General features: G+C 72.7%; 54 protein-coding genes and 1 pseudogene (1 of these 55 running past the window's edge). 30 read left to right on the top strand and 25 right to left on the bottom strand.

Going from position 1 to position 53,846, the window contains the following annotated elements:
• The 5 genes and pseudogenes from ML340_RS05085 to ML340_RS05065 form a co-directional block, all read left to right on the top strand.
• Nucleotides 1-427 carry the 3' portion of an amidohydrolase family protein gene (locus ML340_RS05085; RefSeq protein WP_240097361.1) on the top strand. The gene continues 872 nt to the left of window position 1, outside the view, so only the last 427 of its 1,299 coding nucleotides appear in the window; its start codon lies off the left edge, out of view; it ends in the stop codon at nt 425-427.
• A gap of 23 nt (nt 428-450) precedes the next feature.
• Nucleotides 451-804 (top strand): DUF1761 domain-containing protein, encoded by a 354-nt coding sequence (locus ML340_RS05080; RefSeq protein ID WP_240097359.1) that lies wholly within the window; start codon nt 451-453, stop codon nt 802-804.
• A gap of 83 nt (nt 805-887) precedes the next feature.
• A complete protein-coding gene (locus ML340_RS05075) occupies nt 888-1,829 on the top strand; it encodes a DegV family protein (RefSeq protein ID WP_240097357.1) in 942 nt (313 codons plus the stop codon).
• Between the two features lie 62 nt (nt 1,830-1,891).
• Nucleotides 1,892-2,236 (top strand): hypothetical protein, encoded by a 345-nt coding sequence (locus ML340_RS05070; protein WP_240097355.1) that lies wholly within the window; start codon nt 1,892-1,894, stop codon nt 2,234-2,236.
• A gap of 6 nt (nt 2,237-2,242) precedes the next feature.
• A pseudogene (locus tag ML340_RS05065) lies at nt 2,243-2,836 on the top strand (Dph6-related ATP pyrophosphatase); the annotation flags it as partial.
• Between the two features lie 173 nt (nt 2,837-3,009).
• On the opposite strand, the gene ppc reads toward ML340_RS05065, so the two are convergent.
• Complete coding sequence (gene ppc / locus ML340_RS05060) at nt 3,010-5,727, bottom strand: phosphoenolpyruvate carboxylase (protein ID WP_240097353.1); 2,718 nt, start codon at nt 5,725-5,727, stop codon at nt 3,010-3,012.
• A 63-nt stretch (nt 5,728-5,790) separates the two neighbouring features.
• Nucleotides 5,791-7,155, bottom strand: coding sequence for a glutamate--cysteine ligase (locus ML340_RS05055; RefSeq protein WP_240097351.1), 1,365 nt, complete (start codon nt 7,153-7,155; stop codon nt 5,791-5,793).
• A gap of 147 nt (nt 7,156-7,302) precedes the next feature.
• On the opposite strand from ML340_RS05055, the gene ML340_RS05050 reads away from it, so the two are divergent.
• From ML340_RS05050 to ML340_RS05020, 7 genes are all read left to right on the top strand, one after another.
• Nucleotides 7,303-9,183, top strand: coding sequence for an alpha-amylase family glycosyl hydrolase (locus tag ML340_RS05050; protein WP_240097349.1), 1,881 nt, complete (start codon nt 7,303-7,305; stop codon nt 9,181-9,183).
• Nucleotides 9,184-9,406: 223 nt separating this feature from the next.
• Entirely contained in the window at nt 9,407-9,997 is a 591-nt protein-coding gene (locus tag ML340_RS05045; RefSeq protein WP_240097347.1) for a hypothetical protein, read from the top strand.
• 449 nt (nt 9,998-10,446) lie between these two features.
• Nucleotides 10,447-10,980 (top strand): zinc ribbon domain-containing protein, encoded by a 534-nt coding sequence (locus ML340_RS05040; RefSeq protein ID WP_240097345.1) that lies wholly within the window; start codon nt 10,447-10,449, stop codon nt 10,978-10,980.
• Between the two features lie 83 nt (nt 10,981-11,063).
• Nucleotides 11,064-11,348, top strand: a complete 285-nt coding sequence (locus ML340_RS05035; RefSeq protein WP_240097342.1) for a hypothetical protein — start codon at nt 11,064-11,066, stop codon at nt 11,346-11,348.
• 73 nt (nt 11,349-11,421) lie between these two features.
• Nucleotides 11,422-11,832 carry a hypothetical protein gene (locus ML340_RS05030; RefSeq protein WP_240097340.1) on the top strand — a complete coding sequence of 137 codons (411 nt, stop codon included), beginning with the start codon at nt 11,422-11,424 and terminating at the stop codon, nt 11,830-11,832.
• Nucleotides 11,833-11,925: 93 nt separating this feature from the next.
• Complete coding sequence (locus tag ML340_RS05025; RefSeq protein WP_338064411.1) at nt 11,926-12,216, top strand: BrnT family toxin; 291 nt, start codon at nt 11,926-11,928, stop codon at nt 12,214-12,216.
• 9 nt (nt 12,217-12,225) lie between these two features.
• Entirely contained in the window at nt 12,226-12,501 is a 276-nt protein-coding gene (locus ML340_RS05020; RefSeq protein ID WP_240097335.1) for a BrnA antitoxin family protein, read from the top strand.
• A 132-nt stretch (nt 12,502-12,633) separates the two neighbouring features.
• Here the strand turns inward: ML340_RS05020 and yihA are convergent, their stop codons facing one another.
• On the bottom strand, nt 12,634-13,254 hold the full coding sequence (yihA, locus tag ML340_RS05015; RefSeq protein WP_240097333.1) for a ribosome biogenesis GTP-binding protein YihA/YsxC: 621 nt from the start codon (nt 13,252-13,254) through the stop codon (nt 12,634-12,636).
• Nucleotides 13,255-13,386: 132 nt separating this feature from the next.
• Between yihA and ML340_RS05010 the strand changes: the two genes are divergently transcribed.
• The 4 genes from ML340_RS05010 to ML340_RS04995 are packed head-to-tail and all read left to right on the top strand — an operon-like array spanning nt 13,387 to nt 16,604.
• A complete protein-coding gene (locus ML340_RS05010; protein ID WP_240097331.1) occupies nt 13,387-14,160 on the top strand; it encodes a c-type cytochrome in 774 nt (257 codons plus the stop codon).
• Between the two features lie 55 nt (nt 14,161-14,215).
• Entirely contained in the window at nt 14,216-14,908 is a 693-nt protein-coding gene (locus ML340_RS05005; RefSeq protein WP_240097329.1) for a DsbA family protein, read from the top strand.
• 42 nt (nt 14,909-14,950) lie between these two features.
• Nucleotides 14,951-15,820 (top strand): thiol:disulfide interchange protein DsbA/DsbL, encoded by an 870-nt coding sequence (locus ML340_RS05000; protein ID WP_240097327.1) that lies wholly within the window; start codon nt 14,951-14,953, stop codon nt 15,818-15,820.
• A gap of 43 nt (nt 15,821-15,863) precedes the next feature.
• The gene (locus ML340_RS04995) at nt 15,864-16,604 is read left to right on the top strand and encodes an endonuclease/exonuclease/phosphatase family protein (RefSeq protein WP_240097704.1); all 741 of its coding nucleotides are present in this window, start codon (nt 15,864-15,866) and stop codon (nt 16,602-16,604) included.
• A gap of 12 nt (nt 16,605-16,616) precedes the next feature.
• On the opposite strand, the gene ML340_RS04990 is transcribed toward ML340_RS04995, so the two are convergent.
• Nucleotides 16,617-17,420 (bottom strand): sulfite exporter TauE/SafE family protein, encoded by an 804-nt coding sequence (locus ML340_RS04990; protein ID WP_240097325.1) that lies wholly within the window; start codon nt 17,418-17,420, stop codon nt 16,617-16,619.
• 50 nt (nt 17,421-17,470) lie between these two features.
• Here ML340_RS04990 and ML340_RS04985 point away from each other — a divergent pair, with 50 nt between their 5' ends.
• Nucleotides 17,471-19,492 carry a lytic transglycosylase domain-containing protein gene (locus ML340_RS04985; RefSeq protein WP_240097323.1) on the top strand — a complete coding sequence of 674 codons (2,022 nt, stop codon included), beginning with the start codon at nt 17,471-17,473 and terminating at the stop codon, nt 19,490-19,492.
• 384 nt (nt 19,493-19,876) lie between these two features.
• Nucleotides 19,877-21,163: a multifunctional CCA addition/repair protein gene (locus tag ML340_RS04980; protein WP_240097321.1), complete on the top strand. Its 1,287-nt coding sequence runs from the start codon at nt 19,877-19,879 to the stop codon at nt 21,161-21,163.
• Here the strand turns inward: ML340_RS04980 and ML340_RS04975 are convergent.
• Both ML340_RS04975 and ML340_RS04970 read right to left on the bottom strand, forming a co-directional pair.
• The gene (locus tag ML340_RS04975; RefSeq protein ID WP_240097319.1) at nt 21,143-21,550 is read right to left on the bottom strand and encodes a VanZ family protein; all 408 of its coding nucleotides are present in this window, start codon (nt 21,548-21,550) and stop codon (nt 21,143-21,145) included. The two genes, ML340_RS04980 and ML340_RS04975, sit on opposite strands and share 21 nt — an antisense overlap.
• A gap of 5 nt (nt 21,551-21,555) precedes the next feature.
• Entirely contained in the window at nt 21,556-22,740 is a 1,185-nt protein-coding gene (locus ML340_RS04970) for a class I SAM-dependent methyltransferase (RefSeq protein ID WP_240097318.1), read from the bottom strand.
• Nucleotides 22,741-22,778: 38 nt separating this feature from the next.
• Here ML340_RS04970 and ML340_RS04965 point away from each other — a divergent pair, with 38 nt between their 5' ends.
• Nucleotides 22,779-23,525 carry a pteridine reductase gene (locus tag ML340_RS04965; RefSeq protein ID WP_240097316.1) on the top strand — a complete coding sequence of 249 codons (747 nt, stop codon included), beginning with the start codon at nt 22,779-22,781 and terminating at the stop codon, nt 23,523-23,525.
• Between the two features lie 12 nt (nt 23,526-23,537).
• Here ML340_RS04965 and ML340_RS04960 read toward each other — a convergent pair whose 3' ends face one another.
• The 4 genes from ML340_RS04960 to tsaD form a co-directional block, all read right to left on the bottom strand.
• Nucleotides 23,538-23,681: a hypothetical protein gene (locus ML340_RS04960; RefSeq protein WP_240097314.1), complete on the bottom strand. Its 144-nt coding sequence runs from the start codon at nt 23,679-23,681 to the stop codon at nt 23,538-23,540.
• Nucleotides 23,682-23,773: 92 nt separating this feature from the next.
• A complete protein-coding gene (gene folK / locus ML340_RS04955) occupies nt 23,774-24,256 on the bottom strand; it encodes a 2-amino-4-hydroxy-6-hydroxymethyldihydropteridine diphosphokinase (protein WP_240097311.1) in 483 nt (160 codons plus the stop codon).
• A gap of 13 nt (nt 24,257-24,269) precedes the next feature.
• Nucleotides 24,270-24,626 carry a dihydroneopterin aldolase gene (gene folB / locus ML340_RS04950; protein WP_240097310.1) on the bottom strand — a complete coding sequence of 119 codons (357 nt, stop codon included), beginning with the start codon at nt 24,624-24,626 and terminating at the stop codon, nt 24,270-24,272.
• Nucleotides 24,627-24,678: 52 nt separating this feature from the next.
• Nucleotides 24,679-25,704, bottom strand: a complete 1,026-nt coding sequence (gene tsaD, locus ML340_RS04945) for a tRNA (adenosine(37)-N6)-threonylcarbamoyltransferase complex transferase subunit TsaD (protein ID WP_240097308.1) — start codon at nt 25,702-25,704, stop codon at nt 24,679-24,681.
• Nucleotides 25,705-25,794: 90 nt separating this feature from the next.
• Between tsaD and rpsU the strand changes: the two genes are divergently transcribed.
• The 5 genes from rpsU to ML340_RS04920 all read left to right on the top strand — a co-directional run bounded on the left by rpsU (nt 25,795) and on the right by ML340_RS04920 (nt 29,874).
• Nucleotides 25,795-26,010, top strand: a complete 216-nt coding sequence (gene rpsU, locus ML340_RS04940; RefSeq protein ID WP_240097306.1) for a 30S ribosomal protein S21 — start codon at nt 25,795-25,797, stop codon at nt 26,008-26,010.
• A 145-nt stretch (nt 26,011-26,155) separates the two neighbouring features.
• Entirely contained in the window at nt 26,156-26,599 is a 444-nt protein-coding gene (locus ML340_RS04935; protein ID WP_240097304.1) for a GatB/YqeY domain-containing protein, read from the top strand.
• A gap of 3 nt (nt 26,600-26,602) precedes the next feature.
• On the top strand, nt 26,603-27,103 hold the full coding sequence (locus tag ML340_RS04930; protein WP_240097302.1) for a GNAT family N-acetyltransferase: 501 nt from the start codon (nt 26,603-26,605) through the stop codon (nt 27,101-27,103).
• A 36-nt stretch (nt 27,104-27,139) separates the two neighbouring features.
• Nucleotides 27,140-28,870, top strand: coding sequence for a DNA primase (gene dnaG, locus ML340_RS04925; protein ID WP_240097300.1), 1,731 nt, complete (start codon nt 27,140-27,142; stop codon nt 28,868-28,870).
• A complete protein-coding gene (locus ML340_RS04920; protein ID WP_240097298.1) occupies nt 28,867-29,874 on the top strand; it encodes an L-threonylcarbamoyladenylate synthase in 1,008 nt (335 codons plus the stop codon). The genes dnaG and ML340_RS04920 overlap by 4 nt, the downstream gene beginning before the upstream one ends.
• Before the next feature lie 10 nt (nt 29,875-29,884).
• Here the strand turns inward: ML340_RS04920 and ML340_RS04915 are convergent, their stop codons facing one another.
• The 6 genes from ML340_RS04915 to ML340_RS04890 all read right to left on the bottom strand — a co-directional run bounded on the left by ML340_RS04915 (nt 29,885) and on the right by ML340_RS04890 (nt 34,945).
• Complete coding sequence (locus tag ML340_RS04915) at nt 29,885-30,748, bottom strand: methylated-DNA--[protein]-cysteine S-methyltransferase (protein WP_425608288.1); 864 nt, start codon at nt 30,746-30,748, stop codon at nt 29,885-29,887.
• Nucleotides 30,749-30,834: 86 nt separating this feature from the next.
• Complete coding sequence (alkB, locus tag ML340_RS04910) at nt 30,835-31,464, bottom strand: DNA oxidative demethylase AlkB (protein ID WP_240097295.1); 630 nt, start codon at nt 31,462-31,464, stop codon at nt 30,835-30,837.
• An 8-nt stretch (nt 31,465-31,472) separates the two neighbouring features.
• Nucleotides 31,473-32,408: a heme o synthase gene (gene cyoE, locus ML340_RS04905; protein WP_240097293.1), complete on the bottom strand. Its 936-nt coding sequence runs from the start codon at nt 32,406-32,408 to the stop codon at nt 31,473-31,475.
• Nucleotides 32,405-33,583, bottom strand: coding sequence for a COX15/CtaA family protein (locus tag ML340_RS04900; RefSeq protein WP_240097291.1), 1,179 nt, complete (start codon nt 33,581-33,583; stop codon nt 32,405-32,407). The genes cyoE and ML340_RS04900 overlap by 4 nt, the downstream gene beginning before the upstream one ends.
• Before the next feature lie 7 nt (nt 33,584-33,590).
• Complete coding sequence (locus tag ML340_RS04895) at nt 33,591-34,193, bottom strand: hypothetical protein (protein WP_240097289.1); 603 nt, start codon at nt 34,191-34,193, stop codon at nt 33,591-33,593.
• Nucleotides 34,190-34,945, bottom strand: a complete 756-nt coding sequence (locus ML340_RS04890; RefSeq protein ID WP_338064410.1) for an SURF1 family protein — start codon at nt 34,943-34,945, stop codon at nt 34,190-34,192. The genes ML340_RS04895 and ML340_RS04890 overlap by 4 nt, the downstream gene beginning before the upstream one ends.
• 57 nt (nt 34,946-35,002) lie before the next feature.
• Here ML340_RS04890 and ML340_RS04885 point away from each other — a divergent pair, with 57 nt between their 5' ends.
• Nucleotides 35,003-35,221: a twin transmembrane helix small protein gene (locus tag ML340_RS04885; protein WP_240097285.1), complete on the top strand. Its 219-nt coding sequence runs from the start codon at nt 35,003-35,005 to the stop codon at nt 35,219-35,221.
• Nucleotides 35,222-35,285: 64 nt separating this feature from the next.
• Here the strand turns inward: ML340_RS04885 and ML340_RS04880 are convergent, their stop codons facing one another.
• From ML340_RS04880 to coxB, 5 genes are read right to left on the bottom strand one after another with little or no spacing between them, the layout of a single operon-like run.
• Nucleotides 35,286-36,164 (bottom strand): cytochrome c oxidase subunit 3, encoded by an 879-nt coding sequence (locus ML340_RS04880; RefSeq protein WP_240097283.1) that lies wholly within the window; start codon nt 36,162-36,164, stop codon nt 35,286-35,288.
• A gap of 49 nt (nt 36,165-36,213) precedes the next feature.
• Nucleotides 36,214-36,804, bottom strand: a complete 591-nt coding sequence (locus ML340_RS04875; RefSeq protein WP_240097281.1) for a cytochrome c oxidase assembly protein — start codon at nt 36,802-36,804, stop codon at nt 36,214-36,216.
• Nucleotides 36,801-36,941, bottom strand: a complete 141-nt coding sequence (locus tag ML340_RS04870) for a hypothetical protein (RefSeq protein ID WP_240097279.1) — start codon at nt 36,939-36,941, stop codon at nt 36,801-36,803. The genes ML340_RS04875 and ML340_RS04870 overlap by 4 nt, the downstream gene beginning before the upstream one ends.
• A gap of 13 nt (nt 36,942-36,954) precedes the next feature.
• A complete protein-coding gene (gene ctaD / locus ML340_RS04865; protein ID WP_240097277.1) occupies nt 36,955-38,577 on the bottom strand; it encodes a cytochrome c oxidase subunit I in 1,623 nt (540 codons plus the stop codon).
• A gap of 27 nt (nt 38,578-38,604) precedes the next feature.
• Entirely contained in the window at nt 38,605-39,531 is a 927-nt protein-coding gene (gene coxB, locus ML340_RS04860) for a cytochrome c oxidase subunit II (RefSeq protein ID WP_240097275.1), read from the bottom strand.
• Nucleotides 39,532-39,710: 179 nt separating this feature from the next.
• Between coxB and putA the strand changes: the two genes are divergently transcribed.
• Nucleotides 39,711-42,941 (top strand): bifunctional proline dehydrogenase/L-glutamate gamma-semialdehyde dehydrogenase PutA, encoded by a 3,231-nt coding sequence (gene putA, locus ML340_RS04855; protein ID WP_240097273.1) that lies wholly within the window; start codon nt 39,711-39,713, stop codon nt 42,939-42,941.
• 105 nt (nt 42,942-43,046) lie between these two features.
• Here putA and ML340_RS04850 read toward each other — a convergent pair whose 3' ends face one another.
• On the bottom strand, nt 43,047-44,402 hold the full coding sequence (locus ML340_RS04850) for an OmpP1/FadL family transporter (protein WP_240097271.1): 1,356 nt from the start codon (nt 44,400-44,402) through the stop codon (nt 43,047-43,049).
• A 204-nt stretch (nt 44,403-44,606) separates the two neighbouring features.
• Here ML340_RS04850 and ML340_RS04845 point away from each other — a divergent pair, with 204 nt between their 5' ends.
• Nucleotides 44,607-45,299 carry a rhomboid family intramembrane serine protease gene (locus ML340_RS04845; RefSeq protein ID WP_240097269.1) on the top strand — a complete coding sequence of 231 codons (693 nt, stop codon included), beginning with the start codon at nt 44,607-44,609 and terminating at the stop codon, nt 45,297-45,299.
• Here ML340_RS04845 and ML340_RS04840 read toward each other — a convergent pair.
• The 3 genes from ML340_RS04840 to gpmI all read right to left on the bottom strand — a co-directional run bounded on the left by ML340_RS04840 (nt 45,296) and on the right by gpmI (nt 49,516).
• Entirely contained in the window at nt 45,296-46,690 is a 1,395-nt protein-coding gene (locus ML340_RS04840) for a S41 family peptidase (RefSeq protein WP_425608287.1), read from the bottom strand. The two genes, ML340_RS04845 and ML340_RS04840, sit on opposite strands and share 4 nt — an antisense overlap.
• Nucleotides 46,691-46,787: 97 nt before the next feature.
• On the bottom strand, nt 46,788-47,987 hold the full coding sequence (locus ML340_RS04835; protein WP_240097264.1) for a murein hydrolase activator EnvC family protein: 1,200 nt from the start codon (nt 47,985-47,987) through the stop codon (nt 46,788-46,790).
• Nucleotides 47,987-49,516 carry a 2,3-bisphosphoglycerate-independent phosphoglycerate mutase gene (gene gpmI, locus ML340_RS04830; protein ID WP_240097261.1) on the bottom strand — a complete coding sequence of 510 codons (1,530 nt, stop codon included), beginning with the start codon at nt 49,514-49,516 and terminating at the stop codon, nt 47,987-47,989. The genes ML340_RS04835 and gpmI overlap by 1 nt, the downstream gene beginning before the upstream one ends.
• A 123-nt stretch (nt 49,517-49,639) precedes the next feature.
• Between gpmI and ML340_RS04825 the strand changes: the two genes are divergently transcribed.
• From ML340_RS04825 to ML340_RS04815, 3 genes are all read left to right on the top strand, one after another.
• Nucleotides 49,640-51,397, top strand: a complete 1,758-nt coding sequence (locus ML340_RS04825; RefSeq protein WP_240097259.1) for a M28 family metallopeptidase — start codon at nt 49,640-49,642, stop codon at nt 51,395-51,397.
• Nucleotides 51,398-51,504: 107 nt separating this feature from the next.
• Nucleotides 51,505-51,897 carry an MAPEG family protein gene (locus ML340_RS04820; RefSeq protein ID WP_240097257.1) on the top strand — a complete coding sequence of 131 codons (393 nt, stop codon included), beginning with the start codon at nt 51,505-51,507 and terminating at the stop codon, nt 51,895-51,897.
• 190 nt (nt 51,898-52,087) lie between these two features.
• On the top strand, nt 52,088-53,626 hold the full coding sequence (locus tag ML340_RS04815) for a DNA polymerase Y family protein (RefSeq protein WP_240097255.1): 1,539 nt from the start codon (nt 52,088-52,090) through the stop codon (nt 53,624-53,626).
• The last annotated feature ends 220 nt before the right edge of the window (nt 53,627-53,846 follow it).

Here is a 53,846-nt window from a genome sequence, read left to right as displayed (position 1 = left end):
CAACCTGCCCGGCGACTTCGACGAACTGGCGGCGACCGCCGAGAACGCCGCGCGCCTGCACGCGGCCGGCGTGCCGGTCGCGTTCTACCGCAGCGACGATGCCTCCCACAACGCGCGCAAGATCCGCCAGGTCGCCGGCAACGCGGTCGCCTACGGCCTGCCGTGGGAGGCCGCGCTGGCCGGGCTGACCACGGTGCCGGCGCGCGCGCTCGGGGTCGAGGCGCAGGTCGGCAGCCGGATCGCCCCCGGGCAGCGCGCCGACCTGGTGCTGTGGAGCGGCGATCCGCTGGACGTGGCCAGCATCGCCGAGCAGCTCTGGCTGGACGGGCGCGCGCTGCCGATGCGCAGCCGCCAGACCGAGTTGCGCGACCGCTACCTGCACCCGGATCATGGGCTGCCGCGGGCGTATCCGGAGCCCGCGCGCTGACCCCTCCGCCGCGGACGCCTGCCATGGGCCCGAACCTGGTCGACATCAACTGGTGGGCGATCCTGCTGGCGGCGCTGGCCGCCCTGCTGCTGCGCGCGCTGTGGTACCGCGCGCCGCGCGCGGGCTGGCGCACGCACGCCACCGCCTTCGCCGCGGCCTTCGTGTCCGCGGCGGCGCTCGGCATCCTGCTGCGCCCGAACCCGCCGCTGTTCATCGCCGCCCACGCCGGGTTCCTGACCGGCCTGGCCTACGTCGCGATGGCCCTGGGGCTGAACGACGCCTACCGCGGCCGCCCGCTGCGGGCCTGGCTGCGCGATGCCGGCTTCCACACCCTGCAGTTCACCCTGTACGGGGTGATCCTCGGGCTGTGGCACTGAGTCCGGCTGCCGCCCTGCGGCGTGCAGGCGGCCGCGGTTTGCGCTAGCGTCGGCTACCTGATCGGGGGGATCGGAGGACGCCCATGCGCATCGGGATCGTGGTGGATTCGGCCTGCGACGTGCCGCCGGACTTCATCGAGCGCGAACGCATCACCATCCTGCCGGTGACCGTGCAGATCGGGCAGGCGGTGCTGGCGGACATGCGCAACGAGGAGGCCACGCTCAACTTCCTGCACGACCACGTGGCCAAGCACGGCATCGACGCGGAGACCACCCCGTTCACCGTGCAGCAGGTGCACGACCTGTTCCTGGGCGAGCTGGTGCTGGACTACGACTACGTGTTCTGCATCACCACCACCCGCACCCGCAGCGGCATCCACGACAACGCGCTGCAGGCCAGCTACAGCATCCTCAACGACTACAAGCCGGTGCGCCAGGCCGCCGGCAACAACACCCCGTTCTCGCTGCGCGTGATCGACAGCCAGAACGTGTTCGCCGCGGTCGGCGTGCTGGCGATCGAGGCCGCGCGCCTGCGCGCCGCCGGCGAGCCGCCGCCGAAGATCCGCGCGCGCCTGGAGCAGCTGGCGCTGTCGCTGCACGGCTGCATGGTGCCGCCCGACCTCAACTACCTGCGCGCGCGCATCCGCAAGCGCGGCGACCGCAGCGTCAGCCTGCTCAGTGCCGCGCTCGGCACCGCGCTCGACATCAAGCCGGTGCTGCACTGCAACCGCGGCGAGACCGAGCCGGTGGCCAAGATCAAGGGCTACGAGCACGCCGCCGAGCGCCTGTTCGGGTTCGCCGCGCAGAAGGTGCGCGCCGGCCTGCTCACCCCCACCCTGTGCCTGAGCTACGGCGGCGAGCTGGAGCGGATGCGCGCGCTGCCCGGCTATGCCGCGCTGCGCGCCACCTGCGCCGAGCACGGGGTGGAGGTGTACGAGAGCATCATGGGCCTGTCCGGCCTGGTCAACGTCGGCATCGGCGCGCTGGTGGTCGGCTTCGCCGCCGACGGGCCCAAGTTCGCCTAGGCCACCACCCACGCCTCACGCGCCTGCGCTAGCCTGTGCAGCATCGCCACAGGAGGCCGCCCATGCCAACCCGCTACTACATCCGCCTGCCCGATCCGGCCAATGCCCGCGGGCCGGATCCGACCCTCGCCTTCCGCGCGCACGGCGCGCACGCCTTCGCCGAGGAGCTGCAGCACGCGCTGCGCACCGACGTGCTGTTCCAGCGCTGGCGGCAGGCGCTGGACGATCCCGACGACGCCGACCCCGCGCTCGGCGCGACCGACCCGGAGGCGCGCGTGCACGGCCACATGGACGATCTGCACGTGGACCTGGAGGTGGTCACCAGCCTGCCGTCCACCGTGCTGCGCCAGCGCCTGGACCTGCTCGCCGGCAAGCACTGGGAACTGCGCGACGTCGCCGCCGGCTGAGCGCCGATGCAGGCGCTGCTGTCCTGGAGCGGCGGCAAGGATGCCGCCTGGGTGCTGCACGCGCTGCGCCAGGCCGGCGCGGTCGAGGTGGTCGGCCTGCTGACCACCCTCACCGAGGGCTACGACCGCATCGCGATGCAGGGCATCCGCCGCGAGGTCCTGCACGCGCAGGCGCGCGCCGCCGGGCTGCCGGTGGTCGAGGCCTGGATCCCGCAGGCGGCCGACAACGCGCGCTACGAGGCCAGCTTCGCGGACGCACTGGCACGCGCGCGGGCGCGCTGGCCGGACTTGGCGCGGATCGCCTTCGGCGACCTGTTCCTGGCCGACGTGCGCGCCTGGCGCGAAGCGCTGTGCGCGCGCCTCGGCTGGACGCCGCTGTTCCCGCTGTTCGGCAGCGACACCGCGGCCCTGGCACGCACGATGCTGGCCGGCGGCCTGCGCGCGCAGCTGTGCTGCGTGGACACCCGCCAGCTCGACGCCCGCTTCGCCGGGCGCGCGTTCGACGCCGATCTCCTCGCGGAGCTGCCCGCCGGCTGTGACCCCTGCGGCGAACGCGGCGAATTCCACACCTGCGTGCAGGCCGGGCCGATGTTCGCCGCCCCGCTCGCGCTGGCGCGCGGCGAGACCGTGCTGCGCGACGGGCGGTTTGCCTATACCGACTTCGTGCTCGGCGCAGACGATCCAGCCCGCGCCGCCCCCCAGATCTCAGGCGGCATGCGGGCGAATTCCCCCGTTCGTGGCGAGCCGGTCGAACCACGGACGGGCCGGCAGGATCAGCCGGTGTTCTGGATCCCCGCGGCGATGCCGTTGACGGTCACCACCAGCGCGCGCAAGAGGTCGTCGTCCTGGCTGCCGGCCGCGCGCCAGCGCTGCAGCAGGTCCACCTGCAGCAGGCTGATCGGATCCACGTAGGGATTGCGCAGGCGGATCGACAGACGCAGGCGGTAGTCGTCGGCCAGCAGATCGGCGCGCTGCTTGAGGGCGAGGATGGCGGCGCGGGTGCGGGTGAATTCGTCGCCGATGCGGGCGAAGAAGCGCGCGTGCAGGTCGGCGCCGGCGAGCTGCGAATAGCGCTCGAAGATCGCCAGGTCTGACTTGGCCAGCAGCATCTCCACGTCGTCCAGCAGGGCTGCGAAGAACGGCCAGTCGCGCGCCATCGCCTGCAACACCTCCAGGCCGTGGCGCTCGATCCCGCGCGCGAGCGCGTGGCCGACCCCGTACCAGCCGGTCATGCCGCAGCGGTTCTGCGACCACGCGAACACCCACGGGATCGCGCGCAGGTTGGCGATGCTGCCGTCGCGGCGGCGGCTGGGGCGCGAGCCGATCCGCAGGCGCTCGATCACGTCGATCGGGGTGGCGGCGCGGAAGTAGTCCGGGAACCGCGGGTCGTCGTGCACCAGCGCGCGGTAGTGCGCGCGCGCGTCCTCCGCCAGCGCGGTGGCGATCGCCCGCCACGCCGCCTCGCGCGGTTCCGGCGGGCGCGGGCGCAGGCTGGCGCGCAGCACCGCGCCGGTGGCCTGCTCGAGGTTGCGCAGCGCCAGCGCGCGGATGCCGTAGCGGCGGTGGATCACCTCACCCTGTTCGGTCACCCGCAGCACGCCGTCGATGCTGCCGCGCGGAGCGGCGATGATGGCGCGCTCGGTCTTGCCGCCGCCGCGGCTGATCGAGCCGCCGCGGCCGTGGAAGAACACCAGCCGCACCCCGGCCGCGCGTGCCAGTTCCAGCAGCTCCACCTGCGCGCGCTGCAGCGCCCAGCGCGCGGCCAGCAGGCCGCCGTCCTTGGCGCTGTCGGAATAGCCGAGCATCACGATCTGGCGATCGCCGCGGGCGTCGAGGTGGGCGCGGTACACCGGGTCGTCGAACAGCGCGCGCATCACCTCCGGCGCCGCCGCGAGGTCGGCGACCGTCTCGAACAGCGGTGCCACGTCCAGCGGCACCCGGCCGTCGTCGTGGCAGCCGGCGATCCGCGCCAGCGCCAGCACCGCCAGCGCGTCCGCCGCGCTGCGGCTCATGGTGATGATGTACGGCCCGAACGCGGCCGCGCCCTGCGGCCCGCGCAGCGCCTGCACCGTGCGCAGGACCTCCAGGGTCGGCTGCGCGGCCGGCGCGTCCGCGTCCGCGGGCGCGGCGCCGGCGATCAGCGCATGCAGGCGGGCGATCCGCTCCGCCAGCGGCAATGCGCCCCAGTCGAGGCCGCCGGCGAGCGCGCCGAGCGCCTCGTCGTGCACCGCCGAGTCCTGGCGCAGGTCGAGGCTGGCCATGTGCAGGCCGAACGCGCGCGCGCGCCGCAGCACGCGCTGCACCGCGAAGCGGCCGGCATGCTCGCCCTGGTGCGCGCGCAGGCTGGCGTCGATCAGTTCGAGGTCGGCGATGAACTCGCCGGCGTCGCGGTAGCCGCCGGGCGCGTCCGCGGCGCAGGCCTCCAGCCGCGCGCGCATCGCCCACAGCAGCTGCCGGTAGGGCATGTCGGCCAGGCGCGGGCGCGCGCGCACCGCGCCCTCGGGCAGCAGCGCGCGGTGCGCCTGCGCGCGCGCGTCGATCGCGGGGTCGTAGCCGCAGCGGCCGCGGCTCTGGGTCAGGATGTCGCCGAGCGCGCGCAGGTCGTCGAGGTAGCAGCGCAGGGCCAGCGCGCGCTGCGCGGCCAGCGCCTCGCGCACGGTGGCGGCGCCGACGTTGGGGTTGCCGTCCATGTCGCCGCCGACCCAGGTGCCGAAGCGCAGCACGTCCGGGATCTCGATGCGCGCGCCGTACACCGCCTCCACCGCATCGGCGAAGGCCTCGTGGAACACCGGCAGCACGCGGTACAGCACCTGCCCGAGGTAGTAGCCGATGTGCTCGATCTCGTCGGCCACGCTCGGCTTCTGCGGCGGCGCCTCGTTGGTCTGCCAGGCGGTGGTCAGCGACTGCCGGATGCGCGCCTCGTCGGCGCGCCGCTCCGGCGGGGTGCGGGTGCGGTCGATGTCCGCGACCAGGCGCTCGACGATCGTGCGCTCCTTGAGCAGCAGCGCGCGCCGGATCGCCTCGGTCGGATGCGCGGTGAACACCGGCTCGATCCGCAGCCGCGCCAGCAGCGCCTGCAACTCGTCCAGCCCGACCCCGGCGGCCTTCAGCTCGCGCAGCACCGCCTCCAGCCCGCCCGGCTGCGGGTCGCTGCCCTGGCGCTGATAGTCGCGCCGGCGGCGGATGCGGTGCACGCGCTCGGCCACGTTGGTGGCGCTGAAGTAGGCCGCGAACGCACGCACCAGCGCCTCGGCCACGTCCAGCGGCAGTCCGCGCAGGTGGGTGGCCAGCGCCTCGATCGGCGCGTCCTGCTCGCGCCGCGCGATCGCGGCGCGGCGGACCTGCTCGACCTGCTGCAGGAACGCCGGCGAAACCTGCTCGGCCAGCATCGCGCCGACCATCGCGCCGAGCCGGCGCACGTCGTCGCGCAGCAGCGCATCGGTGGGGGCGAAGTCCAGCGCCTCGCGCAGCGGCAGTTCGTGGGTGCTCATGGGCGGCAGGCTAATCCGGCCTGTTGCGACGCAGCAACCGTTGCCGCCGCAACCCCGCCGCGCTCAATAGGCGAACTCGCGGAACACCGGGTCCACGCTGCCCTGCCAGGGGCCGTGGAACAACTCCAGCTTGCGCTGCGCCGGGGTCTGGCCGGATTCGGCGATCTCCAGCAACGGCGCGAGGAAGCCGGTTTCGTCGGCGCCGCAGGCATCCGCGCGGGCGCGCCGGCGCAGGCCGTCCAGCGCGATCTTCAGCGCCTCGCGCGCCAGGTCGCGCACGCGGCCATGGCGGAACGGCAGCTCCAGCGCGTGCCGCGGCACGCCGTCGCGCAGGGCGTGGCGCTCGGCCAGGGTGAAATCCTTGACCAGGTCCCAGGCGGCATCCAGCGCCGCATCGTCGTACAGCAGGCCGACCCAGAACGCCGGCAGCGCGCAGATGCGATTCCACGGGCCGCTGTCGGCGCCGCGCATCTCCAGGTACTTCTTCAGGCGCACTTCGGGGAAGGCGGTGGTCATGTGGTCGTTCCAGTCGCGCAGGGTCGGCAGCGCGCCCGGCAGCACGTCCAGCCGGCCCTGCAGGAAATCGCGGAACGACTTGCCGCTGGCGTCGTGATAGACGCCGTCGCGGTGCACGAAATACATCGGCACGTCGAGCAGGTAGTCCACGTAGCGCTCGTAGCCGAAGCCGTCCTCGAACACGAAGTCGAGCATGCCGGTGCGGTCCGGGTCGGTGTCGGTCCAGATGTGCGAGCGGTAGCTCTGGTAGCCGTTGGGCTTGCCTTCGGTGAACGGCGAATCGGCGAACAGCGCGGTGGCGACCGGCTGCAGCGCCAGCGACACCCGGAACTTCTTCACCATGTCCGCCTCGGAGGCGTAGTCCAGGTTGACCTGCACCGTGCAGGTGCGGGTCATCATGTCCAGGCCGAGGTGGCCGACCTTGGGCATGTAGGCCTTCATGATCCGGTAGCGGCCCTTCGGCATCCACGGCATGTCCGCGCGCGCCCACTTGGGCTGGAAGCCCATGCCGAGGAAGCCCAGCTGCAGCTCGTCGGCGACCGCGCGCACCTCGCGCAGGTGGATACCGACTTCCTTGCAGGTCTGGTGCAGGGTGTCCAGCGGGGCGCCGGACAGTTCCAGCTGGCCGGCCGGCTCCAGCGTCACCGAGGCGCCCTCGCGCGAAAGCGCGATCACCCGCCCGTTCTCGGCGTACGGCTGCCAGCCGAAGCGGGTCAGCCCCTTGAGCAGCGCCTCGATCCCGCGCTCGCCGTCGAACGGCGGCGGACGCAGGTCATCCAGGCGGAAGCCGAACTTCTCGTGCTCGGTGCCGATCCGCCATGCCGCGCGCGGCTTCTCGCCGGAGGTCAGCACCTCGACCAGCTGGCGGCGGTCGGTGATCGGGGTGTCGCTGGCGGTGCTCGGTCCGGACATGCGGGCGGCTTTCGAAGGCGGCCCCGCAGCATAGCCGCCTGCCATGGCCGCGGACAGCGCGGCCACGGTGCTGCAGTGTTGCGGGCGGCGACGTATTCATGGCCGCCGCCATTGCCCACCGCCGCCTGCGCGCTCTAGCCTGCACCAATGCCCACCCGCCGCCTGCCGCTGCTGACCGCCGCCTGCGCGCTGGCGCTGGCCGGCGCGGCGCCGGCCGCGGCGGTCGAGGTGGACCGCATCGAGCCGGGCAACTGGTGGGTCGGGATGCAGCACCGCCGGGTCGAGCTGCTGCTGCACGGGCGCGATCTCGCCGATGCCACGGTGGTGATCGACCGGCCCGGCGTGCGCCTGCTGGCCACCGCGCCCGGCGACAGCCCGCAGTGGCGGTTCGCCACGGTCGAGATCGCCGCCGACGCCGCGCCCGGCCCGGTGCCGATCCGGGTGTGCGCGCCGGCGGGCGGCTGCCGGGAAGTCACGTGGCGGCTGGACCCGCGCGTGCCGGGATCGGCGGTGCGCCGCGGCTTCGGCCCGCAGGATGCGCTCTACCTGGCGGTGCCGGACCGCTTCGCCAACGGCGATCCCGGTAACGACCGCGTGCCCGGCCTGCGCGAGGACCGGGTCGACCGCAGCGACCCGGACGCCCGCCACGGCGGCGACCTCGCCGGCCTGCGCCGCCACCTCGATGCGATCGCCGCGCTCGGCATGACCCAGCTGTGGCTGACCCCGGTGCAGGCCAACGACCAGCCCAGCCACTCCTACCACGGCTACGCCATCACCGACCTGTACCGGATCGACCCGCGCCTGGGCACGCTCGACGACTACCGGGCGCTGGCGCGCGAGGCCCGCGCGCGCGGGCTCGGCCTGATCATGGACGTGGTGCCCAACCACATCGGCAGCGGCCACCCGTGGCTGGCCGATCCGCCGCGGCGGGCCTGGATCCACGGCGACGGCCGGTTCCGCGCGACCACCCACCGCCGCACCACGGTGCAGGATCCGCACGCCGCGCCCGAGGACCGCGCCGCGTTCCAGAACGGCTGGTTCGTGCCGGCGATGCCGGACCTCGACCAGCGCGACCCGCAGCTGGCGCGCTACCTGCTGCAGAACACCCTGTGGTGGATCGAGACCGCCGGCCTGTCCGGGCTGCGGGTGGACACCTTCAGCTATGCCGATCCGCAGTTCCTGAGCGACTGGGCGCGCGGCATCCTCGCCGAGTACCCAGCGTTCACCCTGGTCGGCGAGGAATGGAGCACGCAGCCGGCGATCGTGGCGCACTGGCAGCGCGGCAAGCACAACCCGGACGGGCACGTGCCGTGGATGCCGGCGATGTTCGACTTCCCGCTGCAGGCGGCGCTGCTGCGCGCGCTGGGCGCCCCGGCGGACGCCGCCGACGGCTGGCTGCCGGTGTACGAGACGCTGGCGCTGGATTTCCTCTACCCGGATCCGGGCCGGCTGGTGGTGTTCGCCGAGAACCACGACACCCCGCGCCTGCTGGCCGCGCTGGACGGCGATGTCGCCGGCTGGCGGCTGGCGATGGCGCTGCTGGCCACCACCCGCGGCATCCCGCAGTTCTTCTATGGCTCGGAGGTGCTGCTGCGCGGCCCCGTGCAGCGCGACGACGGCCGCGTGCGCGCGGACATGCCCGGCGGCTGGCGCGGCGATCCGCAGGACGCCTTCAGCGGGCGCGGCCTCTCCCCCGAGCAGCAGGCCGCGCGCGCCTGGCTGGCCGCGCTGCTGCAGTGGCGCCGCCGCACCCCGCTGCTGCACACCGGCGCGCTGACCCATTACGCGCCGGAGGACGACGTCTACGTCTATTTCCGGCACACCGGCCGCCCCGGCCACCCCGACCGCGGGCCGGCAGTGATGGTCGCGCTCAACCGCGCGCCGGCCCCGCGCCAGCTCGACCCCGCGCGCTTCGCGCGCTTCCTGCAAGGCCGGCACGCGCGCGAGGCCCTGACCGGCGCGGCGGTCGCGCTCGACGCCCCGATCCGCGTGCCGGCACGAGGCCTCCTGCTGCTGGAGCTGCGCTAGCGCCCGTATCTTCAGCCGATCTGGCATTACATGCGTACATGCGGGGCATAACGCCGGGCGTTCAGCGACGTGCGCCGTGCGGGCGCTCGGCAACACACTGATTGACCAGGGAAATGGCCTTGACCGGCTGCCAGCGCGGGAGCACCATCCGGCTACGCCCCGGATTCGGGGTCTACTTGGTGTTAGGCCTCATATGTGCGACAGGTCCGCTTCATTACGAGTCATGGAAACCGATCCGATACGACAAGCCTTCACCGCTGCTGCGTTTCTCATCGCAGCTTTGTTGTTATCGCCGGCAGCCGCTACCGATTTTCAGATCAAAGGACGAACTCTTGGGATGAACGAAAGTTCAGCTTGCGGTGACGCTCCCCTGACTAACCTCCAATTAGCACTAGAAGCGACTGGGGTGAAGGGTATCGAGTTTCCTGCGACAGGCTGCGAACTAGCCCTTGATTCGGTTGCCGGCCTAACGCCTGCGGGCCCCGCTAGGCTCCTGTTTTGGAAAGGTAAACTTATTCGACTTATCGTCGAGTTCGAGCATGTGGATCTAGAGGAAGCCGCAGCATTACGAACCGCGTTCATTAGTTCCTTTGGACGGCCCGTGACAAAGCGCTCGGACCCCTTTCGTACAGACACTTGGCGCTCTAGAAAACAAGTTCTCGAGTTGGAATGGACAGATCGCATCCCCGCTGACGTAAGTGCTTATCTGACCGACTCAACCGGATGGTTGGAGTACCAGAAAGCAGAAGCAAGAGCCAGGAGCGCTATCAAGGCACTGGACAGTAAAAAGCGATCTGATGACTTGCGCAACTGAGCGAACTATCAAATGAGGCCCAACCCTGCATTCCACCCGACCGGCTTCAGCGGGCTTTGCCCGCTTCCGCCGTCGGGTGAATTTGAACGTTAGGCCGCTAGTCGAGCGAAGATGACACTCCGGGAAAGCACAATCACGGTTGTTGACCTGCTGATCTGGTGCGGAAGCGGCGCGCTTGTTCTGTTCTTCGCAACCTTAACCGCAAGAGCTTTGTGGCTCGGGCATGTCACGATCAACGGAAAGAGAGCCACAAAGCTAGATGAGCCAATTGGCTACTTGCTGGTGCTAGCTGCGTACCTCGGCTGCGGCTACTTGTTCTGGCTTGTTTTTTGGCCAGGCCTGCGGACTTGGCTGGGCTTGCCATGACCGGCGCGCGGCCTAACAATTCATTCAAGCCGACGCCGCTTCGCGGCGCGGCTTAATTCAGGTGTTAGGTCTTAGGGGGAACAATGAAGCAAGTCGGAATTTTCCTGGTGGTTATCGGTCTCATTTGGGCTGTCGTCGCCTTCAACATGGAGACCACCGTCACGACTGAAAGTCGTTACGAACAAATCGGTTCGGGCGAGTACGCGACTGGAATCAGCATTCCTTCCATGACAGTCCAGAACATCGGCCTAATGGAGAGGCGTCGCAGTCATCTAATGCTTGCCGGGTTGACCGCACTCGGAGGGGTAATCCTGATTGGCTTTGGCTCAATTCAACGTCAAAAAGCAGATGGCTTAAAACCATGCCCGAGCTGCGCTGAGATGATTCAACCCAATGCGGTCAAGTGCCGGTACTGTGGACATGAACTTCCAGCAACGTTCGCGGCTACGCCATTCGCACCAGGAATCTCTCCCGAGAGTCCTGAGGCAGAGCAGATGTTGCATTACGGGATTACCCATAACGGCAAGTACTACGCAGCAGGCGAAATGCACTTTGACAAGCTAGACCAGGCTCTGGAGTATGCCCGCGGACTTGAGCGCCAGAGTCATCGGGCCTGAGACCTAACAATTCGTCCAAGCCGACGCCGCTTCGCGGCGCGGCTTAACTCAGGTGTTAGGCAGCAGAGCAAGGGGCACCGCACATGCAGTACAAGCAGAACCTCCACCGTCACCTGCAAGCCTGTGCCGATGAGCTCCTGGCGTTCATCAAGAGTGCTGAGTCGGCGTACCCGGAACGCTGGGTGCCAACGGTCCACACCAAAAGCGCGCTCGCGCTTAACCTTGAAGCCACACCACAGGGGTCCGCCCAGTACGGACCGAAGGGTTGGCTTTTCGCCATCTTGGCCCGCATGCTTGAAGATCAGGGCCGGCTTGAGCACAAGAAGGTCGGCAGCCGTTCGTTCTGTAGGTCACGAGCCGCTGCCTAACTATTCGTCCAAGCCGACGCCGTTTAGCGGCGCGGCTTAACCGTAGGTGTTGGGCACCTTGAAAGGAGCCGTCTTGAACGATTACTACGGATTCACGCCGGACAAGTGGGCTGCTGCGAAACGCGAGGCGAAAGACATTCTGGGGGCCCGCGCAAAATTACGCGGGCTGATCCCATACTCAGATCTCGCTGCCCGCATCGAGTCAGTCCAGCTTGCGGCCCATGACCAGCGGCTATTTCATCTGCTCTGCGAAATCTCCGAGGAAGAAAATGCTGCTGGCCGAGGCATGTTGAGTGTCATCGTCGTCCACAAAGCTGGAGACATGCAGCCTGGCCCTGGGTTCTTCGAGTTGGCGAAGCGACTTGGGCGCGACACATCGGACATATTGAAGTGCTGGGTCGATGAACTTAAGAAAGTTCATGCGTACTGGTCAGCCAAGGCATTCCCAGGCGCCCAATCAAGCAGTGCGAGCGATCTGGCGTAATAAACGGCGCCAAGCCCATAACCTTGTACTTTACCCGGCAGCCACGCATTCGCACGACTTGACAGAACGCTTTTTCGTATCTACATTTATTTCGTGCGGATCACGTGGGACCCCGCCAAACGCCGAAGGCCGCTTGAGGAGCGGGGCTTGGATCTGCTCCGCGCCAAAGACGTCTTTGCCGGCCCGCATTTCACTCGCACAGACAACCGCCAAGACTACGGTGAACCGCGTTTCATCACGGCCGGTTGGCTTGACGATCGACTTGTTGTCTTCGCATGGACGCCGCGCGGCGCCGCCAGGCGCATCATCAGCGTGAGGCACTGCCATGAGCGTGAAGCAAAAAAACTGCGGCTACTGGCGCACATCGCGCTGGTTGCCGCATGAGGCACTGTCATGAGCGTGAAGCAAAAAAACTCCGCCCCTATCTCTCGCGACCCTGACTCTTTGCCGGAGATCACAGACGCATGGATTGCCGGAGCCGACCTTTACCATGGGGACAAGCTCGTCCGTCGTGGTCGCCCCAAGTTGGCCAATCCCCGCCAGCTCCTGTCTTTGCGCTTGCCCCCTCAGATCATTGCACGCTGGAAAGCCACTGGCCCGGGCTGGCAAACCCGCATGGCGGAGGCACTGGAAAAGGCGGCTCCCAAAGCACGTCGGGCCGCTGACTAGCGATTTCGTCCAAGCCGACGCCGCCTCGCGGCGCGGCTTAACTCAGGTGGGTGTTAGAACCTCGGGCGAACCGGCTCAATTCCGGCGCCAGTCGGCACTCCCGGCCCACAGGGCGTTCTGGAGAGTTCTCGGCTAACCCTGCGCCAGCCCGAGCCAGCCGGCGACCACCGCGCGCAGGGCGTCCACGCCGTCGCGGGTCTCGGCCGAGAACGCCTGCACCCCGACCTCGGCGCCGGCGTCCTCCGCCAGCGCGCGCCGCACCGCGGCCACCGCGGCGCTGGCGGCGCCGCGCCCGAGCTTGTCCGCCTTGGTCAGCAGCACGTGCGCCGGCAGCCCGCGCTGGCGCGCGTAGCCCAGCATCTGGCGGTCGTAGTCCTTCAGCGGATGGCGGATGTCCATCACCACCACCAGCCCGGCCAGCGCCTGGCGCTGCGCGAAGTAGGCCGCGATGAACGCCTGCCAGTGCGCCTGCAGCGCCTGCGGGACTTTCGCATAGCCGTAGCCGGGCAGATCGACCAGGAACCGCTGCGGGTGCGCCGGCAGTTCGAAGTACACCAGCTGCTGGGTGCGGCCGGGGGTCTTGGACACCCGCGCTAGCGCGCGCTGGCGGCACAGCGCGTTCAGCGCCGAGGACTTGCCGGCGTTGGAACGCCCGGCGAAGGCGACCTCGCGGCCGCCATCGGCGGGCAGCTGGCGCGCGGTGTGCGCGGCCAGCAGGTAGCGGGCGGCGACGAACGGATCGGGACGGGGCATGCGCACAGGATCGCATGCCGGCCGCGCCAACCGCGGTTGGCGTGGTTTGACCGCCTCCGGCGCGCTGCCGATAATCGCGCGGTCGCGCCCGTTGGGGGTGGCGCGTCCCCGCTGACCGGAGTCGTCGTACCCATGCGCCTGTCCCGCGTCCCTGCCATCGCCGGCCTCGCCCTGCTCGCCGGCGCGGCCTTCGTCCACGCCCAGAGCACGCCGAGCGCGGCGCCGGATCCGGCGCCGGTGCAGGCCGCGCCGCTGGACGCGGCCCCGGCGACCTGGGGCGATGCCCAGGCCGGGCAGACCAAGGCCGGCGCCTGCGCCGCCTGCCACGGCCTGGACGGCAACCCGACCGACCCGCAGTACCCGCGCCTGGCCGGCATGCCCGAGCGCTACATCGCCCAGCAGCTGCAGATGTTCAAGGACGGCGAGCGCAGCGGCGGCATGGCCGCGGTGATGCAGCCGTTCGCGGCCGCGCTGTCGGCGCAGGACATGCGCGACATCGGCGCCTACTTCGCGCGCCAGACCGCTGGCGCCGGGGTCGCCGACGACAGCCTCATCGCCTCCGGCCCGTACAAGGGGCAGAAGTTCTACCAGCCGGGCGAGCGCATCTACCGCGGCGGCATCGCCGCGCGTGGGGTGCCGGCCTGCATGGCCTGCCACGGCCCGGCCGGCGAGGGCAATCCCGGCCCGCCCTACCCGGCGCTGCACGGCCAGCAGTCCGCCTACGTGGTGCGCCGCCTGCAGGAGTACCAGGCCGGCACCACCAGCGCCAAGGATCCGACCCACTTCAACCTCATGGCCGCGGTCGCCAAGCCGCTGACCGACGAGGAGATCCAGTCGCTGGCCAGCTACGTGCAGGGCCTGCACGCGCGCGCCCCGGCCAGCCCGGTGCCGGCGCAGGCGCCCTGATCCCGCCTGCGCGCCGGCCCCACCGACGCCCCACCCCACGGAAGTCCGAAGTCCCATGCGAGCCCTGCTGCTGTCCCTGCTGCTGTTGCTGACCGCCGCGCCGCTGGCGCAGGCGCAGTCGCTCCCGGGCCTGACCGAGGGCAAGGAGTACCGCAGCATTCCCGGCGGCACCCCGTTCCGCGCGGTGCCCGGCCAGGTCGAGGTGGCCGAGGTGTTCGCCTACTGGTGCCCGCACTGCGCGCATTTCGCGCCGATGCTGGACGCCTGGGCGCGGCGCCTGCCAGCATGGGCGCGGCTGCAGCCGGTGCCGCTGCCGTCCGGCCCGGAGGACGCGCTGGCGCGCGCCTACTTCGCGGCGGAAGCGGCCAAGGCGGTGCCGGTCGTACATCCGGCCCTGTTCCGCGCGATCCACGAGACCCAGCAGCTGCCGCGCCAGCCGGACGCGGCGCAGGTGCGCGCGTTCGTCGCCAAGCTGCCGGGGATCGACCAGGCCGCGTTCGCCGCCGCCCTGCGCGACGATGCCGGCATGCGCGCGCGGCTGGCGCAGGCCTACCAGTTCGCCCAGCGCAGCGACATCCCGGGCACACCCTCGCTGGTGATCGCCGGCCGCTACCTGGTGCTGGGCAACAGCTACCAGGAGCTGCTGGACAATGCCGGCAAGGTGCTGGCCGCGCTCGCGCCGGCCGCCAAGCCGGCCGCGAAGCCCGCGCCCCTGCCGGCGACCAAACCCGCGCCGGCGCGCCCGTGATCGCCTGACCCGTCCCCCGCACGCCCCCGCACGATGCCGACCATGACCGCCTCCTTCCGCCACGCCCTGCTCCTGCTCGCCCTGCTGCCGCTGGCCGCCTGCAAGCAGGACGCTCCTGCCCCGGCCGCGTCCGGCACGCCCGCGCCCGCCGAGGCCGCCGCACCGGCCGCCCCGATGGCGCAGGCCAGCAGCGAGGACGCCGCCACCCGCGCCGCCGGCGAGGCCGCCGCCAAGGCCGCGGCCGAGGCCGCCGCGAAGGCGCCGCCGCTGGTGCCCGGGGTGGACTACGTGGAGATCCCCAACGGCCAGCCGTTCGACACCAGCGACGGCCGCATCGAGGTCGCCGAGATCTTCGGCTACGTCTGCCCGTTCTGCGCCGCGGTGCAGCCGACTGTCAGCGCGATGCGCGCGCGGCTGCCAGCAGACGTGCACTTCGTGGACGTGCCGGCGCCGTTCGGGGCGATGTGGGACAACTACGCGCGTGCGTTCTACGCCGCCGAGGCGATGGGCCTGCTCGAGAAGACCCACGACGCGATGTTCCGCGCCATCCACATCGACAAGACCTTGAAGGGCGAGCGCGGGATGGACACCCCCGAGCAGATCGCCGCGTTCTACGCCGCCTACGGCGCCGACCCCAAGCAGTTCCTGAGCAGCATGGACAGCTTCGCGGTCACCACCAAGGTCAACCGCGCCAAGCAGTTCATCCAGAACGCCTTCAGCAACGGCGACCAGGCCGGCACCCCGACCTTCGTGGTCAACGGCCGCTACCGGGTGAAGGGCAAGTCGGTGGACGACATGTTCCGCATCCTCAACCAGCTGATCGTCGCCGAGCGCGCCAAGGCCGCCCAGGCCGGCGCCGCCGCCGCGCCGGCGACGCCCGCCGCCGGGACCGCCCCTGCAGCCGCGCACTGACCCCAGCCCGCCCGCGCCGGCGGCGGACACCCGCCGCCTGCGCCTGCTGTCGGCCAACATCCAGGCCGGCTCCAGCACCCGCGGCTACCACGACTACCTGGCGCGCAGCTGGTCGCACGTGCTGCCGGCCGGCAACAAGCGCGGCGCGCTGGACGCGATCGCCGCGCTGGCGCGCGGCCACGACATCGTCGGCCTGCAGGAGGCCGACCCCGGCAGTCTGCGCTCGGGCTTCACCAACCAGACCCACTACCTGGCCGAACGCGCCGGCTTCCCCTACTGGAGCCACCAGCCCAACCGCCGGGTCGGCGCGGTCGCCGGCAGCGCCAACGGCCTGCTCAGCCGGCTCGAGCCGGTGATCGTCGAGGACCACCCGCTGCCCGGCCGGGTCAAGGGCCGCGGCATGCTGCTGGCGCGCTTCGCCGACGGCGACGACGGCTTGGTGGTGGCGGTCGCGCACCTCGCGCTCGGGCCGCAGTCGCGCCGGCGCCAGCTCGACTTCATCGGCGAACTGCTGGCCGGGCACCGCCACGCGGTGCTGATGGGCGATTTCAACTGCGACCCGGAGCGCCCGGAGATGCAGGGCCTGTTCCGCAAGAGCGCGCTGCAGCCGCCGACGCAATGCCTGCCGACCTTTCCGGCGTGGCGCCCGCAACGCGCGATCGACCACGTGCTGGTCACCCCGGCGCTGGCGCTCACCGCCCTGCGCGCGGTGCCCGCCGCGCTGTCCGACCACCTGGCGCTGTCGGCCGAGCTGCAGGTCCCGGCGACTGCGCTGCGCGGCTGAGGGCATCCCCCGTCAGCGCCATGCGCTCCACGCGAAGCCGGCGCCGACCAGCAGCAGGAACAGCGCGAACACCCGCTTGAGCGCCAGCCCGCTGAGCGCATGCGCCAGGCGCACGCCGTAGGGCGCGGCCAGCACCGAGGCCAGCGCGACCCCGACCGCCGCCGGCAGGTACACATAGCCGACCGCGCCGGGCAGCGGCAGCGCCCCGGCCGGGGCCTGCAGGGCATAGCCGAGCGCGCTGCCGAGCGCGACCCACACCCCGACCGCGGAGGAGGTGCCGACCGCGCGCACCGGCGCAGCGCCGCGCGCCACCAACAGCGGCACGGTCAGGCTGCCGCCGCCGATCCCGACCACCGCGGAGACCGCGCCGATCCCGACCCCGGCCAGGCTGTAGCCGGGCCCGCGCGGGGACAGCGCCGGGTCGCCCTCCGGGCGGCGCCCCGGGCGCAGCAGCTGCAGCGCGACCAGCACGCAATAGGCCGCCACCGCGATCCGCAGCACGCGGTCGTCCAGCGCGATCGCCAGCCGGCTGCCGAGCCAGCCGCCGAGCAGCACCCCGGGCGCCATCCACGCCACCGTCGGCCACGCCACGCTGGCGCGCCGCGCATGCCCGCGCGCGGAGGCCGCGGCGGTCAGCACGATGCTGGCCAGCGAACTGGCCAGCGCCGCGTGCATCGCCGCCTCCGCCGGCACGCCCTGGCGCGGCAGCCACCACGCCAGCGCGCCGACCAGCACCAGCCCGCCGCCGATCCCGAGCAGGCCCGCCAGCACGCCCGCCAGCGCCCCGAGCAGGGGATACACCAGCCAGAACAGCATCACGCGCGACGGACAGCGGCCATGCCGGGATGCTCGGCTATAGTCCGGGCATGCACAAGCCCGCCCTGCTGCTCGCGCTGCTAGTGCTGCCGCTGGCGCCGGCCGCCGCGCAGCCGGCGCCGGTGCGCGCCGTGCCCGCGGCGACGGCACCGACGCCGCCGCCGGACCCGCTGGCCGGGCTGCCGCCGGTGCCGGCGCCGTCCCCGGCGCTGCGCGCGGCGTTCGCCCGCGCCGATGCCGGGCAGCTGGACGACACCGCGCTGGCCGCGTTTGCCAATGAACCGCTGGCGGCCTGGCTGGAATACGCCGCCCTGCGCCCGCGCCTGGCCAGCCTGCCGCTGGCGCGCGGGGCCGCGTTCCTCGCCCGCCAGGGCGACAGCGTGGTCGGCCGCCGCTTCCGCGCCGACTGGCTGGCCACGCTCGGCCAGCGCCGCGAATGGGCCGCGCTGCTGGCGGCCTGGGATCCGGCGATCACCGACCCGGCGCTGCGCTGCCTGGCCTGGCAGGCACGGCTGGCGACCGCGCCGGACGACACCGTCTGGCAGGCCGAGGCGCTGGCGCTGTGGCGCGATGCCGGCCGCCCGTTGCCGGCCAGCTGCGACCCGGTGGCCGCCGAACTCGAGCGCCGCGGCCGGCTCGATCCGGCCGTGCGCTGGCAACGCATCGACGCGGTGGTGGCGGCGCAGCAGCCCGCGCTGATCCGTGCCATCGCGCGCGGGCTGCCCGCGGACGAGGCCGCGCTGGCCGGCCGCTATGCGGCCTTCTTCGACGCGCCCGACGCCAGCGCCGCGCAATGGCCGAAGACCGCGCGCAGCCGCCAAGTCGCCAGCGCCGGCCTGCGCAAACTGGCGCGCGCCAACCCCGGCGCGGCCGAGGCCCTGCTGCCCGCGATCGCCGACGCGCTGGCGCTGGACGCGGACCAGCGCGGCCAGGTGCTGGCGCAGATCGCGCTGCAGTCGGCCGCCGCCTTCGCCCCGGAGGCCGCCGCGCGGCTGGCGCGGGTACCGGCCAGCGCCTACGACGCCAACCTGCACGAATGGCGCGTGCGCGAAGCGCTGGCGCGTGCCGACTGGGCCGCTGCGCTGGCCGCGATCCGCGCCATGCCGGAGGCGCAGCGCAGCGACAGCCGCTGGCGCTACTTCGCCGCGCGCCTGAGCGAACTGACCGGCGACCCCGCCGCGGCGCGCACGCTGTACGCGCAGGCCGCGCGCAGCGCCGACTTCCACGGCTTCCTCGCCGCCGACCGCCTCGACCTGCCGTATGCGCTGTGCCCGCTCGCGCCGGAGCTGCGCAACCCGCAGGCGCTGGCGCGCGACCCGGCGCTCGTCCGCGCCCTGCAACTCTCTGCGCTCGGCCGCCGCGAGCCGGCCCAGCGCGAATGGAACGCCCTGCTGGCGCGGCTGGACGACGCCCAGCGCCGCACCGCGGTGGCCCTCGCGCAGGCCAACGGCTGGTTCGACCGCGGCGTGTTCGGGCTGGTCAACGTCGGCGAGCGCCGGCTGCCGGAGGAACTGCGCCTGTACACCCTGCGCTTCCCGCTGCACCACGCCGACACGATCCGCCGCGAGGCCGAGCGCAACCGCCTCGACCCGGCCTGGGTCGCCGCCGAGATCCGCGCCGAGTCGATCTTCGACCCCAACGCGCGCTCCAGCGCCGATGCCCGCGGGCTGATGCAGCTGCTGCCCGGCACCGGCGCCGCAGTCGCGCGCCAGCGCGGCCTCACGTTCGCCGGCAGCGAGGCGCTGTACGACCCCGACCTCAACATCGCCCTCGGCAGCGCCTACCTGCGCCAGCTGCTGGACCGCTACGACGGCCTGCCCTACCGCGCGATCGCCGCCTACAACGCCGGCCCCGCGCCGGTCGCGCGCTGGCTGGCCGCGCGCGGCCAGCTCGACCCGGACTTCTGGATCGAAACCATCGGCTACCGCGAGACCCGCGACTACGTCGCCCGCGTGCTCGCCTTCAGCGTGCTGTACGACTGGCGCCTGCGCGGCGACGCCCGCCGCCTCAGCGACCGCCTGCGCGGGCGCGAGGACGGCCCGCGCAAAACTTTCACATGCACAATCCAATGAGATTATGAGGAACAGTCAACGAAATAGAAAACAAAGCGCCCAACCCGAACAAAACTCGCCGTGATGCAGCGAAACTTAACTCGCAATGAAGTAAATAAAAGACGCTTTGCGGAATTCCTCAAAATATCTGCTCTTGGTGGCTTTTTCTCGCTACTGTCTTTTCTATCTCTCAATTTTTTACAAAAGATGACGTTGCGAGACTGAGCATGGCCATCCGCACGCATGATGTAAGCATGGCTTTAGCCTCGATCGGTATTCGATCATCATTTTTTCTGCGCGCTAGTCACGGCATTTGTTGGGTTTATAAGCGGCGCGATCAGTATTTTTTTTGATAAAAAAATCAGAAGAGCAACTTGAGCTAGCCACCAACCCGACGGCCAAACAATGAAAATAAAACCTCCCGCCTCCGCCCGCGTGTACCTGGTCGGCGGGGCGGTGCGCGATGCGCTGCTGGGGCTGCCGGCGGGCGACCGCGATTACGTGGTGGTCGGCGCGACGGCGGAGGCCATGCGCGCGGCGGGCTTTGCGCAGGTCGGGCGCGAGTTCCCGGTGTTCCTGCACCCGCAGACCGGCGAGGAGTACGCGCTGGCGCGCACCGAGCGCAAATCCGGGCGCGGGCACACCGGCTTTGTGGTGCATGCCGACCCGGCGGTGACGCTGGAGGAGGACCTGGCGCGGCGCGACTTCACCATCAACGCGATCGCGCAGGCGGCGGACGGCACCCTGGTGGATCCGTTCGGCGGCGTGCGCGACATCCAGGCGCGGGTGCTGCGCCACGTCGGCCCGGCGTTCGTCGAGGACCCCCTGCGGGTGCTGCGCGCGGCGCGCTTTTTGGCGCGGCTGGCGCCGCTGGGCTTCACCCTGGCGCCGGAGACGCTGGCGCTGATGCGGCAGATGGCGCAGGCCGGCGAGCTGGCCAGCCTGACCCCGGAGCGGGTCTGGCAGGAGCTGGCGCGCGCGCTGCGCAGCCCGGCGCCGGGCGCGTTCCTGCGCACCCTGCGCGCGGCCGGCGCGCTCGCCGCGGTGCTGCCGGAGGTGGATGCGCTGTACGGGGTGCCGCAGCGCGCGGACTACCATCCGGAGGTGGACACCGGCGTGCACGTCGAATTGGTGTGCGACATGGCCGCACGCCTGGCCCCGGGCGACGACGTGGTCGGCTTCGCCGCGCTCTGCCACGACCTCGGCAAGGCGCTGACCCCGGCCGCGCTGCTGCCGCGCCACCCGCAGCACGAGCAGCGCGGGCTGGCCCCGCTGCGCGCGCTGTGCGCGCGGCTGAAGGTGCCGAACGAGCACCGCGAGCTGGCGCTGGCCTGCTGCGCCGAGCACCTGCACGTGCACCGCCTGGCGGAGCTGCGCGCGGCCACCGTGCACGACCTGCTCACGCGGGTGGGCGGGTTCCGCCGGCCGGCGCGGATCGCCCAGCTGGCGACCGTGTGCGAGGCCGACGCGCGCGGCCGCACCGGCTTTGCCGAGGCCGCCTACCCGCAGGCGGCGCAGCTGCGCCGGCTGCATGCGGCGGCACTGGCGGTGGACAGCACGGCGATCGCCGCGCGTGGGCTGCACGGCCCGGCGTTCGGCGCGGCGCTGCGGCGGGCGCGGATCGCGGCGATCGCGCAGGCGCGCGGCGAGGCGGTGGACACCGCGCCGGACTCAGCCGCGGAACAGGCGTGAATCCAGCGCCAGCAGCGCATCCCGCCACGGGGTGAGCGCGCTGGCCAGGCCGAGCAGCACCCCGAGCGTGTTGGCCAGTGCGTCCGCGCGGTCCATCTCGCGCCCGAGCGCCATCTGCGCCTGCAGCAGCTCCAGCCCGATCCCGAGCAGCGCCAGCAGCAGGGCGGCGGCCGCCCATGCCAGCCGGCGCGCGTACAGCTGCACCGCGCCGGCAGCCAGCACCGCGTAGGCGGCGAAGTGCTCGAACTTGTCGCTGACCGGCACCGGCGGCAGGTCGTGCGCGGGCAGCAGCGAGCCGACCACCACCCCCGCGATCGCCAGCATCCACAGCCCGGCCCACAGCGCCGGGCGGCGGAACGGCTTGAGGCTGCGCCCGAACCGCGGCATCGCGCTCACAGCCGGTGGCGCAAATCGCCGAGCGCGAACGCCGGGGCGAACTCCACCCCGCGCGCGAAGCCCATCGCCTGGAAGCGCTCGCCCATCAGCGCCGGCAGGGTCAGCTGCTTGACCTGCTGGCGCAGGGCCTGCTGCGCGGCGGGGTCGGGCGCCTGGTCCTCGGCGCGCTGCAGGTGGTCGGCCAGGCCATTGCCGAGCAGGAACCCGGCCTGGGTGCAGTAGCCGGCCAGCGCGAACCCGGCGCCGGTGCCGGCCTCGGCCAGCGCGGTGAAGTCCACCGAGGCGGTGATGTCCTGCAGCCCGGGATGGGCGTACACGTCGCCGACCTGGTGCTGGCGGCGGTAGGCGCGCAGGGTGCCGTCGTCGCGCTCGGGCAGGTAGTACTCGCCGCGCGCGTGGCCGTAGTCGATGAACAGCAGCGCGCCGCGCTCGAGGCCGCCGGCCACCGCCTGCAGCCAGTACGGCAATTGCACCAGCAGCTCGCTGCGGTAGCCGTCCGGCAGCGGCGCCGGCAGCTGGCGCAGCAGGTGCTGCACCGCGCCCTGCAGGAGCGCGTCGGCCGGGCGCTCGGCGCGCACGAAGCGGCCCTCGCCGTCCAGCGCGACGTGCTCCTCGCGCACCTGCCCGCCGCGCAGCACGAAGCGGGTGGCCGGCAGCGCGTCGAGCACCTCGTTGGCGAACAGCGCCCCGTGCCACGGCGGCTGGATCGGGCCGTCCAGCCATTCCACCCGCGCGAACAGCGCCGCCGGCAGGCGCGCCTGCAGGCGCTCGCGCTGGCGCTGGCGCAGGTCGGCGCTGGGTTCGAGCAGGGCATAGCGCGCCGGCAGCGCGCCCAGCGCGTCCAGCCGCTGCAGGCAGGCCTCGGCGAACGCGCCGCTGCCGCCGCCCAGCTCCAGCAGCACCGGCGCCGGGCCGGATTCGCGCAGCACCGGCGCCAGCGCATCGGCGACGCAGGCGGAGAACAGCGGCGACAGCTCCGGCGCAGTCACGAAATCGCCCTCCGCCCCGAACTTGCGCGCGCCGGCGCTGTAGTAGCCGAGTCCGGGCGCGTACAGCGCCAGCTCCATGAACTTCCAGAACGGCACGCTGCCGCCGGCGGCGATGATGTGTTCCTGGATGACTTCGCGCAGGTGCGCGCTGTGCGCCAGCGCATCCGCGTCGGGCGGGGGGAGCGTAGACATGCTGCAATCCGGATCGAACCGGCACAGGATACGCCAGCATGCCCACTGCCCCGTCCCGCCCGGCCGCGCTGGTCACCGGCGCCGCCCGCCGCATCGGCGCGGCGATCGCGCGCCGCCTGCACGCGGACGGCTACGACCTCGCCCTGCACTACCGCGATTCGCGCGCGGACATGGACGCGCTGGCCGCGGCGCTGGAGGCGGCCCGCCCCGGCAGCGTGCTCGCCCTGCAGGCGGACCTGGCCGACAGCGACCGCCTGCCGGCGCTGGTGGCGCAGGCGCAGGCGCGCTTCGGCCGCCTCGACCTGCTGGTGAACAACGCCTCCGCATTCTTCCCGACCCCGCTCGGGCAGATCACCGCGGCGCAGTGGGACGCGCTGTTCGCCAGCAACGCGCGCGCGCCGCTGTTCCTGGCGCAGGCCGCCGCGCCGCACCTGCGCGCCGCGCGCGGGGCGATCGTCAACCTGGTGGACATCTACGCCGAGCGGCCGCCGCGCGCGCACGCGGTGTACGCGATGGCCAAGGCCGCGCTGCGCACCCTGACCCGCGCGCTGGCGCTGGATCTGGCGCCCGAGGTGCGGGTCAACGCGGTCGCGCCGGGCGCGATCCTATGGCCGGAGCAGGGCAAGAGCGAGGCCGAACGCGCCGCGCTGCTGGCGCAGGTGCCGCTCGGCCGCACCGGCCAGCCGGAGGAGATCGCCGCCGCGGTGGCGTGGCTGGCCGGCCCGCAGGCCGGCTACGTCACCGGCCAGGTGCTGCGGGTGGACGGCGGGCGCGGGATCGGCTGAGGCCGCCCCCCCTCACTTGCCGCCGCGCTCTTCCTTGAGCACCTGCCGGCGCACGAACAGGAACACCCCGAGCGCGATCCCGACCATCAGGACACTGCCCCCGATCGCCAGCCAGCCGACCGGGCGCGCGAAGATTTCGGTGAGGATCGGATGCATGCGGCCTACTCCCCTGCTGGATACCGGGGCCAGCGTGCCGCGCCGGCCGCCCGCACGCCTTGCGCGCGATCAAACCGGCACGCGCCGGCGGCTCACAGCGGCTCGGCGGGGAAGGCCTCGGCGTGCTGCGGATGCGCGCGCCACAGCGCGGCCAGGGTCTGCCCGCTGCGCGGCTCCACCGCGTCCGGCGCGATTTCCGCCAGCGGCTTGAGCACGAACGCGTGGCGCAGCTCCGGGCGCGGCAGGCGCAGGTGGCCGGGGCCGTCCAGCACGCGGTCGTCGTACAGCACGATGTCGATGTCGAGGGTGCGGTCGCCGTAGCGCGGCCCGCTGCGGTCGCGCCCGTGCGCGTCCTCCAGCGCGTGCAGCCAGGCGTCCAGCGCCTCCGGCGGCAGGTCGCTGTCGATCACCGCGGCGGCATTCAGGAAGTCCGGCCCGGAGAAGCCGACCGCCGGGAAGCGGTAGGCCGGCGACAGCGCCAGCAGCGGGAAGCGCGCGCGCAGCGCCTGCACCGCGGCGCGCAGGTGGCGCTGCGGCTCGAGGTTGCTGCCGAGGCTGAGGTAGGCGCGGCCCATCGGCAGGCCCGGCTCAGGCGCGCCGGCGCTGGATGCACACGCCGACCGCGCGCGCGCCGCGCACCGCGCCCGGCTTGCTCAGCTTCAGCCGCACCGCGGCGACCCCGAACTCCTCCAGCACCAGCGCCGCGCAGCGCTCGGCCAGGGTCTCCACCAGCCCGAACCCGCTCTGGCCGACGTACTCGATCAGGCGCTTGCTGATCGCCTTGTAGTCCACGGTGTCGGCGATCGCATCGCTCGCGGCGGGCACCCGGTTGTCGAACTCCAGCTCGAGGTCGAACACCAGCGGCTGGCGGATCCGCCGCTCCCAGTCGTAGATGCCGATCTGGGCCTCGATCTCCAGCCCCTCGATGAACACATGGTCGCGCATGGCCACAGCATACGCGCCCGGCGTGGCGGCCGATGCGGCCGCCGCCGCGCGCTCACACCGGCGCCAGCGTCGCCATGTCCCAGCGCGGCACGGCGCGGATCGCGGCATCGTCGTGCTGGCCGGCGACCAGGCGCAGGGCGCCGGCGAACGCGATCATCGCGCCGTTGTCGGTGCACAGCGCCGGCGGCGGGAAGCAGGCGCGGCCGCCGCGCGCGGCGCACATCTCCCGCAGCCGCGCGCGCAGGCGCGCATTCGCCCCGACCCCGCCGGCGACCACCAGGGTGTCGCAACCGGCCGCGTCCAGCGCGCGTGCGCACTTGATCGCGAGGGTGTCCACCACCGCGTCCTCGAACCCGCGCGCGAGGTCGGCGCGGGTCTGGTCGGACTGGTCGCTGCCCTGCCACGCCAGCAGCACCTGGGTCTTCAGGCCGCTGAAGGAGAACTCCAGCCCGGGGCGGTCGGTCATCGGGCGCGCGAACCGGAACCGGCCGGGCACGCCGCGCTCCGCCAGCGCGGCCAGCTGCGGCCCGCCCGGATACGGCAGGCCCAGCAGCTTGGCGGTCTTGTCGAAGGCCTCGCCGGCGGCGTCGTCCAGGGTCTCGCCGAGCAGGCGGTAGCGGCCGATGCCCTCCACCGCCACAAGCTGGGTGTGCCCGCCGGACACCAGCAGGGCGACGAACGGCGGCGCCGGCGGGTCGTCGGCCATCAGCGGGGCCAGCAGGTGGCCCTCCATGTGGTGGACGCCGATCGCCGGCACCTCCAGCGCCCAGGCCAGCGCCCGCGCCACGCCCGCGCCGACCAGCAGCGCCCCCACCAGCCCGGGGCCGGCGGTGTAGGCCACGCCGTCGAGGTCGGCGGGGGTCAGGCCGGCCTCGGCCAGGGTCTGGCGGATCAGCGGCAGCAGCTTGCGCACGTGGTCGCGGCTGGCCAGCTCCGGCACCACCCCGCCGTACTCGGCGTGCAGCGCGACCTGGCTGTAGAGCGCCTGCGCGCGCAGGCCAGCCGCACCGCCGATCGCGGTGTCGTAGACCGCCACCCCGGTCTCGTCGCAGGAGGTTTCGATGCCCAGCACCTTCATGCCGGTATCTTGCGCCGAAAACCGCGGCGCTGCTATCATGCGCGGCTCGCCCACCCGACCCGGGCGCATTCTCCAGCCACGAGACCCCCGATGCCCAGCGTCAAAGTCCGCGAAAACGAACCCTTCGAGTTTGCCCTGCGCCGCTTCAAGCGCACCTGCGAGAAGGCCGGCATCCTCGCCGAGACCCGCAAGCGCGAGTACTACGAGAAGCCGACCCAGGAGCGCAAGCGCAAGGCCGCCGCGGCGGTGAAGCGCCAGGCGCGCCGCGCCTCGCGCGACGTGACCAAGCGCCAGCGCCTGTACTGAGCGCGGCGCCTGGTGGCGGCAAGCCGGCACGCGGCGAGCGTGGCCGGCTTTTCGCGTTTGTGGGGCACCCGTTCCACGCTTCCCGCCTGTTCACCCGCCCCGTCCAATCCCTCTCCTGCCACCTGATCCATCCCCGGAGTCCCCAATGAGCCTCAAGCAGCAGCTGACCGACGACATGAAGGCCGCGATGAAGGCCGGCGAGAAGGAGCGCCTGGCGGTGATCCGCCTGATCAATGCCGCGATCAAGCAGAAGGAGGTCGACGAGCGGGTGGAGATGACCGACGACCGCGTGCTGGCGGTGCTGGAGAAGATGGTCAAGCAGCGCAAGGATTCGATCGCCCAGTACGCGGCCGCCGGGCGCGAGGACCTCGCCGCGCAGGAGCGCTACGAGATGGGCGTGATCGAGGCCTACCTGCCGGCCAAGCTGGGCGAGGCCGAGATCCTGGCCGAGATCGACAAGGCCATTGCGGCCACCGGCGCGGCCTCCGCCGCCGACATGGGCAAGCTGATGGGCGTGCTCAAGCCCGCCCTCGCCGGCCGCGCCGACATGGGCCTGGTGTCGAAGCTGGTCAAGCAGCGGCTGGGCTGAGCGATGGCCGGCGCGCGCGTGCTCTCGATCCGCCCCGCCGGCGCGGACGACGTGCCGCTGATCCGCCAGCTCATCGCCGAGCTGGCCGAGTACGAAAAGCTGGCGCACGCGGTGGTCGCCACCGAGGCCGACCTGCGCGCGCAGCTGTTCGGTGCGCACCCCGCGGCCGAGGTGCTGATCGGCGAGGTGGACGGCACGCCGGCCGGCTTCGCCCTGTTCTTCCACACCTTCAGCACCTTCCTCGGCAAGCGCGGGCTGTACCTCGAGGACCTGTTCGTGCGCCCGGCCTTCCGCGGCGCCGGGCTGGGCCGGCATTTGATGGCCGCGCTGGCGCGGATCGCGCTGCAGCGCGACTGCGGCCGCTTCGAATGGAGCGTGCTGGACTGGAACCGGCCGGCGATCGATTTCTACCGCCGGCTGGGCGCCACCGGCATGGACGCGTGGACCGTGCAGCGGCTGGAGGGCGCGGCCCTGCGCGCGCTGGCGGCGCGCGACGAACTCTAGCCGGCGGCGCCCGCGCGGCCGCCCTACACTAGCCGGATGGCCCGCCTCCCCGACGCCTTCATCGACGAGTTGCTGGCGCGCACCGACATCGTCGAGGTGGTCGGCAGCCGCGTCCCGCTCAAGCGCCAGGGCAAGGAGTACGCCGCGCGCTGCCCGTTCCACGACGAGCGCACGGCCAGCTTCACGGTCTCGCCGGCCAAGCAGTTCTACCATTGCTTCGGCTGCGGCGCGCACGGCACCGCGATCAGCTTCCTGATGCAGTACGACCGCCTGGAGTTCCTCGACGCGGTCGAGGAGCTGGCCAGGCGCGCCGGCATGGAGGTGCCGCGCGACACCCGCCAGCGTAATGCCAACCCCGACGTGCAGGACCTGTACGCGGTGCTGGCCGCGGCGGCCGAGTTCTTCCGCGCGCAGCTGGCGCGCAGCGACAAGGCGGCCGCCTACGTGAAGAAGCGCGCGATCGCGCCGGAGATCGCCGCGCGCTACGCGATCGGCTACGCGCCGGACGGCTTTTCCGCGCTGCGCGACGCGCTCGGCGGCGACCCGCGCCGGCTGGCGCTGCTGGAGCGCGCCGGGCTGCTGTCCAAGAACGACCGCGGGCACGTGTACGACAAGTTCCGCGACCGCCTGATGTTCCCGATCCATGACCGCCGCGGGCGGGTGATCGCGTTCGGCGGGCGGGTGATCGACCCCGAGGACTCGCCCAAGTACCTCAACTCGCCGGAGACCGCCCTGTTCCACAAGGGCCGCGAGCTGTACGGGCTGTGGCAGGCCAGGCAGGCCAACCCGAAACTGGAACGGCTGGTGGTGGTCGAGGGCTACATGGACGTGGTCGCGCTGGCGCAGTACGGGGTGTCGCAGGCGGTGGCCACGCTCGGCACCGCCACCACCCCGGACCATGCCGAACTCTTGTTCCGCAACGCGCCGGACGTGGTGTTCTGCTTCGACGGCGACCGCGCCGGGCGCGCCGCGGCGTGGAAGGCGCTGGAGTCGGTGCTGCCGCGGATGAAGGACGGGCGGCAGGCGTTCTTCCTGTTCCTGCCCGAGGGCGAGGACCCGGACACGCTGGTGCGCCAGGAGGGCGTGGCCGGCTTCGACGCGCGCCTGCGCGAGGCCACGCCGCTGTCGGAATTCTTCTTCGCCTCGCTCTCCGCCGACGTGAACCTGGCCAGCCTGGACGGCAAGGCGCGCCTGGCCGAGCGCTGCAAGCCGCTGCTGGCGCAGATCCCGGACGGCGCGTTCGGCGACCTGATGCGCCAGCGCCTGACCGAGCTGACCGGCGTCGGCGCGCGCGCCGGCGCCGCGCAGCCGCATGCGCCCCCCCCGCGCGCCAGCGCGCCGATGCGCGGCCAGCCGGCGCACAAGCCCAGCCTGGTGCGCCACGCGATCACCCTGCTGGTGCAGCAGCCGGCGGTGGCCCTCGCGCTGCCGGGCGAGGACCGCTTCGCCGCGCTGGAACAGCCCGGCGTCGCGCTGCTGGCGGAGCTGGTGCAGCTGGTGCGGGCCCGCCCGGACATCACCACCGGCGCGCTGCTGGAGCACTTCGCCGAACGCGAGGAAGCCGCCGCGCTGCACAAGCTGGCGCTGCTGGAGCTGCCGGGCGAACCGGCGGCGCTGCAGGCCGAATTCGCGGACGCGGTCGCGCAGCTCGAACGCCAGCTGCGGCAGCAGCGGATCGCTGCGCTGCAGGCGCGCCTGGCCACGCTGGACGACGCCGAGAAGGCCGAGCTGCGCGAGCTGCTGCAGGCGCGGGTGCAGGCACCATGACCGCGCTGGCCACCCGCCTGCTGGACGCCGCGCGTCCGACCGACCTCGACGCGGCGGTGGACCTGCTGCGCGCCGGCCGCCTGGTGGCGGTGCCGACCGAGACCGTGTACGGGCTGGCCGCGGACGCGCGCCAGCCGGCGGCGGTGCGCGCGATCTTCGCCGCCAAGGGCCGCCCGCCCGACCATCCGCTGATCGTGCATCTGGCCGAGGCCGCGGCGCTGCCGCAGTGGGCATCGCACGTGCCGGCCGCGGCGTGGCGGCTGGCCGAGGCGTTCTGGCCGGGACCGCTGACCCTGCTGCTGCCGCGCCGCCCGGAGGTGGCCGCGGACGCCGCCGGCGGCCGCCCCAGCCTCGGCCTGCGGGTGCCGGCGCACCCGGTGCTGCGCGAGGTCCTACAGCGGCTGGACGGCGGGCTGGCGGCGCCTTCGGCCAATCCCTACCAGCGCCTGAGCCCGACCACCGCGGCGCAGGTGCTGGCCGGGCTGGACGGGCGCATCGACGCCGTCCTGGACGGCGGCCCGTGCAGCGTCGGGCTGGAATCGACCATCGTCGACCTCACCGCCGACGCGCCGCGGATCGTGCGCGCCGGGCCGATCACCCGCGCCGCGCTGGAGGCGGTGCTCGGCACGCCGGTCGCGTTCCCACGGGCGCACGCGGTGGCGGTCTCCGGCAACCAGGCCGTGCACTACCGCCCGCGCACGCCGCTGCGGGTGCTGCCCCGCGCCGAGCTGGAGCGGCGCCTGGCCGCGCTCGCGCCGGAGGCGCGGATCGCGCTGGCGCACCTGGACCTCGACCCGGCGCGGCTGCCGCCCGTGGTGGTGCAGGCGGTGCGGATGCCGGGCGACAAGCCGGGCTATGCGCGCGCCCTGTACGCCACCCTGCACGCGCTGGACGCCAGCGGCGCGGACGCGATCTGGCTGCAGCAGCCGCCGCAGGACGAGGACTGGCGCGACGTCAACGATCGCCTGGCGCGCGCCGCCGGCGGCGACATCTCCGCGGCCTGAGACCTGGCCGTCAGTCGGCGTCCTCGCGCTCGCGCGCCAGCAGCGCCTGCTTGCGCGCCAGCCCCCAGCGGTAGCCGGACGGCGCGCCGTCGCTGCGCACCACCCGGTGGCAGGGGATGGCGACCGCCAGCGGATTGGCAGCGCAGGCACGCGCCACCGCGCGCACCGCGCGCGGCTGCCCGAGCGCGCGCGCGATCTCGGCGTAGCTCGCGGTGCGCCCGGGCGGGATCGCCTGCAGCGCGCGCCACACCCGCTGCTGGAACGCGGTGCCCTGCACGTCCAGCGGCAGCGCGAGCCCGCGCCGCGGCGTCTCCACCAGCGCCACCACCTGCGCCACCCACTGCTCGAAGCCGGAATCGCCGCCGACCAGTTCGGCGCGCGGGAAGCGGTCCTGCAGCGCGCGCAGCAGCGCTTCCGGATCCTCGCCCAGCGCGATCGCGCATAGCCCGCGCGCGCTGCGCGCGACCAGCAGCGCGCCCAGGCTGCACTGGGCCAGCGCGAACGCGATGCGCTGGCCGACGCCGCCGCGGCGGTACTGGCCCGGCGCCATCCCGAGCATGTCCGCCGCCTGCGCGTAGAAGCGGCTGGCGGCACCGAAGCCGGCGGCGTACGCGGCCTCGGTGACCGCGCGGCCGGCCGCGAGCAGGGCGCGGGCGCGCGCGGCCCGGTGCGCCTGCGCATAGGCATGCGGGGTCAGCCCGGTGGCGGCGCGGAAGCAGCGCCGCAGGCGCGCCGGCGGCATCCCCGCCAGCGCCGCCAGCCGCGCCAGCGGCGGCGGCAGGCCGTCGCCGGCCTCCAGCGCACGGCAGACCGCGGCGATCGCGGCCGCCTCGGGATCGGGTGCGGCATCGGCGGTCGCGGCATCGGCGCGCATGGCGCGGGCGGCATCGGCGGCAGGCATGCCGCCACTGTAGGCCGGCGCGGGCCGGCGCGCCTCCCGCTTTGGCACGCCCGGCGCGCTCAGCCAGCGCGGCGCAGGGTCAGGTTCCAGCGGCAGGGCCACCGCGCCTGCGCCGCGCGCGCCAGCCGGCGCACGCCGTGGAAGCGCAGGCGGTCGACGCCGCCCCACACCACCACGTCGCCATGCGCCAGCGGCACTGCCTGCACCGGGTCGCGGCGGCGCAGCCCGCCCCACAGGAACACCGCCGGCAGGCCGAGCGAGACCGACACGATCGCCGCGCGCAGGTCGCGCTCGTCGCGGTCCTGGTGCAGGCCCATGCCGACCCCGGGCAGGTAGCGGTTGATCAGGCAGGCATCCGGGGCCGGATCGGGCAAGCCGGCGGCGGCCGCGGCGTCCGCGGCCAGCGCCCGCAGCAGCGCGGGCAGCGGCGGCCACGGTTTGCCGCTGAGCGGATCGCAGGCGGTGTAGCGGTAGCCCTCGCGACTGCTGGTCCAGCCGAGCGCGCCGCAGTTGCTCATCGCGACCCCGATCCGGCGCCCGCCCGGGGTCTGCATCTGCCGCAGCGGGGCCTGCGCGAGCACGCCGGCGATCGCGTCCAGCAGCGCCGGCGCGCGCCCCAGCGCGAACCCGGGCAGCCACCAGGCCTCGGGCCCGAGGGCGACCGGCGCGGCGGGCAGCAGCCCCGGCATCGCCGCACTCAGCCGATCCGCGCCCAGTCCAGCCAGCCCTGCGGCTGCAGGTAGGGCAGCAGCCAGTGGTCGAGCAGCAGCAGGCCGAACAGCGCCATCAGGTAGGTGATCGAATAGCGGAACACCCGCATCGCGAACCATTCGTCCGGCGGATCCAGCAGGCGCCAGGCGTACCACAGGAAGACAGCGTCCAGCACCAGCGCGCCGAACAGGTAGAACAGCCCGCTCATGTGCGCCACCCACGGCAGCACCGAGGCCACCGCCAGCAGCACCGTGTACAGCAGGATCTGCCAGCGGGTGTAGTGCACGCCGTGGGTGACCGGCAGCATCGGCACCAGCGCGCGCGCGTAGTCGGCGCGGCGGAAGATCGCCAGCGCCCAGAAGTGCGGCGGCGTCCACACGAACACGATCAGCACCAGCAGCAGCGCGTGCGCCCAGTCCCACGCGCCCTGCATCCCGGTCACCGCGGCCCAGCCGAGCAGCGGCGGCGCGGCCCCGGCGATCCCGCCGATCACGATGTTCTGCGGGGTGGCGCGCTTGAGCCAAGCGGTGTAGACGACCGCGTAGCCGATCAGCGAGGCGAAGGTCAGCACCGCGGTGATCGCGTTCACCCACAGCAGCAGCACCGCCATCGCCAGCACCGCCAGTGCCAGCGCGAACGCCAGCACCTGCGGCGGGCGCAGCGCGCCGGTCGGCAACGGGCGCGCGGCGGTGCGCGCCATCACCTCATCGATGCGCGCGTCCAAGAGGTGGTTGATCGCGGCCGCGCTGGCGGCCGCCAGCCAGATCCCGGCGGTGCCGGCCAGCAGCCGCGGCCACGGCCACGGCTGGCCCGGCTGCAGCGCCAGCAGCATGCCGATCACCGCGGTGAACACGATCAGCGCCACCACCCGGGGCTTGGTCAGCGCCCAGTAATCGCCCCAGCGTGGCCGCGGCTGGCTCATGCCGCGGGCGCGCGCACGCGGGCCAGCAGGCTGACCAGCACGAACAGCAGGGCGGTGGCCCCGGCGTTGTGGGCGACCGCGACCGGCAGCGGCAGCGACAGCATCACGTTGGCCACCCCGAGCGCGAACTGCAGCAGCACCAGCAGGCCGAGCGCGCCGCCCCAGCCGCGCAGCCCGGGCCGGCGCAGCAGCATCGCCGCCAGCCACAGCAGGTAACCGGCGGCGACCACCGCCAGCAGCCGGTGCGCGAGCTGGATCGCGATCCGCGCCGGGTTGTCGAGGATCCCGCCCTCGTAGTCCACCCCGATCCCGCGCCAGAGCACGAAGCCCTCGCGGAAATCGTGCGCCGGCCACCACGCGCCCGCGCACTTGGGGAAGTCGGTGCCGCAGGCGAGCGCGGCGTAGTTGGCGCTGGTCCAGCCGCCGAGCGCGATCTGCGCCGCCAGCAGCACCAGGCCGAGCAGCAGCCAGCGCCGCAGGCGGATCGCCTCGCCGCTGTGGATCGGCATCGCGGTCGCGCGCCAGGCGATCCAGGTCAGCAGCGAGAAGGTGGTCAGCCCGCCCAGCAGGTGGCCCATGACCACGATCGGCTTGAGCAGCCAGGTCACCGTCCACATCCCGAGCAGGGCCTGGAAGATGATCACCGCCAGCGCCAGGGTGCTGGTGCGCGCCAGGTCCACGTCCGACCAGCGCAGCACGCCCGCCAGCAGCAGCAGCTCGCCGAGCACCGCCAGTACCGAGGCGGCCACGTGCGCGCCGCGCATGTACAGCGGGATCGCCACCGCGACCAGCAGCGCCGCGCCCACGATCTGCAGCCAGCCGTGCGGGCGGCGGCGGGTGGCCAGCAGGGCCAGGCTGAACACCAGCAGCCCGAGCAGGCCGGCGATCATGCGGTGCACCTGCTCGCGCCAGGCGCGCTCCGGGATCACCGGGCGGATCGCGGTGGCGGCATGGTCCACCACCTGGTCGGCATGGGTCGGCCAGGTCGCGCGGCCGTAGCAGGTCGGCCAGTCCGGGCAGCTCAGGCCGGCATTGGACAGGCGCACGAACGCACCGAACACGATCACGCAGGCGGCCAGCGCGACCGCCAGCCAGGCGATGCGGTGGAAGTGCCGGTACAGGGCCGGTGCGAGCGGACGCGGGGACAGCAGCGGGGAGGAGGCAGTGGCGTTCATCGCAGGCTCAATTGATCTTCAACAGGCGGGCGAGGTCGGCGCGCAGGTCGCCGGGGGCGAAGCCGGGCCGGTAGCGCAACACGGTGAAGCCGTGCGGATCCACCACCCAGACCGGCGCGCCGGCGGCGGGCGCGCCCGGCGGCGGCGGCAGCCCCGCGCGCAGCCCCGGATCCGGGCGCAGCACGCGCACCTCGGGCGGCAGCGCCACCCCGGCCGGCGGGGAACCGACCCACAGCAGATGCACGCGGTCGGCGTCCTTGCCCATCAGCTGCCAGACCTTGTCGAGGTCGCCCAGCAGGCGCACGCACCCGGCGCGCGCCGCGCCGCCGCAGTCGCCCGGCATGACCACGATCCGCCAGGTGCGCGGGCTGTCCTTCCAGCGGTAGGGGCGGCCGTCCGCCAGCTGCGGCACCAGCGCGCGCATGTCCGGGTACGGCGCCAGCAATTCGCCGCGGTTCTTGCTGCCCTCCGGGCGCCAGCCCGAAAAGCGCAGCGCGCCGGCCAAGAGCAGCGCGCCGAAGAAGGCCAGCAGCAGCACCAGCAGCAGGCCGCGGTTGCGGCGGCGACGGGCGGGATCGCGCGGATCGGGGGGCGTTGCGTGCGTGCTCATGCCGGTGTGCGTCTGCGGAAACGGCGCCAGGTCATCGCCAGCGCGATCACCAGGGTCGCCAGCGCCAGCCCGAACCACTGCACGGCATAGCCGAGGTGGCGTTCGGGCGGCAGGGTGTTGGCCAGGATCTCCAGATCACGTCGGCCCGGCGCCAGCATCACCCCGGCGTCGCCCGCGGCGCGTGCGGGATCCAGCCGCAGCACCCGCGGCGCCAGTCCGGGGCGCAGGCCAAGGGCCGCCGACAGCGCGCCGAGGTCGGCGCGCGCCGCCAGCCAGCGCCCGCGCCCGGCCGCGGCGACCGCGGCGCCGGGGGCCAGCCCGATCGCCGGCGGCGGCGCCAGCAGCCCGCGCACCTCCATCTCGCCGGCCGGGCAGCCGAACGTCGGCAGGTCGCGCTCGCCGTCCAGCGGCCACCACCCGGCATCGACCACCAGCGGCTGTACGCCCGGCTCGGGATAGAGGATGCAGTACATCCGCACCCCCGCCTGGCCGTCGTGCTGCTGGTTGTCCAGCCACACCGTGAGGTTGGCCATGCGGCCGCGGCCGGCGGCCCAGTCGTAGGCCTGTGCCCGCGCCGGGTCGGAGGCCAGCAGCAGCGGCTGCGCCCGGCGCGCGTCCAGCACCTGCCGCGCGGCCGCCAGCATCGCCTGCTTCTGGTGCATGCGCGCCAGCTGCCAGCGCCCGAGCGCGGCGAACAGCGCGATCGCCGCCAAGGCCAGCAGCCAACCCAGCAGCACTCCGGCCCGCTTCACCGCGCGCCCCGCTGCCATAATGCCGGCGACACCGGCAGCACCGCCGCGGAGGGCCCCGTGAACCAGTCGCTCAAGACCCTGCTGATCGTCGGTGTGCTGCTGCTCATCGTCTGGAACCTGGGCGCGGGGCTGTACTACATGCTGGTGGACAAGGGCACCACCCGGCGCACCGTGAACTCGCTGACCCGCCGCATCGTGCTGTCGGTCGCGCTGATCCTGTTCGTCATCATCGCGATCTGGCGGGGTTGGATCGTCCCGCACGGCGTCGGCGGCTGACCCCGCGAACGCCGGAGGCCGGCAGCGCCGGCCTCCGTGGCGGCCTTGGCCGGCGCGCGCCGGCTCAGAGCACGTACACGAACAGGAACAGGCCCAGCCAGACCACGTCCACGAAGTGCCAGTACCAGGCCACCGCCTCGAACCCGAAGTGGTGGTCCTTGCTGAAGTGGCCGAACCAGCAGCGCAGCCAGATCACGATCAGCATCAGCGTGCCGAGGGTGACGTGCGCGCCGTGGAAGCCGGTCAGCATGAAGAAGGTCGAGCCGTAGATGCCCGAGCCCAGGGTCAGGTTGAGCTCGCGGTAGGCGTGGATGTACTCGGTGCCCTGGAAGTACAGGAACAGCGCGCCCAGCGCGATGGTCAGCCCGAGGAAGGTGAGCAGCACGCCGCGCTTGCCGGCCTTGAGCGCATGGTGGGCGATGGTGATGGTCACGCCCGAGGACAACAGGATCAGGGTGTTGAGCAGCGGCAAGCCCCAGGCCGGCACGGTCTGGAACGCGCCGCCGATGTCGGCCGGGCCGTTGGTCGGCCAGCCGGCGGCGAAGTTCGGCCACAGCAGGGCGTGGGTGGCGACGCCGTCACCCTCGCCGTTGAGCCACGGCAGCGCGAACTGGCGTACGAAGAACAGCGCGCCGAAGAAGGCGGCGAAGAACATCACCTCGGAGAAGATGAACCACACCATCCCCATCCGGAACGAGACGTCCACCTGGCGGTTGTAGAAGCCCGCCAGCGACTCGCGGATGACGTCGCCGAACCACTTGTAGAGCACCGCCAGCACCCCGGCCAGGCCGATGAAGAACACCGGCTTGCCCCAGGCGATCTCGTTGATCCAGGACGCGACCCCGAGCATGGTCACGAACATCGCGAGCGAGGCGATGACCGGCCACTTGCTGGAAGGCGGCACGTAGTAGATGTTCGGATCGGGATGCTGGGCGTGGGCCATGGCGGGTTTCCGGCGGTGTGGCGTCGTTGGCGTGGACGGGGCGTGGCGGCTACGGGGCCGCGCGGCTGCCGACGCCGCGGTGCTGCGCCTGCAGCGCCGCGGTGCTGGCGTCGTTCTTGAAGAAGGTGTAGGACAGGGTCAGGGTCTTGACCTCGGGCGGCAGGCCCGGGTCGACGATGAAGCGCACCGGCAGGTCGCGGCTCTCGCCCGGGCCGAGCACCTGCTCGGTGAAGCAGAAGCACTCGGTCTTGCTGAAGTAGCCGGACGCGCGCGCCGGCGCGACCGAGGGCACCGCGTTGCCGACGATCGCGCGGTCGCTGGTGTTGCGCGCGTAGTACAGCGCCTGGTACTGGCGGCCGACCTGCACCCGCATCGACTTCTGCTCCGGGGCGAACTGCCAGGGCAGCTTGGAGTTGACCCCGCCATCGAACTGGACCGTGACCCAGCGTGCCTGCGGCGCGGCCGCCGCCGATGCGGCGGCCACCGGCCCTTGCTCGAGGCGGATCCCGAACACCTTCTCGCAGGCCAGCCGGTACAGCGGCACCAGCGAGAACGCGAACACGAACGCCGCCAGCGCCACCCCGACCAGCTTGAGCACGCCGCGGGTGGCCGGGTTCGGGGCGGGCGTGGCCGTGCTCATGCGCGCAGCCCCCAGGCGAGCAGGACCCCGGCGTAGATCGCCACCACCAGCCCGACCAGCCCCCAGACCGTCCGCCGCGCGCGCGCGCGGCGGGCCTGCAGTTCCGGATCGGGCAGTTCGCGCGCCATCGCCGTCACGCCACCGCGTCCGTCAGTGCACCAGGTCGCCGTGCGCCAGGTCGGCGTCGTGGACGACCGGCGGCTTCTCGAAGCTGTGGTAGGGCGCCGGCGAGGGCAGCGTCCACTCCAGCCCGCGCGCGCCTTCCCAGGCGCGGGCCTTGGCCTTCTCGCCATACTTGAGCGAGTGCCACAGGATGAAGGCCATCATGAACGGGGTCAGGAACATGCCGAACGCGCCGATCGAACTGACCAGGTTCCAGTCCGCGAACACCACGTTGTAGTCCGGGATGCGGCGCGGCATGCCGGCCAAGCCCAGGAAGTGCTGCGGGAAGAACAGCACGTTCACGAACACCACGCTCCACCAGAAGTGGACCTTGGCCAGAGTCTCGTTGTACATCCGCCCGGTCCACTTCGGCCACCAGTAGTACACGCCGGCGATGATCGCGAACAGCGCGCCGGTGACCAGCACGTAGTGGAAGTGGGCGACCACGAAGTAGGTGTCGTGGTACTGGAAGTCGGCCGGGGCGATCGCCAGCATCAGGCCGGAGAAGCCGCCGATGGTGAACAGGATCACGAACGCGATCGCCCACAGCATCGGGGCCTCGAAGCTGATCGCGCCGCGCCACATGGTGGTGACCCAGTTGAACACCTTCACCCCGGTCGGGATCGCGATCAGCATGGTCGCGAACATGAAGTAGATCTCGCCGCCGAGCGGCATGCCGACCGTGAACATGTGGTGCGCCCACACGATGAACGACAGGAACGCGATCGAGGCGGTCGCGTACACCATCGCCTGGTAGCCGAACAGCGGCTTGCGGCTGAAGGTCGGTATGATCTCGCTGATCACGCCGAACGCCGGCAGGATCATGATGTAGACCTCGGGGTGCCCGAAGAACCAGAAGATGTGCTGGTACATCACCGGGTCGCCGCCGCCGGCCGCGTTGAAGAAGCTGGTGCCGAAGAACTTGTCGGTCAGCAGCATGGTCACGCCGCCGGCCAGCACCGGCATCACCGCGATCAGCAGGAACGCGGTGATCAACCAGGTCCAGGCGAAGATCGGCATCTTCAGCAGGTCCACGCCCGGGGCGCGCATGTTGAGCACGGTCGCGATGATGTTGATCGCGCCCATGATCGAGCTGATGCCCATCAGGTGGATGGCGAACACGGTGAACGCCACGTTGAGGCCGCCCTGCAGAAACAGCGGCGGGTACATGGTCCAGCCACCGGCCGGCGCGCCGCCCGGCAGGAACAGCGTCATCAGCAGCAGGGTGAAGGCGAACGGCATGATCCAGAACGACAGGTTGTTCATGCGCGGCATCGCCATGTCCGGCGCGCCGATCTGTAGCGGGATCATCCAGTTGGCCAGGCCGACGAAGGCCGGCATCACCCCGCCGAAGATCATCACCAGTGCATGCACGGTGGTCATCTGGTTGAAGAACTCGGGCTTGACGAACTGCAGCCCGGGCTCCGCCAGCTCGGCGCGGATCACCACGCTCATGCCGGCGCCGATGATGAACATGATGAAGCTGAACACCAGGTAGAGCGTGCCGATGTCCTTGTGGTTCGTGGAGAAGAACCAGCGCTCGACGAAGCCCTGCGCGTGGTGGCCGTGGTGCTCGTGGTGCTCGACGGCGGTCGGATGGGTGGCGGACATGGGCGTGCCTCGGTGGGAGGAGGTGGATCAGCCGGCGGCGGCGACGCGGGTCGCCTTGCCGGTCTCGCGGGATGCGGCGGCCGGCGCGGCCTCCGCGGCGGGGGCGGTGTCGCCCGCGGGCGCGGCGTCCGGAGCGGGCGCGGCCTTGGCCTTCTGCGCCGCCAGCCAGCTGCGGAACTCGTCCTTGCTCACGGCCTTGACCACGATCGGCATGAAGCCGTGGTCCTTGCCGCACAGCTCGGCGCACTGGCCGCGGTAGATGCCGGGGGTGTCGATCTCGGCCCAGGCCTCGTTGACGATCCCGGGGATGGCGTCCTGCTTCCAGCCCAGCGCCGGCACCCACCAGGCGTGGATGACGTCGTCGGCGGTCAGCACGAAGCGCACCTTGGTGCCGACCGGCAGCACCAGCGGATGGTCGACGTCGAGCAGGTAGTGCGGGTCGCTGGCGAGGGTCGGCACCTCGCCGCTCTGGCGGATCTCGTCGCTCTTGCGCGCCAGCCGGCTGGTGAAGCCGACGTTCTCGCCGAGGTACTCGTATTCCCACATCCACTGGTAGCCGGTGATCTTCACCGTCATCTCGGCGTCGCGGGTGTCGTACATCCGCATCAGGCCGTGGGTGGCCGGGAACGCCAGCGCCACCAGGATGATGACCGGGACCGCGGTCCAGATCACCTCCAGCTTGGTGCTGTGGGTGAAGCCGGTGTCCGGCACCGCGCCCTTGGACTTGCGGAACTTGAACATCGCATAGCCCATGGCGCCGAACACGATCACGCCGATCGCCACGCACACCCAGAACACGATCATGTGGGCGTCGTAGGCGGCGTGCGCGGTCGGGGTCACGCCGCGGCCCATGTTGAGCTGCCACGGCTTGGGGTCGGCCGCCTGCGCCCATGCCCACGCCGGGACCGCCAGCGCCAGCGCCGCTGCCCACCGTCCGATACGCCCTGCCGTCATCACCTTGCGTCCCCGCTGCTCGTGCCCGGATACACCGATCCGGGCGCGCGCTTTGCGCCGGATCAACCCTGTTACTGCCTCGTGATGGTACCGGGGGGGGCTTGCGCCAGCAACCGGCCCGGTGCCGCCGCCGCGGCGCCCGCCTACAATGTCGGTTCCACCTGCAACCGACGGGCGCGATGCACAGCCCAGCCTCCCCCACCCCCGCGGCGCCGGCGGCCCCCGGCGCGATCCTGGCACCCGAGCTGCCGCCGCCCCCGTCGCCGCTGCGTGCGGCGATCACCGCCGGCTGGATCCGCGACGAGGCCGCCCACGTGCGCGAGCTGCTGGCGCAGGCGCGCCTGCCCGCCGCCGACCAGGCCGCGGTGCAGGCCACCGCCGCCGACCTGGTCGAGCGCGTGCGCGCGCGCGCCCGCCAGCAGGGCGTGGTCGAGGCCTTCATGCGCCAGTACGACCTCGGCAGCGAGGAGGGCGTGCTGCTGATGTGCGTGGCCGAGGCGCTGCTGCGCATCCCCGACCAGGCCACCGCCGACGCGCTGATCCGCGACAAGCTCGGCGATGCCGACTTCCGCCGCCACCTCGGCCAGTCCGACTCGCTGCTGGTCAACGCCTCCACCTGGGGCCTGCTGCTGACCGGCAAGCTGGTCGACCTGGCCGACGACACCCGCCGCGACGTGCACGGGGCGTTCCAGCGCCTGCTCGCGCGCGCCGGCGAGCCGGTGGTCCGGCTGGCGGTGCGCCAGGCGATGAAGATCATGGGCCACCAGTTCGTGCTCGGCCGCAGCATCGGCGAGGCGCTGGCGCGCAGCCGCAAGGGCGAGGGCGCGCAGTTCCGCTATTCGTTCGACATGCTCGGCGAGGGCGCGCTCACCGAGCGCGACGCCCTGCGCTACCTCGAGGCCTACCGCCAGGCGATCCACGCGATCGGACGCGACCACGCGCCGCAGCGCGCGCAGGCCGCGGAGGCGGTGTTCGCCGCGCCCAGCATCTCGGTCAAGCTGTCCGCGCTGCACCCGCGCTACGAGCACGCCAAGCGCGCGCGGGTGCTGGCCGAGCTGGCGCCGCGGGTGCTGGAGCTGGCGCAGCTGGCCAGGTCCTACGGCATCGGCTTCACCGTGGACGCGGAGGAGACCGATCGCCTGGAGCTGTCGCTGGACCTGATCGCCGCCAACCTCGCCGACCCGTCGCTGGCCGGCTGGCACGGCTATGGCCTGGCGGTACAGGCCTACCAGAAGCGCGCGCCGGCGGTGATCGACTTCCTCGCCGACCTCGCCCGCCGCCTCGGCCGCCGCATCCCGGTGCGGCTGGTCAAGGGCGCGTACTGGGATGCCGAGATCAAGCGCGCCCAGGTCGAGGGCCAGCCGGGCTACCCGCTGTTCACCCGCAAGCCGAACACCGACGTCAGCTACCTCGCCTGCGCGCGCCGCCTGCTCGACGCCGGCGAGGCGCTGTACCCGATGTTCGCCACCCACAATGCGCACACCATCGCCGCCGTGCACCACCTGGCGCGGGTGCAGCGCGGGCGGCGCGACTTCGAGTTCCAGAAGCTGCACGGCATGGGCGACGACCTGTACGCCGAGGTCATCCCCGCCGACCGCCTCGACGTGCCGTGCCGGGTGTACGCGCCGGTCGGCAGCCACGAGGACCTGCTGCCGTACCTGGTGCGCCGCCTGCTGGAGAACGGCGCCAACTCCAGCTTCGTCAACCGCATCACCGATCCCGCCATCGCGGTCGCGGACCTGGTCCGCGACCCGGTCGAGCAGGTCGCCGCGTTCGCCTCGATCCCCCATCCCCGCATCCCGCTGCCGGTGGACCTCTACCGCAGCCAGGGCCAGCCGCGAGAGAACTCCATGGGCCTGAACCTCGCCAACGACGACACCCTGCGCACGCTCGCCGACGCCATGAACGCGGCCGGCGCCGGCAGCTGGCGGGCCGCCCCGCTGGTGCCGGGCGCGACGCCGAACGCACCGGCGCAGGCGGTCGCCAACCCGGCCGACCGCCGCGAGGTGGTCGGCCACTGGCAGCCGGCGGACGCCGCCACCGTCGAGCGCGCGCTGGCCAACGCGGTCGCCGCGCAGCCGTCGTGGGACGCGCTGCCGGCCGCATCGCGCGCGGCCCTGCTGGAGCACGCCGCGACCCTGCTGGAGGCGCGCATGCCGCAGTTCATGGCGATGTGCGTCAAGGAGGCCGGCAAGACCCTGGCCGACAGCGTGGCCGAGGTGCGCGAGGCGGTGGATTTCCTGCGCTACTACGCGCTGCAGGCGCGCGAGCATTTCGCGCCGATCCCCCTGCCCGGCCCGACCGGCGAATCCAACCGGTTGCAGCTGGCCGGGCGCGGCGTGTTCGTCTGCATCAGCCCGTGGAACTTCCCGCTGGCGATCTTCACCGGCCAGGTCGCGGCCGCGCTGGTGGCCGGCAACAGCGTGATCGCCAAGCCGGCCGAGCAGACCAACCTGATCGCGCATGCCATGGTCCTGCTGCTGCACGAGGCCGGCGTGCCGCGCGAGGTGCTGCAGCTGGTGCCTGGCGACGGCGCCACCGTCGGCGCGGCGCTGACCCGCGATCCGCGCGTGGCCGGGGTGGCCTTCACCGGCGGCACCGACACCGCGCGCCTGATCAACCGCGCGCTGGCGCTGCGCGAATCCGGCCCGATCCCGGTGCTGATCGCCGAGACCGGCGGCCAGAACGCGATGATCGCGGACAGCTCGGCGCTGCCGGAGCAGGTGGTCAAGGACGCGCTGTCCTCGGCCTTCACCTCGGCCGGGCAGCGCTGCTCCGCGGCGCGCCTGCTGCTGGTGCAGGAGGACATCGCCGACAAGGTGATCGCCATGCTCGCCGGCGCGATGGCCGAGCTCAAGGTCGGCGACCCGGCATTGCTCTCCACCGACGTCGGCCCGGTGATCGACGCCGATGCCTGCCAGGTGCTGGCCGCGCATGCCGGACGCATGGACCGCGAGGCGCGCCTGATCGCGCGCACGCCGCTGCCGCCGGCGACCGAGCACGGCACCTTCTTCCCGCCGACCGCGTGGGAGCTGCGCTCGATCGCCCAGCTCGACCGCGAGAAATTCGGCCCCGCCCTGCACGTGGTGCGCTGGAAGGCGGAGGAGCTGGACGCGGTGGTGGATGCCATCAATGCCACCGGCTACGGCCTGACCCTCGGCATCCACTCGCGGATCGACGCCACCGTGGAGCGCATCGTCGCGCGCGCCAAGGTCGGCAACATCTACGTCAACCGCAACCAGATCGGCGCGGTGGTCGGGGTGCAGCCGTTCGGCGGCCAGGGCCTGTCCGGCACCGGCCCGAAGGCTGGCGGCCCGCACTACCTGCCGCGCTTCGCCACCGAGAAGACGGTGACCATCAACACCACCGCCGCCGGCGGCAATGCCTCGCTGCTGACCCTCGGCGACTGAGCGGCCTGCGGACGGGCGCGCCCCTGCGGCGCGCGCCGCCGCGGTGTGCGGCCAAGAAAAAGCCCCGCCGGAGCGGGGCTTTTTCGTGCAGCAGCCTCAGCAGGCTCAGAAGCGGTACTGCATGGCCACGCCGAACAGGTTGGCATGGCCGCTGAAGGTGCCGCTCAGGGTGGACAGGTCGCTCGGCGGATGCAGGCCGAGGTTGATGCTGGGCGAGTCGATCTGGATGCGCTGGTAGGCGGCATCGAAGCTCAGGCTCGGGGTGGCGTTCCAGGTCGCGCCCACCGAATACAGCCGGCGGGTGTTGTCGGGCAGGCGCGGGGTGCGGGTGGCGTTGTTGGTCGGGGTCTGGTCGCGCCCGAAGCCGCCGCGCAGGGTCAGCTCGCCGAGGTCGTACTCGGCGCCGATCGACCAGAAGCTGGTGTCCTTCCAGTTGAAGGCCTCCTGGCCGACCAGGGTGCCGTTGCTGCGCTTGATGGTCACGTCGCGCAGCGAGCTCCAGCCGGTGCGCTGGTAGTCGGCCAGCACCCGGAAGTGGTCGCTGAACCCGTACTTGGCGCTGACGGTGGTGATCGCCGGGGTGGTCAGCATCGCGCCGCCCGGACCGTCCTGGAAGCGCGGGTCGGTGGCCAGCAGGGACGGCACGTTGCTGAAGTCCAGGTTGCCCTTGAGGTCGTGGCGGATCTCCGAGCGGTAGCTGACGCCGATCGCCAGGCGGTCGCTCGGGGCGATCTGGGCGCCGACCAGGTAGCCGATGCCGTTGTTGCTGCCCTTGACCTCAAAGCCGCCGTCCATCATCTGCGGCTTGAACGGGAACGCCGGGTTGAAGCAGTTGGCCGGGTTGCCCGAGTTGGCGCAGAGGATGGTGCCGAAATCGATCGCCTTGCTCAGGGTGGCCTCGGCGCGCTCGTAGATCAGGCCGACGCCGACCGAGACGCTGCTGCCGAAGTTGAGCGCCGCGGACGAGGTGAAGTCGATGATCTTCACGTCTGAGGTCAGGGCGCGGTAGCGGCCGACCCAGCCCGGGGCGTACTCGGTCTTCAGGCCGAACGGCGCACCGATCGAGAAGCCGACGGTCAGCCCCTCCAGCCCGCCCTTGAGCGGGAACACCGCGGCCACGTTCGGCACCGCGGTCGCATTGCCCGGGTCGCCGCCGTTGCCGCCGGTCAGCGGGGCCGAGGGGTTGCCGAGGATGGTGCCGCCGCCGCTGAACTTGGCGGTCAGGTCGATCACGCTCACGTCGGTCTGGAAGGTGTTCTGGTCGAGGTTGGTCATCGCCGCCGGGTTGAGCGCGACCACCGCCGCGTCTTTGCCCACCATGCTGCCGGCGTTGGACTTGCCGAGGTTCTTCACGCTCTGCTCGCGCAGTTGGAAGCCGGACGCGGCGGCCTGGCCGGCCACGAGCGAGCCGAGCACGGCCAGTGCGAGCGCGGTGGCGCGGATGTGGGTGTTCTTGCGCATAAGGTCTCCGATACCTTGTGGGTCTGGTTGGGTGGTGGCCGCGCGCGCGTGCGGCGCGGCCGGACCAAGCGGTGCACGGATCGGGACTCCTGCTTGCGCAGCCCTCCCCCGACGTACGACGCCGTATGTACTATAGCGCGTCGTTTAACCAACTACTAACGAACCGTCCCGCCCGCCGCTGGGCCGGGGTTCAGGATCCCGCGCATGTTCGTCGGCATTGCCACCCGCCGCAGGACCCGCGTGCTGTGGGCCAATCCGCTGCTGTTCGCGGCGCTGTGGCTGGCCTACCTGTGGACCGCGACCCGCAGCCCGGCGCTGCGGCTGGGCACCGAACAGGCCTGGGGCGTGCTCGCCGGCGGGCTGGACAGCGCGGCCGCCTGGCGCAGCGCACTGACCGACGGCAGCCTGCTGCGCCTGGTCACCGCGCTGTTCCTGCACGCCGACTGGCTGCACCTGCTCGGCAACCTGGTGTTCCTGCTGATCTTCGGGCCGCCGGCGGAACGCACGATGGGCGGCCTGCGCTTCCTGCTGCTGTTCCTGCTCGGCGGCGCGGTGGCCAATCTCGCGGCGGTGCTGGCGATCGGACCGCCGGACAACGTGATCATCGGCGCCAGCGGCGCGGTCTCGGCGGTGATCGGCGCCTACCTGGCGCTGTTCCCGCAGGCGCGCCTGGGGGTGGTGCTGCCGCTCGGCCTGTTCCTGCAGTTCGTGCGGGTACCGGCTTCGCTGCTGATCGGGTTGTGGGCGCTGCTGCAGGTGATCTTCGCCTACAGCGGGCCGCGCTTCGGCGCGGTGGCCTGGGCCGCGCACCTGGGCGGTTTTTTGTTCGGGATCGTGTTCGCGCTCTTCACCCGCGCCGCGATCGCACGCCGGCTGCGCCGCCAGCGCGGCTACTAAGGCTTGACGGCGGACTTGGGCTTGGCCGCAGGCTTGACGGGTGACGTGGCCGGTGCGGGCTTGGCTGGCGCGACGCCGGGCGTGCCGGCGGCCGGCGCCGGCGGCTCCCCGGCCATGCGCCGGAGTTCGGCCAGCGCGGCCGCGACCGGCGCCTCCCCGGGCAGCACCTCGCCGGCATTGTCGCCCTCCAGCACCCGTTCGCCCTGCAGGTGGCGCGGCAGGTCGGCCTCGCTGACCGGAGCCGGGCCACGCCGGCCGTCGGCGTGCAGGACCACGTCCGGCGCGATGCCGACTGCCTGGATCGAATGCCCGCTCGGGGTGTAGTAGCGCGCGGTAGTCAGCTTGACCGAGTCGCCGTTGTCCAGCGGCAGCAGGGTCTGCACCGAGCCCTTGCCGAAGGTGCGGCTGCCGACCACGCGGGCGCGGCCGTTGTCGCGCAGCGCGCCGGCCAGGACCTCGGCGGCGCTGGCGGTGCCGGCATCCACCAGCACCACCACCGGCGCGCCGTGCAGGCGGTCGCCGGGGGTGGCGTCGAAGCGGGTGTCGCCGCCGGCGAGGCGGCCCTTGGTGCTGACGATCCCGCCCTTGTCGAGCAGCTCGTCGGCCACCTGCACCGCCCCGACCAGCAGGCCGCCGGGATTGCTGCGCAGGTCGAGCACCAGCCCGCGCAGCGGGCCCTGCTTCTGCAGGGCGTCCAGTTGCTGCACGAAATCGGCGGCGGTGCCGGCCTGGAAGCTGGCGATCCTGAGGTAGCCGAAACCCGGTGCCAGCAGGCGCCCGCGCACGCTGCGGGTGCGGATGGTGTCGCGCACCAGCGCGACGTCGAACGGCTCGCGCACCCCGGGGCGGACGATGCGCAGGGTGACCCGGGTGCCGGCCTTGCCGCGCAGCGGGGCGGAGGTGTCGTTCGCCGCCGGGTCCAGCGGCTTGCCGTCGATCGCGACGATGCGGTCGCCGCTGCGCAGGCCGGCGCGCGCGGCCGGGCCATCGTCGATCGGGGCCACCACCCGCAGACTGCCGTCGGGCAGGGTCTGCAGTTCCAGCCCCACCCCCTCGTAGCCGCCGCGGGTCATGTCGTCGAACTCTTCGGCGTCGCGGCGCGCGAGGTAGGCGCTGTGCGGGTCGAGGTCGGACAGCAGGCCGCGCACCGCCGCCTGCATCAGCGCATGGTCGTCGACCGGATCCACGTAGGCCTGCTTGACCGCGTTGAACACGGTGACGAAGCGGCGGATCTCCTCCAGCGGCACCTTGGCCTGCGCCTCGCCGTCGGCCTCGGCCGGGGCCTGCGATGGCGATGGCGATGGCGATTGGGCTTGCGGTTGCGCCTGCGGTTGCTGCGCCGGCGCCGCCTGCGGCGCGGCCACGGCCGGCAGCGCGGCGAGCAAGGCCATCAGGAGCGGGAACAGGCGGCGGGCGCGGGGCATCACGGGCGTCCTCGGAATGTGGCGTGGAAGGGAGCTCACCGGCCGCCCCATGATGCCCTGCAGCTCACGGCCGGCCCAGCCACGGACGCGGATCCACCGGGCTGCCGTTGCGGCGCAGTTCGAAATACAGGGCGGGGCGGTCCTGGCCGCCGGAGGTGCCGACCGTGGCCACCGGCTCGCCGCGCCGCACCGCGGTGCCGGCCGGCTTGAGCAGGCCGTCGGCGTGGGCGTACAGGCTCATGTAGCCGTTGCCGTGGTCGATGATCAGGATGTTGCCGTAACCGGTCATCCAGTCGGCGAACACCACGGTGCCGTCGGCCACCGCCTTGATCGGGGTCCCGGCGCCGGCGGCGATCAGCACGCCGTCGCTGCGGCGGCCGTCCGGCATGCGCCCACCGTAGCCGGCGAGCAGGCCGCCGGCCACCGGCCAGCTCAGCCCGCCGACCTGTGCGATCGGGGCGGCGGGCGTCGGCCGCGGCGGCGGACGGATTCCCGCGCGCGCCTGCCGTTCGGCCTCGGCCTTGGCCCGCGCCGCCTCGCGCTGCGCTTCCGCCGCGGCCGCGCGCAGGCGCGCCAGCAGCGCCTGCAGGGCCTGCGCGTCGCGCCCGAGCGCCTGCTCGCGGCGGGCCTTGTCGCGGTACTGCGCATCGAGCTCGGCCAGCAGCTGCGCGCGCTGCCGGCGCGCCTGCTGCAGCTGCTGCAGCTGCGCCTGTTGCTGCTGGGTCAGGGCGTCCAGGCTGGCACGCCGCTGTGCGATCTGCGCCTGCAGCGCGTCCACCTCCGCCAGTTCCGCGCCGAGCCGGCGGATCTGCTCGGCCTGGGCGCGCTGCAGATAGCCTTGGTAGGCCAGCCGGCGCTGGGCGTCGGCCAGGCGGTCCTGCGCCAGCAGCGCCTGCAGCGCCGGCGCCGGCCCGGCCTGCGCGGCGGCGCGCAGCAGTGCGGCCAGCTGCGCGCGCCGGGCCTCGGCATCGCCGGCCAGCGCCGCGCGCCGCGCCTGCAGCCGCGCCAGCGCCGCGGCATCCTCCTGCAGCGCCTGTTGCACCTGGCGCAGGCGCTGCTCGGCCGCGGCGACCGCGGCATCCGCCGCGCGCAGGTCGCGCCCGGCCGCGCCGCGCTGGCCCTCCAGCCGCCGCCGTTCGGCCGCGACCGACTGCAGCTGCCCGCGCACTTCGCGCAGGCGCTGTTCGGCCTCCTCGCGCTGCTGCGCCGGCGCGGCCGCGGCCGACGCCAGCAGCAGGCAGGCGAGCAGGCCGGCGCGCCGCATCAGGCCGGCAGCAGCAGGCTGTGCCCGGTCATCTCGGCCGGCACCGGCAGGCCGAGCAGGTCGAGCAGGGTCGGGGCCACGTCGCGCAGGGCGCCGCCATCGCGCAGGCGCGCCGGGCGCGGGCCGAGGTAGACCAGCGGCACCGGGCCGACCGTGTGCGCGGTATGCGGCTGGCCGGTGGCGGGGTCGCGCATCATCTCCAGGTTGCCGTGGTCGGCGGTGATCACCAGCGCGCCACCCGCGCGAGTGACCGCGTCCGCGACCGCGCCGAGCGCGGTGTCCACCGCTTCGGCGGCGGCGATCGCCGCCGCCAGCACGCCGGTGTGGCCGACCATGTCGGGATTGGCGATGTTGCACACGATCACGTCGTAGCGGCGGGCGTCGATCGCCTCCACCAGGCGCGCGGTCACCTCCGGGCAGCTCATCTGCGGCTGCAGGTCGTAAGTGGCGACCTTGGGGCTGGGGATGAGGACGCGTTCCTCGCCGGGGAACGGCGCCTCGCGCCCACCGCTGAAGAAGAAGGTGACGTGCGCGTACTTCTCGGTCTCGGCGATCCGCAGCTGGGTCAATCCGGCCTCCGCCACCACCTCGCCGAAGGTGTGACGCAGGTCGTCGGGCGGGAACGCCACCGCCGCCGGCAGGCGCGGGTCGTACTCGGTCAGGCACACGAACCGCGCCAGCGCCGGACGCTGCGCCGGGAACCCGTCGAACGCGGGATCGACGAACGCCGCGGTCAGCTGGCGCGCGCGGTCGGCGCGGAAGTTCATGAACACCACCGCGTCGCCGTCGCGCATCGGCTGGGCGCCCTCGAGCACGGTGGGGGCGACGAATTCGTCGGTCTCGCCGCGGGCATAGGCCGCGGCCAGTGCGGCGCGCGCATCCGCGGCGCGGTATTCGGCACGCGCCGCGACGATCGCGTCCCACGCGCGCTGCACCCGCTCCCAGCGGCGGTCGCGGTCCATCGCGTAGTAGCGCCCGCCGAGGCTGGCGATGCGCGCATTGCCGAGGCGCTCGCACAGCGCCTGCAGCGCGTCGAGGCTGGGGCCGGCCGATTGCGGCGGGGTGTCGCGCCCGTCCAGGAAGGCGTGCACCGCGACCTGCGGCACGCCCATCCGGCGCGCCAGCTCGAGCATCGCGAACACGTGCCGCTCGTGGCTGTGCACCCCGCCCGGGGAGAGCAGGCCGAGCACGTGCAGGGTGCCGCCGGAGGCGATCGCCGCGCGGCAGGCGCCCTGCAGCTCGGGATTGGCGTAGAAGCTGCCGTCCTCGAGCGCGGCATCGATCCGGGTCAGATCCTGGTAGACGATGCGGCCGGCGCCGAGGTTCATGTGCCCGACCTCGGAATTGCCCATCTGCCCGTCGGGCAGGCCGACGTACTTGCCCTCGGTGTGGATCAGGGTATGCGGGCACTGCGCCCACAGCCGCCGCCAGTGCGGCAGTTCGGCCTGCGCGAGGGCGTTGTCCTGCGGGTCCTCGCGGTGGCCCCAGCCATCGAGGATCATCAGCACCACGGGCTTGGGGCGGGGCATGGGAGAAGACGGCGGCACGGGCGGTTCCTGCGGCGCGGCGGCGGGCCGCTAGTGTAGCCAGCCGCACCCGCGCCGCGGCTGGCTAGAATGCGGACCACCCCGTTTGCCTGCCCCGGAGTCGTCATGCGCCGCTGCTTGCCGCCGCTGCTGTCCGCTACCGGCCTGACCCTGCTGCTGGCCGCCTGCAGCGGGCCGTCCACCGCGCCCGCCGCGCAGGCCACCGCCCCCGCCGGGGCGCAGGCCGCCGCCGCGGCCACGCACGCCTACCAGCCGGAGATCAGCGCCGCCGACTTCGCCGCGCACGTGCAGCAGCTGGCCTCGGATGCGTTCGGCGGGCGCGGCCCCGGCACCGAGGGCGAGCAGAAGACCGTCGAATACATCAAGGACCAGTTCGCGCGGATCGGGCTGCAGCCGGGCAACGGCGGCTCCTGGTACCAGACCGTGCCGATGGTGGAGACCACCGCCGATCCGGCGGCCACGCTCGACTTCCGGATCGGCCCGCAGCAGCAGGTGCTGGCGTTCGGCAAGGACATGGTGATCGGCACCCGCACCGGGCAGCCGGAGGTGCGCCTGCAGGACAGCCCGGTGGTGTTCGTCGGCTACGGCGTCAACGCCCCCGAGCGCGGCTGGAACGACTACGCCGGCCTCGACCTCAAGGGCAAGACGGTGGTGATGCTGGTCAACGACCCCGGCTTCCACGCCCACGACCCCAAGCTGTTCGACGGCCCGCGCATGACCTACTACGGGCGCTGGACCTACAAGTTCGAGGAGGCCGCGCGCCAAGGCGCCGCGGCGGCCCTGATCGTGCACGACGATGCTGGCGCCGCCTACGGCTGGGACGTGGTGCGCAACTCCTGGTCCGGCGCGCAGTACGACCTGCCCGCGCAGGACGACCCGGCGCCGCGGGTGCCGATCCAGGGCTGGCTGACCCAGGACGCCGCGCGCGCGCTGTTCCAGGCCGCCGGGCTCGACCTGGCGCAGCTGTACAAGGCCGCCGGTAAGCCCGGCTTCAAGCCGGTGGCGCTGCCGGGCACCACCCTCTCGACCACCCTGAAGAGCACCATCGCGCGCAAGTCCTCGCGCAACGTGATCGGCCTGCTGCCCGGCAGCCAGGCCCCGGACGAGGCGATCCTGTACATGGCGCACTGGGACCACCTCGGCACCCACGCCGGCGAGCCGGGCGACCACATCTACAACGGCGCGGTCGACAACGCGACCGGGGTGGCCGGGATCCTCGAGATCGCCGAGGCCTTCCGCAAGGCGCCGACCCCGCCCAAACGCTCGATCCTGTTCCTCGCCGTCACCCTGGAGGAATCCGGCCTGCTCGGCTCCAAGTACTACGTCGCCCACCCCGTGATCCCGCTCGACCGCACGGTCGCGGTGATCAACCTGGACGCGCTGGCGCCGATCGGCAAGGCGCGCGACATGGTGGTGGTCGGCAAGGGCAGCTCGCAGCTGGAGGACGTGCTGGCGCAGGTGCTGCGCCAGCAGGGCCGGCACCCGGTGGCGGAGGACGACCCCACCGCCGGCTACTACTTCCGGTCCGACCACTTCAACTTCGCCAAGGCCGGGGTGCCGTCGCTGTACGTGGACAGCGGGGTGGACCTGCTCGCCGGCGGGGTCGCGGCCGGGCGCGCCGCCAATGCGGACTACACCCGGAACCGCTACCACAAGCCGTCCGACCAGTACGACCCGGCGACCTGGAAGCTGGACGGCATCGTGCAGGATCTGCAGGCGGTGTTCGCGGTCGGCGAACGCCTGGCCAACGACGGCAGCTGGCCCGACTGGTACCCGGGCAGTCCGTTCAAGGCTGCGCGCGACGCCATGCGCCTGCCGGCCGCGCCGTCCGCCGCGCCGGCGCAGGGCGGGCCGGCGCGCTAAGCAGGAGGTTGGAGAAAGGGCGGCCTGCCCTGCTTCGACTCGCCCCGCCGCGGCACAGGCCCGCGCGCGGCTGCTAGGCTGGACTCCCCTCGCCACCGAGTGCCGCCATGGCCATCGCCTACTGGTGTGTGCTGATCGCCGCCGTGCTGCCCTACGTCTGGGTGGCGATCGCCAAGCGCAGCGGCCGCGACTACAACAACAAGGACCCGCGCGGCTGGATCGCGCGCCAGCAAGACTACCGCGTGCGCAATGCCTGGGGCGCGCACTTGAACGCGTTCGAGGCCTTCCCGCCGTTCGCCGCCGGTGTGCTGATGGCGCAGTGGGCGCAGGTGGAGCCGCCGCGGATCGCCTGGCTGGCGGTCGCGTTCGTGGCCGCGCGCGTGCTGCACGGCCTGTTCTACCTCGGCGGCCTGCACTATCTGCGCAGCCTGGCCTGGCTGCTCGGGCTGCTGTGCGTGCTGGCGCTGATGGGGTCGGCCGCGCTGCGCATCGGCGGCTGAACGGCGCCCGGCGCACGCATCGTTCCCTTGCGCCCGCGGCGGCGCTGCCGCCGCTGCAGATCGCGCCATCCCCCTCGCCCGTGCCCGCGCCCAGGCGCGCCGGCGACTGATCGCTCGACCGACCCGCACGGCGCCCCGCGCCGTCGCAACCGGCGCGACGCCGGCGCGGCAGGCTCACCGCCGTATCGCCATGCGCCATGAGTGGCGCCGTGAAGCCTCGCAGCCGCGGCTGCGACCGCGCCTGCCGATACTGCCCGCCCATGCGTGGAGCGACCCCGTGACCCTGCGCTGCCTGTTCGTCGACTTCGACTCCTTCTTCGCCTCCGTCGAGCAGCACGATGCGCCGCACCTGCGCGGCCGGCCGGTGGCCGTCATCCCGGTCGCCAGCCTCAGCACCTGCTGCATCGCGGCCAGCAAGGAAGCCAAGCGCGACTTCGGCATCAAGACCGGCACCAGCGTGGCGGAGGCGTTGCAACGCTGCCCCGACATCGCCCTGCAGATCGCGCGGCCGAAACGCTACGTCCGCGTGCACCACCAGTTCCTCGAGGCGATCCGCACCTGCATCCCGACCGGCAAGGCGGCTTCGATCGACGAGGTGCCCTGCTGGCTGATCGGGCGTGAACGCCAGCGCGGCAACGCCGAGGCCATCGCCCGCCGCATCAAGCAGGCCTTGCGCGACGTGGGTTTCGGCGACAGCCTCACCTGTTCGATCGGCATCGCCCCGAACAAATTCCTGGCCAAGACTGCCTCGGACATGCACAAGCCCGACGGACTGACGGTGATCGAGCAGGCCGACCTGCCGCATGCCCTGCACGGGCTGGCGCTGCGCGACCTGTGCGGGATCGGCCCGGCGATGGAGGCGCGCCTGCGACGCGCGGGGATCGAGACCGTAGAGCAATTGTGCGCCGCCTCGCGCGACCAGCTGCGCCGCGCCTGGGGCAGCATCGAAGGCGAGCGCTTCTGGCTGAATCTGCAGGGGTTCGACCTGCCGGAACGCATCACCCGGCGCGGCTCGATCGGCCATTCCCACGTCCTCGACCCGAAGCTGCGCACGTATGCCGGCATGCGCTCGGTGCTGTGCAAGCTGCTGGCGAAGGCGGCGATGCGGCTGCGCCACGAGGGCTTCCTGGCCGGCGCGATGGCGATCCGCGCGCGCTTCGTGGGCATGGAGGCGCGCTTTGAACGCGACCTGCGGTTCGCACCGGTGGACGACACGCCCACGCTGCTGCGGCTGCTCTGCGACCGCCTGCACGCGGTCGAGCGCGCAGCGGCGGAGGGTCGCTGGAATGCCCGCCGGCATCCGCCGCTCGCGGTGGCCGTCGCCCTGTACGAACTGTCCCCGAAGAGCATGGTGGGCGAGGAACTCGTGGCCGACCGTCGGCGGGCCCGGGCCGCCAGCGCCCTGCTGGACGAGGTCAACCGGAAGTACGGCAATAGCGCCCTGTACGTGGGGTCGATGGCCAGTGCGGTGGCGCACGCGGCCGCGCCGATGCGGATCCCGTTCCAGCACGTGCCCGACCCGGGACTGGAAGAGGAGACGGGCCTGCATGGCACCGAGCAGGCGCCGACCACGGCCGAAACACTGCTGCAGGTGCGGATGAACCAGTTCAAGGTGCTGGCCGAACAAGCCCATCGCCAGCGCACAGCCAGGAAACACCGGCCTTCCGGTGCGGGCGGCTGGGGGACGTCGGGACCGCGGCGCGGACTGCCGCAGGTGGGATTGTTCTGAGCGCCGATGCCGGGATTCCGGCCCATGCCAAAACCCAGCGCGCGAGTGCGCTACATCGTGCGGCGACCACCCCCGCTGTTGGGGGTGCGTCGTGCGGTGGTGACCTGCCCCCCGCAAGCCGTACCACTCGAAGCTAGGTAGAGTCCGTCATCCAGAGAGGACGGACATGCGCAAGAGTCGATTCACCACGGAACAGATCATCGGGTTCATCAAGCAGGCT

Source organism: Thermomonas flagellata (assembly GCF_022419185.1).
In the GTDB taxonomy this organism is placed as follows: Bacteria; Pseudomonadota; Gammaproteobacteria; order Xanthomonadales; family Xanthomonadaceae; genus Thermomonas; species Thermomonas flagellata.
Note: the sequence above shows the minus strand (reverse complement) of the source record. Positions and strands in the feature narration are given on the sequence as shown.

What these genes read in the sequence shown, in the direction of transcription:
- ML340_RS05080 (WP_240097359.1), top strand. Translation starts at nt 451, where the DNA reads ATGGGCCCGAACCTGGTCGACATCAACTGGTGGGCGATCCTGCTGGCG.
- ML340_RS05075 (WP_240097357.1), top strand. Translation starts at nt 888, where the DNA reads ATGCGCATCGGGATCGTGGTGGATTCGGCCTGCGACGTGCCGCCGGAC.
- ML340_RS05070 (WP_240097355.1), top strand. Translation starts at nt 1,892, where the DNA reads ATGCCAACCCGCTACTACATCCGCCTGCCCGATCCGGCCAATGCCCGC.
- ppc (WP_240097353.1), bottom strand. Translation starts at nt 5,727, where the DNA reads ATGAGCACCCACGAACTGCCGCTGCGCGAGGCGCTGGACTTCGCCCCC.
- ML340_RS05055 (WP_240097351.1), bottom strand. Translation starts at nt 7,155, where the DNA reads ATGTCCGGACCGAGCACCGCCAGCGACACCCCGATCACCGACCGCCGC.
- ML340_RS05050 (WP_240097349.1), top strand. Translation starts at nt 7,303, where the DNA reads ATGCCCACCCGCCGCCTGCCGCTGCTGACCGCCGCCTGCGCGCTGGCG.
- ML340_RS05045 (WP_240097347.1), top strand. Translation starts at nt 9,407, where the DNA reads ATGGAAACCGATCCGATACGACAAGCCTTCACCGCTGCTGCGTTTCTC.
- ML340_RS05040 (WP_240097345.1), top strand. Translation starts at nt 10,447, where the DNA reads ATGAAGCAAGTCGGAATTTTCCTGGTGGTTATCGGTCTCATTTGGGCT.
- ML340_RS05035 (WP_240097342.1), top strand. Translation starts at nt 11,064, where the DNA reads ATGCAGTACAAGCAGAACCTCCACCGTCACCTGCAAGCCTGTGCCGAT.
- ML340_RS05020 (WP_240097335.1), top strand. Translation starts at nt 12,226, where the DNA reads ATGAGCGTGAAGCAAAAAAACTCCGCCCCTATCTCTCGCGACCCTGAC.
- yihA (WP_240097333.1), bottom strand. Translation starts at nt 13,254, where the DNA reads ATGCCCCGTCCCGATCCGTTCGTCGCCGCCCGCTACCTGCTGGCCGCG.
- ML340_RS05010 (WP_240097331.1), top strand. Translation starts at nt 13,387, where the DNA reads ATGCGCCTGTCCCGCGTCCCTGCCATCGCCGGCCTCGCCCTGCTCGCC.
- ML340_RS05005 (WP_240097329.1), top strand. Translation starts at nt 14,216, where the DNA reads ATGCGAGCCCTGCTGCTGTCCCTGCTGCTGTTGCTGACCGCCGCGCCG.
- ML340_RS05000 (WP_240097327.1), top strand. Translation starts at nt 14,951, where the DNA reads ATGACCGCCTCCTTCCGCCACGCCCTGCTCCTGCTCGCCCTGCTGCCG.
- ML340_RS04990 (WP_240097325.1), bottom strand. Translation starts at nt 17,420, where the DNA reads ATGCTGTTCTGGCTGGTGTATCCCCTGCTCGGGGCGCTGGCGGGCGTG.
- ML340_RS04985 (WP_240097323.1), top strand. Translation starts at nt 17,471, where the DNA reads ATGCACAAGCCCGCCCTGCTGCTCGCGCTGCTAGTGCTGCCGCTGGCG.
- ML340_RS04980 (WP_240097321.1), top strand. Translation starts at nt 19,877, where the DNA reads ATGAAAATAAAACCTCCCGCCTCCGCCCGCGTGTACCTGGTCGGCGGG.
- ML340_RS04975 (WP_240097319.1), bottom strand. Translation starts at nt 21,550, where the DNA reads ATGCCGCGGTTCGGGCGCAGCCTCAAGCCGTTCCGCCGCCCGGCGCTG.
- ML340_RS04970 (WP_240097318.1), bottom strand. Translation starts at nt 22,740, where the DNA reads ATGTCTACGCTCCCCCCGCCCGACGCGGATGCGCTGGCGCACAGCGCG.
- ML340_RS04965 (WP_240097316.1), top strand. Translation starts at nt 22,779, where the DNA reads ATGCCCACTGCCCCGTCCCGCCCGGCCGCGCTGGTCACCGGCGCCGCC.
- ML340_RS04960 (WP_240097314.1), bottom strand. Translation starts at nt 23,681, where the DNA reads ATGCATCCGATCCTCACCGAAATCTTCGCGCGCCCGGTCGGCTGGCTG.
- folK (WP_240097311.1), bottom strand. Translation starts at nt 24,256, where the DNA reads ATGGGCCGCGCCTACCTCAGCCTCGGCAGCAACCTCGAGCCGCAGCGC.
- folB (WP_240097310.1), bottom strand. Translation starts at nt 24,626, where the DNA reads ATGCGCGACCATGTGTTCATCGAGGGGCTGGAGATCGAGGCCCAGATC.
- tsaD (WP_240097308.1), bottom strand. Translation starts at nt 25,704, where the DNA reads ATGAAGGTGCTGGGCATCGAAACCTCCTGCGACGAGACCGGGGTGGCG.
- rpsU (WP_240097306.1), top strand. Translation starts at nt 25,795, where the DNA reads ATGCCCAGCGTCAAAGTCCGCGAAAACGAACCCTTCGAGTTTGCCCTG.
- ML340_RS04935 (WP_240097304.1), top strand. Translation starts at nt 26,156, where the DNA reads ATGAGCCTCAAGCAGCAGCTGACCGACGACATGAAGGCCGCGATGAAG.
- ML340_RS04930 (WP_240097302.1), top strand. Translation starts at nt 26,603, where the DNA reads ATGGCCGGCGCGCGCGTGCTCTCGATCCGCCCCGCCGGCGCGGACGAC.
- dnaG (WP_240097300.1), top strand. Translation starts at nt 27,140, where the DNA reads ATGGCCCGCCTCCCCGACGCCTTCATCGACGAGTTGCTGGCGCGCACC.
- ML340_RS04920 (WP_240097298.1), top strand. Translation starts at nt 28,867, where the DNA reads ATGACCGCGCTGGCCACCCGCCTGCTGGACGCCGCGCGTCCGACCGAC.
- ML340_RS04915 (WP_425608288.1), bottom strand. Translation starts at nt 30,748, where the DNA reads ATGCGCGCCGATGCCGCGACCGCCGATGCCGCACCCGATCCCGAGGCG.
- alkB (WP_240097295.1), bottom strand. Translation starts at nt 31,464, where the DNA reads ATGCCGGGGCTGCTGCCCGCCGCGCCGGTCGCCCTCGGGCCCGAGGCC.
- cyoE (WP_240097293.1), bottom strand. Translation starts at nt 32,408, where the DNA reads ATGAGCCAGCCGCGGCCACGCTGGGGCGATTACTGGGCGCTGACCAAG.
- ML340_RS04900 (WP_240097291.1), bottom strand. Translation starts at nt 33,583, where the DNA reads ATGAACGCCACTGCCTCCTCCCCGCTGCTGTCCCCGCGTCCGCTCGCA.
- ML340_RS04895 (WP_240097289.1), bottom strand. Translation starts at nt 34,193, where the DNA reads ATGAGCACGCACGCAACGCCCCCCGATCCGCGCGATCCCGCCCGTCGC.
- ML340_RS04880 (WP_240097283.1), bottom strand. Translation starts at nt 36,164, where the DNA reads ATGGCCCACGCCCAGCATCCCGATCCGAACATCTACTACGTGCCGCCT.
- ML340_RS04875 (WP_240097281.1), bottom strand. Translation starts at nt 36,804, where the DNA reads ATGAGCACGGCCACGCCCGCCCCGAACCCGGCCACCCGCGGCGTGCTC.
- ctaD (WP_240097277.1), bottom strand. Translation starts at nt 38,577, where the DNA reads ATGTCCGCCACCCATCCGACCGCCGTCGAGCACCACGAGCACCACGGC.
- coxB (WP_240097275.1), bottom strand. Translation starts at nt 39,531, where the DNA reads ATGACGGCAGGGCGTATCGGACGGTGGGCAGCGGCGCTGGCGCTGGCG.
- putA (WP_240097273.1), top strand. Translation starts at nt 39,711, where the DNA reads ATGCACAGCCCAGCCTCCCCCACCCCCGCGGCGCCGGCGGCCCCCGGC.
- ML340_RS04850 (WP_240097271.1), bottom strand. Translation starts at nt 44,402, where the DNA reads ATGCGCAAGAACACCCACATCCGCGCCACCGCGCTCGCACTGGCCGTG.
- ML340_RS04845 (WP_240097269.1), top strand. Translation starts at nt 44,607, where the DNA reads ATGTTCGTCGGCATTGCCACCCGCCGCAGGACCCGCGTGCTGTGGGCC.
- ML340_RS04840 (WP_425608287.1), bottom strand. Translation starts at nt 46,690, where the DNA reads ATGGCCTTGCTCGCCGCGCTGCCGGCCGTGGCCGCGCCGCAGGCGGCG.
- ML340_RS04835 (WP_240097264.1), bottom strand. Translation starts at nt 47,987, where the DNA reads ATGCGGCGCGCCGGCCTGCTCGCCTGCCTGCTGCTGGCGTCGGCCGCG.
- gpmI (WP_240097261.1), bottom strand. Translation starts at nt 49,516, where the DNA reads ATGCCCCGCCCCAAGCCCGTGGTGCTGATGATCCTCGATGGCTGGGGC.
- ML340_RS04825 (WP_240097259.1), top strand. Translation starts at nt 49,640, where the DNA reads ATGCGCCGCTGCTTGCCGCCGCTGCTGTCCGCTACCGGCCTGACCCTG.
- ML340_RS04820 (WP_240097257.1), top strand. Translation starts at nt 51,505, where the DNA reads ATGGCCATCGCCTACTGGTGTGTGCTGATCGCCGCCGTGCTGCCCTAC.
- ML340_RS04815 (WP_240097255.1), top strand. Translation starts at nt 52,088, where the DNA reads ATGCGCCATGAGTGGCGCCGTGAAGCCTCGCAGCCGCGGCTGCGACCG.